The following is a 57,671-nucleotide window of genomic DNA, read 5'->3' as shown; positions in this document are numbered from 1 at the left end:
GACGATCTCCCCGGACTCGCCATCAGCCCGTACGACGGCCATGGCCCGGCCTTCATAGGCTTTGCGTCGATGGCCGACATACATCTCTTCGCTGACGGGATTGCTGTTGCCGACAGCGATCAGCGTACCGGCTCCGCACGCGGTGAAATAAATATCGTCGGCTGCGTCATGCACGACATTCCCCGATGCATCGACCACTTCGACCGTGATATAAGACAGATCGCCGAATTCGGCTTTCAAGCGGCTTCGATCCGGAGTCAGGCGGATGGCGGCAGGCGCCCCTGCGGTTCGGAGCGCGGCGCGGGAAGCCTCGCTTCCTCCCCGATAGCCTACGGCCAGCAGCTCTCCGGCTTCGTAATGCAGCTCGAATGCCGCCTTGTACTTGTTCGGCTTGCCGGCTCCCTGCCGGCCTAGCGATGTTCCATTGAGGAACAATTCGATCTCTTCATCCGTGCTGTACACTTCCACAACGGTCGGCTTCCCCTCGTAGCCGGGCCAAGTCCAGGACGGGACCACATCCGGCCAAGACCAGCCCCACAGGACAGGATTTTTCCCGTAGTGTTCCGGCTTGTACACCGCGATATAGGGAGCCTTCGCGATTTCCCAGACACAGTCGCGATAATATGACTGCGGCCTCTTGAAGCCGCAGATGTCGATATCGCCGCAGTAGGCCACATGCCATGGATAGCGGATGACTTCCTTTTCGCCGCCGTATCGGACCGCTCCGACTCCGGCTTCACCGAGATAGTCCAAGCTGGTCCAATAAAAATCGCCGATGACATTCGGATGCTCGTCCGCCGTCATCCAGTACTCCAGCGAATCCATCAGGTAGTTCTCCGTACTGCAGATGACTCGATCCGGGTATTTGACCGAATCGCTCTTGTAGCGCTTCTGCTCATAGTTGTAGCCTACGACATCGAGCGGCTCCGCATAGCTCTCGGTCGTCTCGCCCCAGTAGTCGAACCCTTCGGGGATCGCCGAGGGATCGATGCCGATCGGGGAGAAGCGCAGGGAAGCGACCCAGCAAATGCCGTTCGTTACGGCTCGGGTATCGTCAAGCGAGCGGACATAGTCGGCCAGCTTTCGGGCGTAGGCGTAGCCGTCCGAGCGGCCGTCCCTCTCGCCGATCTCGTTGCCTGTCGACCACAGGATGATGCTGGGATGATTGCGGTCGCGAAGCACCATCGCGGCCAGATCCCGCTCCCACCAGTCGGCAAAATGCAGATGGTAGTCGTTGGTCACCTTGCTTTCCCGCCAGACATCGAACGCTTCGTCCATCACCAGCATGCCTAGACGGTCGCAAGCATCCAGAAAGCTTGGCGACGGCGGATTGTGGGCGCATCGTACGGCATTGTAGCCGATCGCCTTCAGCAATTCGATCTTTCGTTCTTCGGCACGGCCGTAAGCGGCCGCCCCCAGCAATCCGGTATCATGATGGACGTTGCCGCCCTTGAGCTTCGTCGGCACGCCGTTGAGCCGGAACCCCTGCCGGGCATCGAAGGAAATGGAACGGATCCCGATGCTTGTCTCCGCGAGATCCACGACCTTGCCTTCCAGCAAGACCTCGCTTTTCAATGTGTAGAGATAGGGATCCTCCACCGACCACAACCGGGCCGGCTCAACGACAAGCGTCTGACTGGCCTCGATCGCAGACTTGCCTGGAATCTGCACCTCGACCTCGTGAGAGGCTACGGCAGATCCGGCAGCATCGAGCAGCGTCGAGCGTACGATGGCCGCAGCGGCTGCTTCGCCGCTATTTTCGACTTCGGTTCTGACCGCTGTCGTCGAAGACTCGGCAGAGACCTCCTGAGCGGCTGCGAATACGCCCCATGGCTTGATATGAACCTGCTCGCCGACCATCAGCCATACAGGGCGGTAGATTCCGGAGCCGCTGTACCAGCGCGTATTGGGGATCGCGCTGTTGTTGACATGGACGTCGATCGTATTGTCCTTCCCGTACATCAGATACGGAGACAAGTCGCAGTGGAACGTGGTGTAGCCGTACGGCTGCTGCGCGACGATATGACTGTTGATGCGGACCGTGGCGTTCATGTATACGCCCTCGAACTCCAGCATCACCTTTTTGCCTCTCCACTCCTCTGGAACGAACAAAATCTTCTGATATTCGCCTACGCCGCCAGGGAAATATCCGTTTCCGATGCCGGCAGGCGTATCGGGATCCCGTTTCTGCAAGATGCTGAAATCATGCGGCAGATCAACGATGCCGGAAGGCAGCTGCGAAGATTTGAAGGTCCATTGCCGGTTCAAGTCCTGTTTGATCATAAGGTTCGATTACCTCGCTTAAGCGGATGGGATGGATGAATAGATTTCAATAGCGGCAAGCTGCGGCTGCCATCTGGATTCCGTGATCTTCAATCGAATATGCCGCGAGGCGACGGGATGGAACCGGCAGATGCGCTTATGCCCGACGACCGTGCCCTCGAACAACGGCTTCCAGTGCTCCCCATCCTTGTATTCGAGCTCGAAACGCTCGATGCGCTGGGTATATCGATACTCCTGCAGCACCACGTGGCTGAAGGTCTGCTCGCGTTGGAGGTCGAGCTCGACAACCGCTTGCTCCGTGCCTTCCTCTGGCGCCCAGAACGTATCCCGGTTCCCGTCCAGCAGCCTGCCCGCATCGAAGCCTGCCGACGACTCCGTTGCAGCTGCCGAAGCGCCGATGGCCAGATTCGTCCGGAATGTCTCGCGCAGCTTGTCTCCGAGCTCTTGCAGACGTGCGACATCATTCTCATGAATGAGTCCCCGTCGATCCGGCGGGAGATTCAGCAGGAAGGTCGCATTGCCGCCGACCGATCCATAATAGACCTGCAGCAGCTCATCGAGAGATTTCACCTGATCGTCCTCGAAGTCGTGATAGAACCAGCCGGGGCGAATCGATGTGTTCACCTCAGCCGGGTACCACACGAGCTCGCGTTCATGCTGAATGACGGCACGGCTGCCTAGATCGTTCTCGTCCGACTGGTAGCGCCTTGCGAACTCCCGGTCATCGGCCTGCTGCGACTTCTCCTGGATTTTCTCATTATCTCGGAGAGAGGCCGGTACGACGCTCCATTCCGAGGTCCGGCAATGCCCTGCCTCATTGCCGCACCAGCGGATATCCGGCCCGCAGACCGATATCGCGGCATTCGGCTGCAGCTCGCGAATCCGTGCATAGTAGGCATCCCAATCGTACTGCTGACGCTTGCCGTTGGGCCCTTCCCCGCAGGCGCCGTCGAACCATACGCAGAATATGTCCCCGTAATTCGAAAGCAGCTCGGTCAGCTGGTTGAGCATATGCTCGTTATAGCGGGGCGAGTCACCGTAGGTCGGTTCATGCCGGTCCCACGGAGACAGATAGACGCCGAATTTAATGCCGGCTCTGCGGCAAGCCTCCGAAACCTCCTTGACCATGTCGCCCGTTCCGTTTTTCCAAGGGCTGTTTTTGACGGAGTGCTCGGTATAGCGGCTAGGCCACAGGCAGAAGCCATCATGATGCTTGCAGGTCAGGATCAGTCCTTTCATGCCGGCAGACGTGCAGGCCGCCACCCATTGGTCCGCGTCGAACTCGACCGGATTGAAGATGGACGGGTCCTCGTCCCCCATCCCCCATTCCTTGCCTGTATACGTATTGACCGTAAAGTGGATGAATGCGTAGAACTCCAATTCCTGCACGGCCAGCTGGCGTTCGGACGGCCGAATCTGGGCGGCGTATCGGATCAGCTCCTTCGTCATTGTGCTGTCCTCCATTTCCATTAGTCATTCTTGGCGTTGTCGATCGTGAGCACGACCCGCTTCTGTCCACGAAACACGGCAATTGTGAACGTCTCGCCTTCTCGGACCGCTTCATAGCTTTCGAGCAGATCGTTCACGGTGTCCACCTTGCTTCCGTTCAGGTCAAGGACAACGTCTGCGATCTGAAAGCCTCGTTCATTTTGCCAGCTCCCCCATGGTATCGTCTCGATCAGGACGCCTGTCTCATCGGGTAGGCCGGAAGCGGAAACTTCGCCGAGGCCGACAATGTTTTTCACCTTGCAATGGCCCCAGAGCGAATGCTGGTGGAGACGCCCCGACTCGCCCGTCCTCTCCCCGATCTGCGGCAGTCTTGGCGTTTTGGCTCTTTTCCTCAGCCGGGGACTGCGGACACCGAACGCGTCCATCGGGAAGTTCTTGAAGCCGAGCGCCAGCGCCGGCGATCCGTCACGGACACGATAGTCGCCGATATCCGGATCGATGAACTGCGCATCTGCCGCCAGCGATCGGTGATCGCGCCCGCTCATTTCTTGGAGCTCGTCTGCCGGCGACGGCTGGGCGCCAGGAACATGAAGCAGATTGTCATTGCATTCTGTCCCCCACGGCTGCGGCACCCGGATCGGCACATACGCCGTAAACACAATGTTGCGCCGGATGATGTCTCTGCTGCCCTTGAACCATACATGCGGATGAAGCGAATTATTGACGATTATATTGTTCTCGCACCGGCGGTAGAAGCCTTCCCTCAGCTTGATCCCGCCTGCCAGACACAGATTGTTGTAGATGGCATACCAGCTTGATCCGTCATCCAGATCGATATCCCAGCCGTAATCGCAGCGCCACCGGTTATGGCGGATGACGATGGGCCGTACGATATCGAGTACGGGAAGCGGATCGTCCGGCTCGCCTGGATTCTCATTCAAGGAATCCATATCCATATCCTCGAGCAGCCAATACCTGTCCCTGCCCCATGAATTGAAGGAACCGTGGTCTCCCGTTTCCAGCACGGTATCGAACACGTCGCAGTTTTCGATCAGATGCCCGCCGAACGTGCCTTCCGAAATATTGATGCCGGCCCGCGGCACATCGTATATGCTGCAGCTGCGGATCGTAATGTCCATCGCCATCGATAGCTGAACGGGAGCCGATTGCTTCTCCACTCGCCCTACACGAGTGATCAGACAATCCTCGACAAGGCACGAGCCGGGATAATTTTCCGATTTCGGACCTGGCATCCGGTCGATCTCCGACAGCTTCTGCCGCTCTCCATATTCGAACAGCGGGCTTCTTACGCTGTCCGGCCGCCCTACGAATGCGATCCCGTTGGATCCGATCTCCTCCAGGTGACAGCCTGTGATGCGGACATGGCGATTGCGGCCATCCACGAATACGGCATTCCCGCCAAGGTTCCTGAAGCTGCAATCCGCAATCGAGCAATGCTCCGTATCGCGCAGCAGTACCGCTCCGCCTCGATATACGGTCCAATCGCTGCGCAGAAGAGGCTCGCGGTTTTCCATGAACGTACGGGAAGTCATCTCGAACGCAAAGCCTTTGAGCGCAAGATGCTGCGCGCTTGTCCCGGGCGTGCCTATGATCTCGACGAGATGAGGCAGATGAGCGCCTCTCGTTTCCGCGGTCAGCAGATCTGTGCCTGGATAGGGGAAGACGTACAAGAGGCCGGCTTTGTCGTCGTAGTACCACTCTCCGGGCGCATCAAGCTCTTCCACGATATTCTCGACGTAAAGGAATTCGCTGTGCATGCCCAGCTGCCGGTTGTTCTGCCACCCGCCCTCCAGCTCAAGCACATCATCCTGGGTCTTGCCGGCAATCCGGTACCAGTAGTCGCCCCATAGATGGCTGTGCATGGCATGGACATAGCCGCCTTCCGGATTGCGCCATCGGGCCGCCCGTTCCGGACGGATGCTGTCGGCCGCATAGCCGTTCATGATGCGGATCTCTTCGTCATAATTCGGGTAGCGGGCCATATGGTAGAGCCGGCCATCGATGTAGAGCTGATCCAGCACCAGTCCCTCTGGCGCGCGCGCTTGCATGATGCCGTCGCGATAAGGCTTCCAATCCAGTTGCAGAACCTTGGAGCCCGTAATGACCGCCGGATCGTCTCCGATGGATTCGTACAGGACCGGCGAGGACTCTGATCCCGAGTCCTCCGGTCCGAACCGAAGCGGCTCCGTCAAGTCATACATGCCTCCATGGACCTTCACGCGTACCGGTGTTCCAGCGGCGATGATTTCCCTGGCGGCGCGCATCGCGCGCCCGATCGAAGCATAGGGCTGCTCCGCCGTGCCCCTGGCATGGTCGTTGCCGTCGGTTGAAACGTACAGGCATTTCTCGTCGAGCATCCCTACCGATCCCCTTTGTCTCTGTTCTTCCCGATGTCCCTAATGGTCCAGCTCTATGGCCATGCAATTGGCATACGGGGTCGGAAGATGCTCCGGCAGCGATACGATCAGAGCGCCGTAAGCCTGTTGGAACGGCACGTCTCCGACGCCGAGCAGCCGCACCTTCTTCACTTTATGCTGCGGGGTCAGCGACCGGATCACGGCGAGACCGTCGCTCGGAGCGCGCATCTGGAACGCATAGACCGTATTGCCTTTTTGCGTGAAACGGAAATCCGAGCTGTTCCATTCCACCTTGTCTTCCTTGAAATGATCGATCACCACGCTGGAGGTCCCTTCGCCCGACACGCGGAACGGACGCGTGCCGTAGACGCCTTCCGAGCACACAGCGAACCATTGGGCCATTTCCTTCAGGATGTGCGTGCACTCGTCGTCGATCGTGCCATCGGGCTTCTGGGGAATATTCAGCAGCAGATTGCCGTTTTTGGAAATGATATCAATGAGAATTTCGATGACATGTCCCGGCTGCTTGTATACGGTTTTCACGTTGTAGAACCAGTCGCCGACGCAGGTATCCGTTTGCCAAGGCTCAGGCTTGATTCCCTGCTCCTGACTCCGTTCGATATCCATCACGCCTACGGAGTAGACTTCTTTCCTACGATCCTTCTGGTTGTACACCGCCTTGTTCCGACCGCCGTTAAGCGAAGCGCTCGTATTGTACAGATGCGCGACTGCATGCAGGCCTGCTTCAACGTCGGCGTTGTCCAGTCCGTTCTCCGACGACTTGCCCCACGAATTGATGAACGGCAAGGCCCCGTCCGAGTACAGCAGATCCGGCTGGTACAAGTCGATCACTTCTTTCATCACGTCGAACCAGCGCTGATGCCACCAGGCGTTGGAGGTGTACCACGGATCCAGATCGTACTGCTTTTTGTCTGGATCGTAATGCTCCCGATTCGGCAAGTACAGATCCTCGAATTGCGGATCATTGCCGTCATACGGAACGCCTTTGAACGGTCCTTCCTTGTCGTGCCCTTTATTCCACTGATGCCAGCTGAACGTCGCCCCGAGATGCTCCGTCACTCCGAACGGCAGGCCTCTCTTCGAAGCCGCTTCCTTCCACAGGCCGACGATATCCTTCTTGGGACCCATTTGGACCGAATTCCACTTATGGATCTTCGAATCGTAATTGAAAAAGTTGTCGTGATGCATCGCTTGCGCAACAAAATATTTCGCTCCCGCCTGCTCGAACAAGTCCATCAGCCCTTCGGGATCGAACTTCTCGGCTTTCCAGAGCTGCACGAGATCCTTGTAGCCGAATGTAGACGGGTGACCGTAATGCCGGATGTGGTACCGGTATTGATCCGATCCTTCATAATACATGTTGCGGGCATACCAATCGCCGAACATGGGAACCGATTGCGCTCCCCAATGCGACCAGATGCCGAGCTTGGCATCCCGGAACCATTCCGGGCATTCAAATGTCCGAAGCGATTCAAACGTCGGTTCAAACGGGCCCTTGGCAATTTCCTTGTTCACCATTCCGTCACAGCTCCTTTGCTTCTTTTCTAGTTGCCCTCTATTCGGTCATACGCTTTCTGATAGATGTCCAGATAGCTTGGGAGATTCAATCCATCGAAGCCCTTCACATATCCATCCCATTCGCTATCCGTCAGACGCTTGGATCCCGTAATGAATTGCGCCATATTCGAGTTGATATAATCGACCAGCTGCGGTTTGATCCTATTCACCTGCTTGGCGTCGGACACCTCCAGGAAGACGGCAGGCGGATAGATTTCTTTCGGCTGCTTGTTCTCGTAGTTGTTCGCGGTCTCCAGGAACAACCGGTACTCGAAGCCTTGCTCCGACAACGGATCGCTCGGGGCAACCCACGACTCCCTGATTTCGCGCGTGCGCCGGGTAATGCCCATCTGGTCCCAATGATCGTTCAACGTTGAGCCGATCTCGAAAAATGCCGGCGTAAGCTTGTACTTCGCCTGTTCGCCGTGGACATTTTTTTCTCCGGGCTGCGCCTTCTCCCAATAATTCCCCTCTAGGCCATACTCATTTGCGATTGCAAACTCCTCGGAGTACATATAATCGGCCATTTTGATCGCGGCGATCTGCTGCGCTTCCGTAGCCTTGTTCGTGATCGCAAAGGCGCCGTTGCCGTATCCCTTGTAGTATCCTGCATACGCGACACCGTTCGGGCCGGCAAGCGGGGCCAACGACACATAGTCTTTATGGCGCGTCTGTCCCTCGTAGACATTGAACGCCATCCCGATGTGACCCATCGATACCGCTCCGATTACATTGTCCCCTTCCTTGTTGGCGACTTGCATGACGGCATCGTTGTTTTGCGTGAACGCTTCCTTGTCGATCAGATTCTCGCTGTACAGCTTGTTCACATATTCCAGACCTTGCCTCCACTCGGGCTGGTTTGCGGCGAGGCTTACCTTGCCGTCTTTCATCGTGAAGAAGGTGTTGTCGTCGTCGTACACAAACGAGTTCATAAGGAAATGAGAAGGAATGCCGTGCCAAGTATTGTAGGCCCCCGTGAGCGGAATCTCGTCTGCTTTTCCGTTTCCGTTCGGATCCTGCGTCTTGAACGCCTTGAGAACTTGGTAGAACTCTTCTGTCGTTTTCGGAATTTCGAGGCCGAGCTCGTCCAGCCACGCTTTGTTGATCCACATTTTCTGGGAATACCAGCAATGGAAGCAATCATTGATGCTCGGCAGCGAGTAGATGTTGCCGTCCGGAGCTGTAATCGCCGCCTTCAGATCCGGGTCTTCTTCGAATGCCCGCTTGATCTCGTTGCCGTACTTATCGATCAGGTCGTTGAGCGGAAGCAGGACTCCTTGCTGGCCATAATCGATCTGTTCCGCCTGGGTGAAGTCGCCGGACAGAAACACGGACGGATAATCGCCGCTGGCCAGGAGCAGCTTCTTCTTGTCGGCCGCGCTGGCGCTAGGCGCCGCTTCGAACTTGAATTTGATATGGACCTTTTCTTCGATCAGCTTCGTTATCGTATTCGTATTGATATCTTCTATGCGGGGATTTACGGATATGAAGGTATCCAAGGTAACCGGTCCGTTGCCGGCGCTATCGCCAGAAACGTTATTGCCCGCGTTGTTGCTGCTGCATGCGCTCATCGCCAGGACAAGCAGCAGCGCGATGCTCGTGACGAGCCCAATTCTACTTCTCTTTTTCAGAATGACTCCTCCTTTGATTGGCGTACGAAAAGCCTTGAAGAATAAACGACGAAGACCTGAACCTGCTGCCTGACTTCGAAGCCCGACCTCGAAGCCTCACCTCCCTTCGAAATCTCCCTCGAGGATCAGCCCTTGACCGATCCGATCATGATTCCCTGCACGAAATATTTCTGCACGAATGGATAAATGCATAGGATCGGTACGGTGGCAACGACGATAAGCGAGAATTTCAACAGATCCCGCAGCCCCTGCCTTGCGGCAAACTGATTGGCGTCCACAAGCGAGCCGGCATCGACCGAATTGAGGATCAGGATGTTTCGAAGGATGATTTGAAGCGGAAACAGTTCAGGCGACTTCAGATAGATCAAAGCATCGAAATAGGCATTCCACGTCCCGACAGCGTGGAACAGCACCAATACGGCGATGATCGCTTTCGAGAGCGGAAGAACGACTCTCCACAAGAAGCCGATGTCCGAGCATCCGTCAAGCTCGGCAGCCTCGCCAAGCTCCTTGGGGATGGTGGACTGGAAAAACGTGCGGGCAATGATGACCTGGAAAACGGCAATCGCACCGGGCAGGATCATCGCCAATGGAGAATCGAGAATGCCCAATGATTTGACCGTCAGATACGTCGGAATCAGGCCGCCGTTGAACAGCATCGTAAAAACGAGAAGCATCATGATCAGATTGCGGCCGATGAACGTGGACCTCGACAGCGGATAGGCTAATGCAACCGTCAGCACGACATTGGCCAGCACTCCAAAAAAGGTATATAGAATCGAGTTCTTATATCCCGTCAGGATCATGGGGTTGCTGAAGATGACTTTGTAGCCTTCCAGGCTGAAGTCGACCGGCCACAACCATACCCTGCCGCTGACGACCGCTTCGGACGAGCTGAAGGAGGAGCTTACAATAAAGATGAGCGGGTAAATGACCGTCGCCAGGACAAGGATGAGAAAGGCATAGATGAAGGCCAGAAAGATCCGGTCGCCAAGCGACTCTCGGATGGCATGGGTACGACTCATTCGAATTCCTCCTCTACCATAGGCTGCTGTCAGAGATGCGCTTAGCAATTGAATTGACCGTAATCAGCAAAATCAGGTTGATCACGGAGTTGAACAGATCCACAGCGGCGGAAAAGCTGAAATTCGCGCCGAGCAGACCGGTTTTATAGACATAGGTCGAGATGACCTCGGACGTGCTTACATTAAGCGGGTTCTGCATCAGATAGATTTTCTCGAATCCGACATTCATGATCTGTCCCACGCTCAGGATCAGCAAAATAATGGCAGCGGGCGCGATGCCTGGGAGATCAACATTCCGAATCTTCTGAAATCTAGAGGCGCCGTCAACCTTGGCGGCTTCATAGAGCTCTGGATTGATTCCGGCCAAGGCGGCTAAATAGACGACGGCGCCGTACCCGATGCTCTGCCAGACGTTCGAAAAGACGAAAATGCTTTTAAAATAGCCTGGAACCCCCATGAAGTTGATCGATTCGAAGCCGAGTGCCTGGACGATCTGATCGACAAACCCGAGACGGGGAGAAAGGAAGATGATCAGCATCGACACCATGACGACGGTCGAAATAAAAAACGGCGCAAACGTCACCAATTGAACGGTTTTCTTGAACCTCATGCTCCTGACTTCATTTAGCGCAAGCGCCAGAAGAATTGGAGCAGGGAATCCGATGAGAAGCGAATAGAGGCTGATCCCCATCGTGTTCTTGATGAGGAGCCAGAAATTCGGCGACTTAAAGAAAGCTTCGAAATGAGACAAGCCGACAAAATCGCTTCCCGTAATCCCCTTCACAATGCTGAAATCGCGAAATGCGATCTGCGCCCCGTACATGGGGATGTACTTGAAAATAATGAAATAGACCAGCGGTGCAAGTACAAGAAGGTACAGCTGCCAATGCCTTTTGATTCCTTTCCAGAGACGTCTTGCAGCCAGCGCTTTACTTTCTTTTTGAACGTCGTGCAAAGCCTTTACTGTCCCGGTTGTTCCCATCTCTGTGACCACACCCCTCTCATCGTGAAGCGGAATTGTTCGTCTGGCTCCACGTTAGCGAATCATCCCGAGGACCGTCAACGAACAGAAATCACTTGCGGCACAGAATTCTAAAAGCGCTTCCCAGCTGCGTTCTGGAGCCGTATCGCTCAATATTCACATGCCGATTACTATTCGCCGATTGAAAAAAGCCTTGATCCAGAAGGGTTTCTGGGTCAAGGCCTTTGCTAACGCTCATTTTTGCCGATAGGAGTCATACGCGTTCTGATGAAGCTCGAGGTAACGATCCAGCTTTAATTTTTCCAGCCCTTCTACGTAGTCATCCCAATCGGCATCGGCATTCTTTACGCCTGTGATGAATTGAACCATATTGAACCGGATGTAATCGTTGATCGGAATTCTGAGCCTTGCGGCTTCTTGAGCTTCCGCCATCTCCATGAAGATGTAATCGGGATAGACCTCAGCCGGCTCCTTGCCCTCGTACTTGTTCTGTGTCTCCTGATAAAGCCGGTGTTCGTAGCCTACAATGGAGTAAGGATCCTGCGACACGGCCCATGATTCGCGCAAGTTTCGATCGCGATAGAGCAGGCCCATCTGAGCCCAAATCTCGTTCTGCGTATCCGATTGGGCAAACTCTGGCGCGAGCCAGTATTTCGCAGGACGTCCATGCTCATCGAATTCGCCTGGCTTTCCTTTTCGCCACCATAGATCCTCCATCCCCCATTCATTGCGTACCGTGGCCTCTTCCGTCAGAAGAAAGTCAGCCAGCCGCATCGCGGCTGCCGCTTCGGTTTCCGTTGCTTTGTCAGTAATCGCAAAGGTCGATCGGTCAAATGAACTGAAAAATCCGGCTGCTTGGTAGCCGGCAGGACCGATCAAGGGGGGCACCGCTTCGTATTCGCTCTGCCTGATATTGTTGCCGTTATTGTACGCCATCCGGATATGTCCGACCGTGATGGCGCCAAGGACATTATCCTGACGGGTCGCTTTTTCGATCACTCCGTCGATGGACTGCGTGAATACTTGCGGATCGATCAGACCCTCGCTGTACAATTTATGGATATAGGCAAGCCCGTCTCTCCATTGCGGCTGTACGGCGGCTAAGCCGACATGGCCGTTCTCGATATAGAAGTAGTTCCTATCCGTATTGTAGATGAAGGCGCTCATCAAAAATCCTGTAATCTCCGAATGCCAGCTGTTCACCGCCCCGCTTAACGGAATTTCGTCATGAAGTCCGTTTCCGTTCGGATCATCTCGTTTGAAGGCTTGGAGCACCTGATACAGCTCATCCGTTGTTTTCGGCATGGGCAGGTCCAGCCGCTCCAGCCACGATGTATTGATCCATAATTTCTGAGCGTACCAGCAATGAAAGCATTCATTGATGGCGGGAAGCGCGTATAGGTTTCCGTCCGGAGCGGTCAGCGACTGTCGCAGATCGGGCCGTTGCTGAAAAATCTCATGAAGACGATCGCCGTAGCGGTCGATAAGCGCATTCAGGGGACGAAGGATGCCGCGCTTGCCGTAACGGACTTGCTCATCCGTCGTAAGGCTGCCGCTGAGGAGGATCGGAGGGTAATCGCCGCTGGCGAACAGGATGTCTTCCGCTTCGTCCAAAGCGCTCGTACTCGTCGTCACGAAGTTGAACTTAATGCCGAGCTTCTGTTCCACATACGAGGTGAACCGGTTCTTCTCCAGCTCTTCCTTCGTCGATTCAGACGCGACAAATACCTCAAGCTCTATCCGGCTGTCGGCGATCGGAAATTCGCCGGGACCGTATATGGCCTGTTCCGCGCCTTCGTGGTCGGCCCGATCGGCTCGCGGACTCAAATAGAGAAACAAGGCCGCTATGACAAGCAGCCCAACGATGATCGCCAGGGCAACAGGGCGAGCTGTTTTCATCATCCACCTCCCGGAAGGTTAGGGCTGCCTTCTGGCACTGTCATTCTGCTCATGGTGCGAACGGCTGCGGTAGTCCTGCGGCGAGACGCCTTCCACTTTCCGGAACACGCGGCGGAATGTAGCTGCATTGGGGTACCCGACCTTCTCCCCAACCTCTTGGACCGAATCCTGATTTTGGAGAAGCAGCTCTTTGGCTATGCCGATCCTGATGGACATCAAAGAATCAAGAAAATTCTCGCCAAACGACTCTTTGAACAGCCGGCTCAAATATTTCGCGGAGATGGAAAATTTCTCGCTCAAATAATCGAGCGACAGATCCGGGTTCGCATACTCTCTTTCGATATACTCCTTCACGTCCTGCAGCATGTGATAATGGTGGCGGGATTCCCGAACCTCCTGCAATTTCTTGACGCTTGCATCCAACGTGACGTATAGCGCCTCGCTCATTTCATCCAACGTATCGAACGACTCCATTTTTTGGCGCGCTTCCTCCAGCGCCTGTCGAATCATCTGATATTCCTCTCTCGAACTGCTCGAGAGATGGAGCTCCAAGTGGGCCAGCATGTAGTTCATGAGCTTGACGATCTCGGCCTTGGTGGGCTTGTCTGCGCGAATATCGTCAAAGAATGTTCGGAAAAGCTTCCTCCATCCTTCGTCTGCCTGGCGGAAAGCGGTGGAAATCTCATGAATCGTACGGAGATGTTCATGTGCATCCTTCTGCTGCTGATTCTGGGCATCTGTGTAGCGGATGATGCGGTTCGTACCCAGCACAGCCTTGAAGTGAAGCAGCGAACAGGCCTCCTCATAGGATAATCGCACCTTTTCGAGGCTGGATGAAGAACGGCCGACGCCGATCGTTACCGTGAACTTGAGATTTTTGGCGACCCAGTCGATGATCGATTCATAGATGGGAGTCAAGTCCTGCTGCTCATCCACGAACAGAATGCCGGTCAAATGGGTCGGGGATGTCCATTCCAGCCACACCGCCATCCCCCGCTGCTGCACCATCTCGTTGACGACGCTGCTGATGACGAACTTGAACAACGAACGATCTCGGCCGCTGTAGGTGAAGAACGTCTGCTCCGGGTTGTCGACCTCGATGACAACAGCCTTCAGGGCATGGTAGGTCGGCAAGCTCAATCCCTCGAACGGCGACGCCTCGGCGGCGTCCCGCTGCTCATGATCCCCGTAGATCATGATGCTGAACGCGTTTTTGCGTTTCAGAACAGCCGCCTTGCTGAACTCCCTTTCCGCCAGCTTCGACTGGGCGGCAAAGTTGTTGATGGCAGATTCGATAAAGGCGAACTCATCTGCTGCCAGGCTGACGGCTGAACCGCCGCTCGAGAACAGCGTATGGTTCAATTTGACGACGAGCTCCTCGAGCGGTTTGTAGTTCGCGCGAGTAATGTAGATGATGAGCACCAGCCCGCATATAAAAACAAGCACGCCGACAGCGAACCAAACGCTTGAGAATGCGGACGTCGAGCTGGCCAGCAGCCCGCTGTTCATCCCGCTCTCAATGCTCCATCCGGTATAAGAGGACTTGAGGCTTGCCATCACCTTCCGGGCCTGCTGCAGGTTGTCGGCATAAATCGGGTTGCCTTGGCGATCGAATATATTCACGAACGTACTGGATTCATTGTAGAGCGAGGACACCGTAGCTCGAAAAGAAGAAATGTCGATATTGATGACAAATAGCCCCTGCGTCCCGGAATTGACCGGCACTTCATGCACGACGCTGATCACTTGCCTCGGGTTCTGGAACGAGAACTCCTGATAGCGGCGAATATTCGTCCAATTGGGCCTTGCAGACATGCCGCTCATCGAACGAGCAAACTCACGGTCCTCAAACTGATCGAGCTTGTTCTGCATGCTGCCTGAAAATATGGTTCCGTCGCTATAGCGATACAGGTAAAAAGAATCGATCAGCGACACTTCTTGCTTAAGCTCGTTCACGCGTTTAAGCACTTCATAACTCAGCACGACATTGCTGCTGTCGGATTCCTCGTAGTAGCTTGCCAGCAGCTTATTGTTCAGAAGCTCCCGAATGACCATGTGGTCGACCGTCTTCAACGAAACCTCAACCGATTGCAGCAATTGCGCCGCGAATACTTCATTGGATTCCTTTGCATTTTTACGGTTTTGCTCCACCATCGCCTGCAGGAAGAAAAAAGCGAGAAAGGAAAAAACGACTAAAAAAAGCGGAATATAGGACCAGATCATCTTTCGAAGCCATATTTTATTCATGAGCTTCTCCCCTACTCGGCTTCCGTCAGCAAGGCGCATCAGCGCCGGATGCAATCAGTCCTGGAGCTTGATCGGCCGGTTCGTCGATGCAGACAGGCTAGCTGCCGTCGCTGCTTGCTGAGACCGCCACGCATCGCTATAGGTGGAAAGGATGCCGGAAGCGTCTCCGGTCCGCAGGGCATGGATGAAAGCCTTGTTTTCCAGTTCGTAGGGATTCGAGCGGCTCGCATATTCCGTCGTCCTCCCGGCCGCGAATTCCTTCAATCCTGTCCCGCTCACCTCCAGAACGCCCGTGTCCGTGTACACATGGAGTCCCGCCGTATGTCCCATCGGCAGCATGCATGTATTGGAAATGGTCGCGACGGCGCCGCTTTTCATCTTCAGCGTCACGGTTCCAACATCCGGCACCTCCACCCCGTCTTCCTTCGTATGCATGAAGCGTCCTGCGAATGCGGCGTACACCTCATCGACATCTCCGAGCAAGTAACGCAGCAGGTCTACGATATGAGTCGTCTGCTCGACGAACTGACCGCCCGAGCCTTCCTGTTTGCGCCACCAGTATACGCCAGGCATATTTCCCATCATATAGCCGATGGCCATGCCGACGGTCCGATCTTCCAGCAGCTGCTGCGCTCTGGCCGTTCCGTCCATATAACGGAAATGGTATCCGACCGAGGTGAGAAGCTTCTTCTCCTCCACGGCCTTCCTGATACGCGTCGGCGTTTCGAGGTCGGCGGCCAGCGGCTTCTCCACGAAAAATGGAATATCGCGTTGCACGAGAGACTCTTCAATATGAGCGTGCGCAAAAGGCGGTACGCAGACATAGGCCGCATCCAGCCTGCGGTCATCCAGCATCTCCGTCACGGAGCCGTACCCTCTTGCGTTGGGATAGTCGCGGGCCATGCTTTCCGCTTTTTGTTGCGAGGAGCCGCATATCGCGCTAATCTCCACGCCGTCCATGGCAGACAGCAGATCGGCATGCATCTTGCCGAATCCTCCTGTTCCGAACAGCCCGATTTTGATCGTCATCTTCAGATTCCCCCTGGTCTTTAAGTATACACGATAAGAACCTGTTTGAGTGTAAGCGTATTCAAACAGGGTTGAAACGATCCTCCAATTTCACATAAATTATAAATCAGTTCTGGACAGCCGCAAATAGAAACATACAACAGCGATGAGCTCAACTTCTTCTGTTCCCCTCATTCGGTCGGCAAATACACCAGCCCGGACGAGCATGATGTTCAACGCGAATCGGGCGTAAAGGATTTCAGCCTCTTTAAAAAGGTGACCAGGACGACTCCTCTTGCTTATATCACGAAATGCCGGATTTTGAAAAGCAAACAAATGCTGCTGAGCCATCCTGCTCGCCCCATTCATCAAGTCGCGATTTCATCCGGCTATCCTACGGCCAGTTACTTCAATAAGGTCTTCATGGAGATGGAAGGCATCACGCCAAGCGATTTCCGAAAGAAATATGGATATGAAGGCGGGGCCAGCTGACGGCGCTCGCAGCCGCCCGCATGGCTCATGCCGCAAGCGCAGCAAAAAGCCGCCCTCTGCGCTTAAAGCAGGAGAGCGGCCTTTTGATCCGGCCATGCGAGCCGGCCTTTATTTCTTCGCCTTGTAAAACTCATGATACAGCTTCATGAGCGCCCGTTTCTCGATCCGCGACACATAGCTGCGGCTGATGCCGAGCTCCTTGGCGATCTCGCGCTGCGTGCGCTCCTCTCCGCCGTGCTCCAGCCCGAAGCGGGCGATCACCACTTCCTTTTCCCGCTCGTCGAGAATGTCGAGGTTTTTGTAGATCTTCGACTTCTCGATCTTCAGCTGCACCTTCTCCACGACGTCGTCATGCTCCGAGCCGAGGATGTCGATCAGCGTGATCTCGTTGCCTTCCTTGTCCGTGCCGATCGGATCATGCAGGGAGACATCCTTGCGCGTCTTTTTGAGCGACCTTAAGTGCATGAGGATCTCGATTCTAATGTCATTAGTGTTCATGATTTTTTTAGCATTTATCTCATCTATACGCTCTTGAATTAGAACTGATCTAGGTGCTTCTCAACTTTCCTTGCCCACTCAGGCAGCACAGCAGCTCGATAAATAACACGTTTTTGGTCGGCCTCCATAACGATCTTGCCATCTGACTCACTATTGTCGATCAGAACTAAATAATCGATAAGATCAAGATGAGCAAGTAAATTCTCTACGGAGGTATGGTGCCGCCTTATGATATCTTCGGATGGGATATGATGACCGCCGTTTTTCACCCGGGCGGCAACCCTTTCGATATTCAATCGATAATCACCTAATCCAACATAGAACATGACAACCTCAAAGCCTTTACTCTTCGCTTCACGCATTTGACGAATGACGTTACCGCCTGCCAAAGTCGTCTCGATTGAAAAATCCCGTTTGTTACGAATACAATCTCTTACTATCTTAATTGCTTCTTTTCCGGCACTTACTTTGTAACGCTCGGGTTGTTCCGCATCAATCGCGCGAGCCAGTGCATCTGCATCAATGTTTATACTAACACCAATACGATCCACAATAAGATTGCGAATTGTACTTTTGCCACTGCCGTTGTTTCCAGCGAACACAAACATTGTTGCAAGTGGGCTATTCATTGTGGAGCTCCGAATCCTCGATACGTTCTATTTCCCCATTGCTATACTCCCTAACCATATGACCATCGCTTGTCTTATACACAATGTATGTGCCATAAGCTTTTGCATCTAATTTCGCTCGATCGCCTGTAAGTTTAATGTATTTATTTATGTCCTGCATCCGGTTCACATGAATCACCGCCTGATTATAATTGTATTATTCGGGAAATAGCCCACTAAATATCTATGCCTAAAATTATAACATAAGGACCTTTACACAAACAGCTAAGCTCATGATCGAGCACTTTATGATGCTGAATCACGGCAGCAATCGCTTCAGTACCATTGAGCTATTTAATAAGTTCATTCCGTGATATCCCATTACTGTGTAACCCCACTTGTTAAGAAAAAACGACCATAGACATTTATCTGTCTAAGGTCGCATCATTAACCTTCCTGTCTATCAGCTTCTTGGTATTATGTCATTAAGAACGTAGTCGATGAAATCCATCAATTTTACGAAACTCGGCTAAAGATAAATTAAAGATACTCATCCTGAGATACAATCTTCGCTTCTGGTAGAAGACAAACTGCTATGCCTTCATCTTCATCTTCTTTATCATCGAGAAGCAAGGCATAATTGCCATTACGTTGGAACAATAAGGTACGTGGAATAAATTGCTGAGAGGCATCTCCTTCAGAAAAATCAGTTAGCAGCTTTTCGACCATTTTTAAACGTTCATTCTTATGGTCATCGAAATCAACAATCGCCGCTTCCTGTTCTCCGGTGATACCGTCTTTTTCAAAGTATGCTGCCGCTTTGATGATTACATTATAGTTTTTATTAAAAAGCGAAATCTCCGTTTCAGCTTTCCAACCGATGTTGAAAATAAGCTTACCAAACACCGGATTATTCATTAGGAATCACCTTTACCTTTCTTAGCTTCAGCAATTCCGCCGCTATGCGAAAAATTTGCATGAATTTCATTGGGGACTTTCTGCATCGTTCTCATGTCCTTACATTCGTGCCACGTGTAATTATTGTCTTTGCGCCATTGTGCAACTTCTTCAGGTGTACAACCTTTTTGTTGGGCCAGCGCTAGATCGGCCTTGTCGAAATTATCCGTACGTTCGGTAGAGAACGGTTCAATCTCAACGGTACCTTTGCTAACCTCGCTAAAATCGGGCTCGCCGTCCTTATAAACTATTCCGCCATCAATACCGTATTTGTCGAGCAGCTGCCCCATTGTTAAGCCATCGGGGTTGGAACGGGTTTTTCCTTTCACTTCAGGCGGGACATAATCTTGGTCGGGAATCCATTTGGAATCGCCGCGTTCGCCATCCCAATGACCATTATTACCCTCAATAGGACAGTTCCTAAAATTATCAAGCACAGCGCCTAATGGCTTATCATACTCGCTCATCGGTTTTTCGAATGTTTTATTCTCCGTCATCTTGCCGAGCGGACTGTCGGAGAACCGCTTTTGCGATATCTCCGTTATTTCTTTAAACGAAGCAATGCTCATATATTCACCCCGCCGTTTTTCCTAAAACTTTCTTTTATCTCATCGATCCATTGCATATATATCCGTTCACGAACCTCCGATTCCTCTTGCTGTACACTTATATCCTTCATCAAGCACTGGCTTACGGCAAGAGTCACTTCTTCGGAGGCATGGGATACGAATTGATTCACGAGCCCTGCAAGCTTCCTGGTCAGCTCGGAATTGTTAACGGAAGTAGCCACATAGCTTTCGACTTGCGCACGAACACCAAGCAAACCCGTAATGCGGCGGGAAAGCTTAATAAATTCCGAAGGACTCCACAAGGACAATTTACCCTCTAATTGATACTCAATGATTTGCTCCTCGACAAATTCCCTGTTGTGAGAGGATAATTGAAGCATAGTCACCCCACGTTCAATTTCGCTTAAATCAAAGTTCAGGTGTTCACGCACTCTCCCCTGGATGAGTAACGACAGGAGCTGTGTCCAAACCTTCCGGACATCTGTTGCCGAATTATGCGCTTTGGTGTCGTAGCGCTTTCCATCAATATCACATTTATTCACCTTAACTAATACAGGTTCTACCCAATCATTCTGATAAATAGCCGCTACACCACGCTCCAGCTTTGACAGCTCGCCAATCTGCTCTTCATCCAGATTCGCGGCATACCCTACAAGCTCACGGTCGCTTCGTTCCGGCAATCTCAGAATAATTTTGGTGTTCGTGTTGCGAATGACCGACATATCCAATAGCCCAGGCGATTGATCGGCGATAATAAAGCCTTCTCCATACGTTCTCATCTCTGCAATAGAATTGGCAAGCATCTCTACCGATTTACCGAGAAGATTGGAGCTCTCAGCGGACTGCTCTGTTGATGTGCGCTTTAATAAGACATGTGCTTCCTCAAGCACAGTGATATGTTTAAGCGAGCTGTTCGTTTGACCATAGGTCATCCGGTATTCATTGAGCTTCATAACGAGCAGTCCCATGATAAGCGACTTGGTTTCCGTCGATCCGACACGGCTCAAATCTACAATTACGCTCCTATCGAACAACTCGGTATCCGTTAAATCATCGCTTGTGAAAATCAGACCATTTAACCCATTCGTCAGCGATCGGACACGGGTACACAAGGCACCGGAGTAGTCACTCTTACTATCAGACGAGTATTTGGACTCATTAATTACGGTTTCAATCTGCTCTAATAAATCTGCAAAGTTTGGATATATATCACCTTTCGGATTTTCAGAGGCGCTTAAATTCCAGCCCACCGCAGTATAGGATCGTTCCATCGCTTCCTTTAAGATGGCGGGCATTGCGGCATACATCGGCCAGCATACATTAAATAATTCTACAAGTCGATCCAAATGCTCCAAAACATGAATGTCGGCTGGAAACCGGAACGGATTGATCCGGAGCAAATCGCTTTTCTTGGGATTTGTCCCATATACAGATACGTCGGCAAATTGCCCAAAAACGTTTTTGTACTCGCCCTTAGCAGGCTCAATGACTAGGAACGGAATATCGTAGACGTTCCGTAATTGATTGAGTAGTTCGTACACGGTGTTACTTTTGCCGGAACCGGTAGAGCCTGTCACAAACGTATGCATCGTCATGGAATCACGGTCAAGACGCACTTCCGTATTCGTTTCGCTTCCCATCGTGAATACGTTGCCCAGAATAAAGCTGCTCTCGCGATTACTACGCTGATTGTACTTGACCACTTCCAGGCCGAAATCAGCGTGTTCAATGACGGGAAAGCCGCATACCGAGTTGCGGGGAAGTCCCATCTGAATCGCAAGCTCGTTACCGCTTACGAGCGATGAGGCTGTCACTGGCAACCTCGTCGAATGTGATTGATAAGCAAAGACGGGATGAATAAAGTTCGTAATGTACTCCCGAAGCATAGGAATCTGCTTTGTATGCTGGCGCCCCCAGAAGTTGATCGCCGATGTTTCAACACCGGACTTCTCGCCTTTCATCAATGCTCGATAGGTGCCTGCCGCCATCTCCGCCGTTTCTTGACTGTCTGACAAGAAATAAGCAGCGCATTCCCACATGCCGAGACTTTCGCATTCATCAATACGTTTTAACTGCAAATCAATCCGCTCAAGCGTGTTAATAAGCGTTTTATTTTGCGTTGTAAGCTGCATGTTATCCGACGTCCCGGATACTAAACCCATGGTTTTGGTGCTATTTTCGCTCGTGCTTTCATTCGTCGTATCCGACTCCCCAAACGACTCCGATGAACTATCGGAGTAGCTTTCGTTCGTGGATGTACCTTTCGTTGTTGACTTGGGATTGATCGCGCTAAGGCCAACATGGCCTGCCATAATCGCTCCTGCTGCAACGAGGCTGGCGCCCCCGGTTAGCGGAGCGGTAACAATGCCTGCTGCGCCAAGCAATGCTGCACCCACCCCTTTCATAACCATAGTGGCGGTATCAGTCTTCGTTTCGGATTCATTTATCGTCGAGCTCGTTGAACGACTGGTGCCGGTTTGGGTCGAGCGGTTTGTCGAATGCGACGTGCCTGTTGTCGTTCCTTGCGAAAAAGCATTTGATACATTTATAGCCGTATTTGTGCCGTAGCTTAGCTGCATATTGGCAAACGGTGAAAGCTGTGTGTACATATTTTCGTAGGCGCGGCGGGTTTCTGCTAACTGAGCGGACGGCGTGCTTTTGGCTAACACAACGGCAGTATAACGCTGACCCTGCATGGCAAGTACAAGCTTGTCGAGTCCTTGAATAAACCGCTCGTTGTCAGTGAATTCCGCATCTTTATTGTTGGCAACACACGAGACCGACGCGATATTTCCCGACGGAATGTTCTCAAGAAAGCTTTCCGCAGCAGAGTCGAGAAGATCGACCGTCTTTACACCGGGGAACTGACCGCGCAACGCATTTCTTAACGTATCTTTGAGCGATTTTGTTGTTCGTTTATCGTCAAGTGCGCGCACGCCCATATAAAAGTCGGTTTTCTCGCCGTTGCTGTCGGCAATAATAAACACACCGCAGTTCAGGTTTTGCACCGCATTGAAAACTGAAGCAAATTTATAGGTTGAATATTCATGATTCTGGTAAACCATTTCCGTTATTTTAAACATGCGAATATCGCTAATTTGCTTCAGACTATCAGGTAGCGGAATAATGTCAAAGTCAGTCAGCTTAGTTAAATAGTTTTTGAGCACGATGTCATCAACAAGCAAGCTTGCTTCGGTAAGCTGACCTTCAAGCACGTTATAGCTCGGAACATTGCTTTTAGGCGATGGCGGAAGCGTTGGCTCCGACGGTTCGCTCACCGACATAGTCTTCCCGCCGGTCAAATCTACAAAATCACTCATACGACTACCTCCTGTGCGTTGCAATGAATACTGCTGCCCCAACGACGACCGCTCCGACAGCAGCACCTGCGATAAAGCTGCCTCCGCCAATGGCTGTGGCCGTACCGACAACGACTCCGCCTGCGAGGGCTCCTGTTGTGACTCTGGTAGTACGCAATCGCTTATTTTGCTTACCAATCCACTGCTGTTGCCGGGAACTGGGAGGCGATGATCTCCATGAATTGCTGGAGGGTTGGCGAAAGGGATAGTTACCATTATTAGCAACATCCATTCTGCTACTGCTATTACCGGGAACACTACTGATCCCGTTGCCGTTTGAATGTCTTGCTGGTGTATTTGAAGCAACCGGGCGTAGATGTCTAACGATCTCCTTGAGACGACTGATCCGGTCGTGCGAGAAGTTGCCGACAACCTGAACCATTAGTTTATTCATGTAGTCGTCGTTCCAGGAAGTTTTATCCTCTTTAAGCTCCCGACCGTCATGTTCATCATAAAGCCCGTTTATATTTCGAGCATACTGTTCCATTTGGTTGAATTCAGCAAATGTCGGGTCAACAAGCAGACTATCTTTCATCATAATACGGATACTTCGGACATTTCCTGCTTCAACTGCGTTTATAAAAGCATTCGTAATAGCCACGATGGTGCCCCCCTTAGATTTCCACTATTAGTTCCACTTTGGCCTTGATCTGCTCCAGCCAGCTCAGCTTGCGTTCCGATTCCTTAATACGTTCCTCGGCTTTTTCTTTATCGGTAGCATAACTCTCCAGTTCGGCAAGCTTTTCCTTGAGTATACCATCAAGCCGCACAAACTCTTTGTTAAAGCGTGCTGCGATTCGTTCCGACTGCTGAATTGCATATTCTTTAGCAGCATCGCCGTTATCGTATAAGCTTTCCTGTACAGGGGTTAAATACCATTGCGCCAGTTCATCGCCTTTAATGTAGCGAATGGTTTTACGAATATCCCTGTACTTGGTGACATATTCATCCTTAGGCCAAAAAGCAATGCCTTTAAACCAGCCTCTTGTACGTTCTTTTACTTCATAACTTTCCTGACCCACAACCCGCTCTTCTTCATGTTCAAGATGCTTTACGGAATAATCGAGTGCCTGGACACTTCCATTCATTATCTTAAAAGGATCAATGGTTATACCATTGAGATCCTTGGTATCCACCTCTTCAAGCAAAGAGCGAAGCTTTTTCTGATATTCGGCTAACAAGGCGTTTCCAGTCTCTTCTAAGTCATTTCGGATGAGATCATCAAGATCTTCTTCGAAATCCGGTTCTAATTTCTTTGCGAACTTATTCAACCGATCAACTTCGTCCTTGACCTCATCATGTAAAATCTCCTGACCTCGCGAATCGTCGATACGCTTGGTGATCTTGCTTTGGAACTTCTCTATTACTTCTTCAACGACTACTTCGGAAGACTTTTTCACCTTGGTAATAGCATCATCAACGTTTTCCCTAAATTTCTTCGCATCACGTGCATCGTCCATCTTCTTGCGGATCGAATCGATCAAGCTCACGATCCGTTTGCTTTCCTCGCGATTATGAGCAAGCTCACGCTTTGTTTCCTCAAAGGCGCCCACCTCGTCTAACTTGTGCAAAAACGTATCCACTATATTTTTAACTTTTGCCGTTTTGGCGTATTTCTGCACATACTGACGAATAGCTGCTTCGATAGAAACGACGCCGGTATGAATTAATGCTTCATCCGGATTTTCATTAGCTCTGCCATTCCATGCTGCTCTTGTAGCCGCAAGCTGTTCGTTGATCTCGCCGCGAATGCTTGGGGGGAGCGCGGCATACGATTCAAAATGCAAGGATTCGTTGCGGTTCAACTTCTTGATCTTCATCTCCGTCTCATCGATCGTGTCCACATCCACGTCCGCTCCGCTTGCAATGAGCCTGATGTTCAGCGCAGGCAAGGCGGAAGCAGGGAACAAATTCGGATTCGCTATACCATGGTTTTTCAGGTAAGCACGTACACGCTCTAACGTTTGGCTCGTATCGCCATCCTCTTTCTTGCGGTCATCCAGTTTATTGACAACGAAGATAAATCTGTCCTTCGACTGCTTACCCCCGACACTCATGCTCTCAGCGACCCGACTCAACAGTGCATTGTCATCGTCCGTACCGAATTCGCCTGTCATAATGTAAAGGACTAGCGCTTTGGATGACTTGCCAAGAAGCTCGCTCTGGACCTTCTTATGTCTGGGGTCGCGTGAATTGTTTGGCCCCGGCGTATCGATTAGTACAAGAGAAACATCCTCCGACGAAACGAATGGAATATTTCCTGAGACATGGATAGCGGAAACATTCTCGCTGGCATTCAATCGTTCCATGATCGGATATGTTAATTTGGCGTGCGTCTCAGCCAGCTCGTCCTCTTTATTATAAACTTCCGCTTTGAATGGCACTGCGTCTTGGGTGATATCCTTAATCCGTGTAATAATAGCAGTACAGGCTTCTTGCTTGGAGGGCATCAGCTTTACGCCGAGCACCGAGTTGATCAGCGTGGATTTGCCGGCGCTCATCGTTGCGACCACACAAACCTCAAAATCGCTGCTCTTGGCATGCTCGAATGCGCTCACGATCTCCACATCCTTCAACTCATCGAACGGACCTTGCTGGACTTGTTTGAACACATCATCGATGAGAGCTTCCTTATCCGATGTTTCTTTGGCAGCCTTACGCTTAATCGTTGCTCTTAAATCATTCTTCTCATATGCTTTAGTGAATACATCGACCAAGTCCTCGTAGTCGAGCAGCGTGCCGTGGAACGTAACTTCAAACTCCGTGTCATTGTACTCGTCGATAAGGATGCGCGGGAGTTCCTCTACCCAATCCTGCAATCGGGAGCCGTCGGCAGCTTTCTCGCCAAGCTTGCTGTTTTGTGCCAAACGTTTCCCTTCAACAGTGATTTCCGTTTCAAGCTTATATGGATTGTATTTCACGAATACTTTTTTCATCGGTCTTTCCTCCGTATAGTATGTTTTCCAGACCGTAAAGCCCGCTACTCACTGCTAGTGCCGATTGCTTGTCTTCTGCAGCCTGCACTTGAGCGCTGGATTTAGGAAGGTAGACAGACAGGTCATACTCAGCCCTGCTGAATTTTTTTACATAGTAGTCATACGCATCCTGCTCATCCTCAGTCATGGCCTCGCCATACATCTTCATTTTCAACAATAGTGCGAAGTATGCAGACAACGGGCATATTACAGGCTCTTCAAATCCAAGATGAAGCAAATCATTTCGGACACCCTCAATGCTTGAGGCGATGGAATCGTCTGCACTTTTGAAATTATCAAGCTTATTTAACACGAAAATGACCTTGTCCTTTGGTACATATTCGGAAACGTATTTTAAGTAACGTATCTCCTCGTCTGTCCCGAGCTGGTTAGCATTTAGTACATAGATGAGCTTGTCGTAATGCTCTTCACGCAGCGCACTACGAGTACGTTCGCCATGCTCCCGATTGATCGCGGAATTTACACCGGGAGTATCGATCAGACAAATTCGACTTGGCGAATCCGAATGTACGAAAGAACGGAAAAAAGAGGCGATCTCACTGCTGCCTGCTCGCCCCGCATTCATCAGATCGTCGTATGCTGCATACAGATTGAGCCGCGGACCGAGCAAATGAATCGATCCATCTTCAACCGGCTTGTTGAATAAGTAACATAGGTTCGCTGTGCAAGCTTCTTGTGACGTTCGGGCAACCTGCTTGCCGATCAGGGCATTGATAAGCGTAGACTTGCCAGCGCTCATGTTGGCTGTAATCAAAATTCGTATTTCTTGTTGAGCAACAAATCTTCGGTTTAACCGAAACTGGTGAATCAACCCCTCTGCAAACAATAGCTTTTGCGGGATAGTCTCATCAGTAAATAAGGCAGACACCAGGTTACCTATTGCTGCAGACTGCCGTTTGTTCAAGTATCCCATTAAGATTTTTAGAGCTTTCTCAATTGCGTTTTTATCCGCTGCGATAAGCGCAATGTCACACATAAGCCAGAAGCGATATTTCCACATCCATGGTCTTAACCAGTCATTGACCATTGAACGAATCATGCGTTCACGATTCCCATCAGTTAAGACAAGTGCACTCTCATCTCCGATAAGCATTGCATGGTATTGTGATAACCGAGCTTTCGAGTATTCGGCAAAACCTGCACATCGGTTCACAAGATATTCGAGTATGACATAGTATTGAATCCTAGTTTTTTTCTTCGCCCTCTTTAGCGGATGCGATATCAAGCTATGTGAGGTTATAAAATTGTTTCGCAGATTAATTTCCATTCGTTGCTATAGCACCTCAACCTTCTCTCCCTGACTTCGCATCCACATATCGACACCATTTCCGTATACTTCGACAGAAATCACATAAATCCCTTGATTTTCCGATAATATCTCTGCCGTCGGAAGCCTGTCCAGCACAGCATCAATAGAATCACCGCTAAACTTAAACTTCACCCTTCGCAATTCTCCTGAGTACATGAACTGTACCCGTTTGCGAAACTCTCCGTCGTTGAACTTGTCCTTATATGGCACTTTAAATTTGGCTCCAGAACTTTGAAACCTTTCGATCCTATCCACACGAAACACCGTAGGGAAATCATGGCGATCATCGGCCATAAAAGCAACCAGATAGAAATAGTATTCTGAAAACATAATGGCGACCGGCTTCAATTCATGCTCCCGCTCCACACCATCTTTGCGGACATAAGTAATCCGGATTACTTCGTTTTGAGTTATATACTGCGAAAGTTCCCATATTGTCCCGAGAAGCTTCTTGCCATGCCTCAATGGAACATAATAAAACTGTTCACTACGGATCATGTTCTCGACCTGCTTGCGGTCATTTAACGTTACCTGCGCTAATAATTTTGCGACAAGCGCATCCAACTCTTCCTTGCAAAACGCCCGGCTCTCTAGAAGGATTTTACATACAGCTAAAACCTCTTCGTTAGTAATCCACTCGCGCTCCATACGGACAAGGTAGTATCCTGAACGAAATCTATCATAAATAATGGATACCTCCCCTTCCGCAAAACGGGTGTCTGCCAAATATACTCTTAATTCGTCAATGTCACGTTGAATCGTTTTTTCTGTTACTCCGTATCGCTTGGCAAGCTCTGCCTTCTTGATGAGTTCGCCTCTATTGAGCAGTTCGTGCATATTCAATAGACGAAATCCTTTATTACCGTTAAAATCAAGGTTCAAGCAAATATCCCCTTCTTAAACAGTTTTTTCAACTATATCACAACCGGATGGACATATATTGGGATAGTAAGATTTCACTTAACTAATTTCGGATTCATCCTAGTTACAATTATCCATGACATATGATCTAATATTACACTTTTCGATATGTCGAATACTGTAGAATTTTGTAGAGAGTATTTTAAGGTTCAAAATATGTACTAGTTGAGAAGTCGCCCGGCGCTGTTTGTTCGATGAGCAACGGTGGTTCCTTGCCCTGTTACAACGTGTTACTGTTACGTAAAAATTAGTGTCGTTCTTAACGGTTCAGATTAACCTTTTGGACTGAAAAAACTCAATTATTCTAGTAGTGTGAAATAAATAAAAAGAATGCGCGGCCAATAATTCACCGCGCATTAGTACATATCCTGCATAGTTATGTTTCGTGTGCTGATGATCGTACTGTTGAAAACGGTCATCAAACAAGGACACAGCTTCCTTCTTGCCCCAGGACTTCCCTGCAAAGGCATAGAGATATTCATGCTCGGGGAGTTGATACTAGCAATGCTTTGTTTTAGTTACTATCCCCGAGTTCATTGCAAGTAACCAGCAGGTTTCATCTTTTTAGAATGGGATAAACGCCAAGCCGCTGCTCCAAATTTCAATCCATACATCCTACCAGGCCACACTTGGTTCGTTCCTGAATCAATCCGGTATTAAAACGTAAAAATCTCAACCGAATCCTCATACACCCGTATTTCCCTTACAACCTGCCGGATTAAATCCCGCTTCTCTTCAAACGATAGTTCGTCTTGCCCTTTTGACAGATAATACTGAACGGCTTCCATTAGGACGTTAATGTTATACTCATTGTTCTGTGTAGAATTCAACATATCCGATAACTCGGCTAGTTGGTTATTCAGAGCTTCCTCTTTCTGAGTTAACTCCTTCAATTCCTGCCGGATTTCCTCTTCCCCAATACCGTCTTCACTGGCTGCAAATAACTTGATTAATTTTTTTCGGGCGTTTTTAGTTTTTTCGATTTCCTTTTCAAGCCTAGCTATTTCTCCAGCTTCAAAAGGCTCTTTTGTTTTCTCCTGCTGCAACGCCGCGGCAATTTCGTCAGGATTATTTAACCAACCAGCGACTTGCTCCCATACTTGATCTTCGATCATCTGGGCTTTAATTCTTCTACCACAGCCTTTTTGTTTTGCACCGGCTGTATTTTTAATATCTGTATATTCAGGGACCTTTTTGCCCCAATTATTTGATAATCGTCCGGTCATTGTATTGCCGCAGTCTCCGCATCTAAGCAAGCCACTTAATAAATATGGATGCTTACTCTTCTGTGCCCATCTTCGACGTGATTCTGAAAGCAGTCTCTGGGCGTGTTCAAACTGGGCCTCTTCGATAATGGGAGGGCAAGGTATCAGGATCCAATCACTCTTTGGCCTCTCCCTCATTGGAACCTTTTCCTCATCTTTTCTATGCTTGTTGCCAAGCATTCCTTCGGTATTCCAACGATTCTGATAAAACTCGCCAATATAGGCTCGATTCATTATGATTTGTCTAACGACTTGACGATGCCATACTGGAGCTCCTCGTTTGGTAGGTACACCTTTGCTAGTTAAATATAGTGCGATACCATTTAAACCTTGAACCAATGTATTGGGCTGTGTAAATAAATCAAAAATTAATCTTACGATTGCAGCTTCGTCTTCATTGACAAGGAATTGCTCCGACTCTTTGTCATAACTATATCCGTAGACTTGAAAATCTCTCAACACTTTACCTTGTCGCGCTTTTTCTCGTCTGCCGCGGCTCATTCGTTCGTTAATCTTGGATTTTTCAAATTCGGCTATCGCCCCACGCATAGAATAGAACAGGTTTCCTTCCGGGGTTTTGGAATACTCTCCATTCACGAATACCAGTTCTATTCCTCTTCTATCGAACTCATCCGTTATGATTAATTGGTTCATTAATTTCCGCGATAAACGGTCGGGATCCAGACATATGATTTTGTTTATGATCCCTTCTCTAACATCTTCCCGTAATTTGGTTAAGGCTGGTCTATCTAGAAACTCTCCAGATATCCCATCGTCCACATATTCTTTAACTTTATTCGTCTCCGCTTTCATCCGACACTGACGAATCTGATCGTTCAGGCTGAATCCATGTTTTGCTTGTTCTTCTGTGCTCACCCTGGCGTAAATAGCGATCATGTTTCTCCCTCCTGAACTTCTCTAGGAGATAATCATAACAGGCCATGCGTATTTTGTCATTAGAGTCGCCCGCAATCAGTTTCACATGCACCCGGCATCGCCTCCTAATGGAGGATATGCTGATACGGCTTGGACACTTGATAATAAAAAACGACCATAGACATTTATTTGTCCATGGTCGCTATATCACTTCATAATCAGTATTCCAGTAAATCTAATGAACCGTATTGACATATAATTACTGAAAAAACTTATAAATTCAGGGTATTGAGCTGAGGTTCATCCTACACGAGCTTGAACAATTGCCTATCGATACGTCTTAGCTCCTAACTTTCTTAGTCCACATATCGTTCGAAATATTATAGTTGATGTTTCACTTTCATTGGAAGTTTACACTTAGATGTAGTAACTGAGTTAGGCTTCCAAATCAACCTCTTCCACACCAATCATTTCTTTAAAAAGATTATCGTAGGCCGATATTTTCAGCTTTTGGGCCTTATCTATCTGGAACGTGACGCTGATGCGGGAAAGATCGCGGCAACGACTCGACGGCCTAATTTTCATTCTATAATAGACCGATCCATTCGCCTTGGTCAACGGTTCATATTTGCCTCCCTTGCGGGCCATCGGAATGATTTCGATCTGATCCTGATGCGGTCTCATCGTAGCGATCCGCTTCTTCACCTCGATCGGATAAGTGTCACTCTCCTGAATAACAGTGACAGTTTCTTTATCGTGGTGATTGTAAATCCCGTACGCGGCATTTACGGAATCGTCAACCAGAATCTCCCCATCGTTATAACTGTATCTTGCATTGCCGCGACAAATCGCTGTCTGCAGGTATTGCTTCTCCATGCCGAGCTTGGCATTCGGAAGTAACTTTTCCAGGATATCATGTACATGCGGAATTAGGCTGCTTCCCCCCGACAATAGAACCGTCTCGATCCGTTCAAAGCCAGACTCACCATTTTTCTTCATCTCCTGGTTCATTTGCAGCAGCCCTTGTTCGATGTAATCCCACAGAGGTTGGCAGCGGCTTACAAACTCTCTGCGCGTTAGCTTGATACTACGAATGCCTACCCGATCGTGCTTTGGTAGCAGTGGCGGCATTGAAGTGCTGTACTCCTCTACCTCGGAGAGTGCAATCTTAATCCGCTCCGCAGTCTTTTTCAGCAGTGGGTATATTTCGTTCTGCTTTAAATTTTCTATCCGTTTCTCATCGTCAAAAATGGCTAAATCCAAAGCTTGGCATACTGGATTCCCCTGCTTCTTACCCTCTTCGATGATGAATTTAATAATGATCATGTCTATGTCATCGCCGCCAACGACAATTCCCTTTTTGACTAAGATCTTGCCACGACTATAATTATCGGTACTTCCGTTATTCCACTGTTTCAAAATGGAAGCCGCCGTTTCCACGCCATTCGCATTTTCGCTTTTATTCATAACAGCAAGGTCCAACGTGCCACCGCCAAAGTCAAATACTAGCATCGTTTCTTCTCTGATGAACCTGTCTTTATAATCCCAGAGAACGGCGATCGGCTCGTCTATGAACCATATGACATCTGATGAAATGCCTAGTCGCTTGCAGGCTCTTTCCATCAAGCTTTTTAAATCCTCGTTATAATGAGTAGGAACACTCATAACGAGTCTTGAAATATCGCTGGCATTAAGTTGCGCACGCCTTAATAGGTCAGTCAAAAACAAACCAACCAGTTCATCGGAGGAGTACGTCTTTTCGTTTATGGTCCTGGAATAATGGATGTCCTTCATGAGGTGCCGTTTCAACGAAATGATTCCTCGCAATGAATCGTTGTAAGCGCTCGTTTCTTCTGCTTCAACTGAACCATCTGGATTAAAGTATAGCACTGTGCGAAGCAGTTGACGCCCAGGAGAGTATCCCCCTTCAAGCTCGATAACCCTCACTTCTCCCGTTTCATTATCGATAACGGCGATCGAGCTGTTTGTCGTTCCGAAATCAATACCCACGTAATACATCCAGTTTATCCCCTTCTGTCTTAGATTTTTGCAAGTTCCGCCAAAAATTCGTCAAGCTCTTCATCACTTCTTTCTTTATAAACGTAAAGCTTTGCTCTGCACAGCACAGAACCGTCCCGCATGCTTCGAATCCCAAGCTCCGACAGACGAAATTCAACGTTGTGACCATCAAGGTCCGGAATTGTATTCTCTAGTTCAAACATTCGAGGATTCCGATGAACCTGCTCTCGTAGATGCTTCCCATCCCAACGATCGGGGAACCATTCCCAGCCCTCTCCTTTCTTACAGAAAAAAGCTTCAAGTTCCTGCGAGATTTCGGGCAACATTCTAGTGGCGTCCTCCAGACGGAGCAAATATTGTCCGCTAAGCCGCTGAAGAGCGGCTACCTGTTCATTCGTAAAACCGAGCTCGTACTTCCTTTTTCGTTGGAAATATCTTTTGATAGAAGCAAACATCTTTGTGTCCCCCCTGTCGGAATTTTATAGATTGAATAAGCCGTTAAATATATCGTCCAGCTTTTCTTCGTTTTCAATCTCCCCGCGTACGACAGAGCGAACCAAGACACGACTGTTCTTCATCAGCAAGCCTGGTTCCACGAGCTCGTAACGAAAAGTAATACCGGACATTTCACTTAAAGCAGTCTCCAGCTCAAAACGTTCTGGGTGCTGACGAACCATACTTTGCAGCTGCTCCGAAGACAGGGCTCTCCCATCGTGATCGGTTCCGATTATGCTGCAACCGAATGCTCTCAACACTTCCTGAACAGGCCATATCTGATCTCCCCTACAAGCGTAAAGATCCATCAACAACTCCTCCAGCCCGGCGTCAGACAAGTAATGAGCTCCAATAGCCTCTAAGCCCTGTAAAGGAAGCTTGTCCCAAGATTGTTTCAGGTGGTGGAGCATATCGTTCTGAACCTGCGGCTCGAACACCCAGTCCTTGATGTAAGCTGCGTCTCCCCCGTGGCATCCGTACAAAGCGAGCCACCGTATATCTTCTCGAAAGGCGGGTACGTACTCGAATGCATATTGCCAGTACCGGCAATATATTACGTTCAAGCTGCTTCGGTCCCTCTTGTACCAGTGAACCTCCAAAAAACTTGTCAATATTCGCTGCAGCAGTTCCTCATTGTTATTTACGAATTCTATAGGGCCCAGCATCCCTCTCAGGTTGCGAGGTTCGATGACAAACAGCCATTCCAGTTCTCCCTGCTCTATCAAGCCGCTTCGAATAAAGGAAGGGGATTTCCCTACCGTCTCCCCTATTCGCCCCGCTAATCTATTGAGGATAAGCTCCACTTGCCGGTCGCCGGAAATCGCCTTTTGAACAAGCCGATAGGCCGTTTTACGATGCGAGGTAAAAGCGTCCTCCCATGGAAATTCATCCTTCACAAGCAAACTAGTGAATGCTGCGGCAAACATCTCGCCCAAGATCGCATCGGATGCCAAATATTCCAGCAATCCTGTATCTGTATGAAAATACCTGACGAAGCCCTCTACATCGTCGATCTCCTGCAGTGTAAGCCGCTTCTCCAGTATCTCCACGAAACGATCGTAATGCGCCATCAATCCTAACATGCTCAACACTTTCATGCTTACTCCGAGCGCTCTTTCACTTCGGGGCGATTTAGTATCGAGTGCATCGTCTTGCGGATTCCTCCACCGAATATAAAGCTCAATCGCCTCCAATACCTTCTCAATAGAATTGTCATATACAGTCAGGAACGGTATAGCAAACGTTAGCTTCGCAAGCTTAGAATAGTCAATGCCAACTAGACTTGATTGTACATGGTAATGATATTTTAAGCTTTTCACCACCAAATCCGCCTGGGACTTCAACCACTTTGCTAAGTCGTCCTCACCATCCGGCAGCGACCAATCTGGTTGTCTCAACACTTCGAGCTCGATTAACTTGCTTGGCCGCTCTGGTTCAACTCTTTCACTGGGACCATATCGGCGGTTGCTCCTCCACTCTTCAAATCCCAACAGGAATTTATCCAGATTTTTCCGTGCTTGTTGAACCTTTTTATTCTCCGATTGGGAAATTTTATTTGCAATGTATGTCTCTATCCCAGTCTTGATCTCAGCATATGGGAATTCAGCCTCAGCTTGCTGTGCCCCCCATAACCATGCCTGCCATGTCTTCAGTCGATCAATAAACAGGTTCCAATCGTCCGGATATCGGCTGTGGACCCGAGTGAGTGAGCGATGAAAATTGGCTAACGTATGCTCAGACTTAGAATTGGACACCGACTCATAAAACACAATATGCGGAATGAGGTGATGAAACAGCGCCTCCTCCCATGGTGCCTTCTTCCACTTTTTTATTTCTATCGACATTTCGCCACCATCGAAAATCTGCCGTTTCTCAAGCTCAGTCGGAGCTGATACGAGCCACTCCAGACAATCAAATGAAGCTTCTTTGATAAGAAGTTTGATCGTGTCTCCAGAACTGCGCCCACCTGCCCCATCAGCTTGCACTATCTTTTTCAGAGCCTCTATTGTTAATCGCTCCGTCACTGACTCCCGCCTTCTTTCTTATCAAACCTTCTGCGCACTCGCTCGACTAGCTGTAGCACCACATCCCGAATACCAACATAGAGGCTGGTCTCGGCGACAAACCCGCGCTTACGGTCCCCTCTGAAGGAGAGCCAGTTATAGCTGCCGACGATGGCGAATTTATCGTCACAAATTAGTATTTTCTCGTGGGTATCTCCCAGCCGGACCGCATGGAATCGATTGGAGGCCAGTTTTTCTTTGAGCTGCTTAACAGCTTTCTCCGTTCGCTTGCCCTTATATTCCTCATCATGCGGGTAGCCATATCCGATCCAGAGATGGCCGCCCCTTCTCAGAAACGATTTCATCACTGGGAATAATTCATCGATTACCTCGTTGGAAACCCATGGACTGACGATGTACACGGTATGCTCCGCATTCTCCAGTGCTTCCTGCATCTTAGCAAAATGCTCAGTCGTAGTAAGAGGGTATACAGCCCCGTTAACTTCAGGTCGATCTTCCAGCTTCGGTACATCGAAAGCTGTCCACAGCTCCTTCAGCGCCTTTTCCTCCTCATATGGTCCGGTTGTCCCAGACTGATGCGGCAGTGGCAATTCATCGCGAATAGAAGCTGGAAGCTCCGTCATCTCCCAGATCTCTACACCGCTTTCAGCCATCTGGGCCAAGGGCCCGGAATATTCTGGGGCATAATGATGCCGGTCAAACACTTGGAAAATAAATTTCCCTTCCTCCGTTCGATACACCAACAGTCGCAACCTTTGATATTCGGTATACACATTGCCTGGAATGCCGACGATATCATCGAGCTCGGTCTTCTCGTTTTGCTGGTAACGATTTTTATAGTCTTTATACAGTTCCTTAAGTTCTGAGAAATGCTGCGATACCTCATACAAAGTCGGAGCAGGCACATATGGTCTTAGAGTATTTCCTGAATCCGCTCGCAGCGCATAAGATCCGATGGAGTGTAGATGATGCCATTTGCCTGAAATCGCATCCAGTTTTACTGTAAAAATCTCTTCCCTGGTCGTAACGATTCGGTCCAGCTCCAGCGCTTCCAGACCTTTCGGGTTTATTTTGTAAATGCGGCCGGTCAAGGTTGGAACTTCGATGATATAAGAAAGTGCGGATAATTCGCCCAGGCATTTGCGCAGTTCCCCCAGCGGCACACCGAAAAAGTCTGCCAGATCAGTCTCCTCATGAAACTCCTCTTTAATCAACCGCAGCACAAATTGCGCTAGCAGGCTCATACCTCTCTTGCCCCGCACGCGTATAGCCAGCTCCATCCGGTAAACGGGAAAATCTTTCTCATAGAAGGCAACCAAACGCGCCCCGGGGATCGCAAACTCTTGCTGCTGCGCGAGATCCAGCAATTTCATGGCTGCAACTCCTTCCAGGAACGAATCGCTGCATCGCGATCGGTTGCTATGTAGTCGTAAATCCCTCGGACGATGTGCTGAGGGGTTAATCCTCTTGCCATCTCCGTACTTCCGATCATAACGAGCAGCTCCCTCGCGCGGGAGAGGGCAACGTTCATTCTTCGCTCATCCCTTAGAAAGCCAAGATTGCGTTCACTGTTATTCCTCACCATACTGTATAGTACGAGGTCAGCTTCTCGTCCTTGGAATGCATCCACAGTGTCAACCTCTACCTCTAGATGCTCCAGCTTTAATACATCAATCGCTTCGCGCAGTTTATTTCGCTGCGGCATATATCCCGTAATAACGGCCACTGATTTTCGCGTTCCCGTATCTCCCAGACACTTATCTAAATTCAGCAATGCGTTTTGAACAGCATTGACCTCAGCTAGATTGAAATAGGATGTGCCCAGCTGCTTTTCCGCAGCCTGCTGATGATCATCCGTACGAATCCAGGTTATCGGCTTCCAGTCGTGAATTCCCGACGCCCTTTCTTCTTCGGTACAACCCGGCATCAATGGCGTATCCGAGTAGAATAGCGCGGATACCATTCGTGCAATCGCGGGATGCATCCGGTATTGCGTCTGAAGGGTAGCTCGACTGTCCGTATGGATTCGCTTGAACAAATCTTCGAACAAGCTGACTTTCAGCGAGTTAATTTTCAACTTATCCTCTCCGGCTTCATCCAAGAACCGGTCAATAACCGGCGGAAGCTGCTTGTGGTCGCCTACAAAGACGACCTTCTTGCCGTTGATACTTGGGAGAAGCGATTCCGGCGGCGTTGCTCTCCCTGCTTCATCGATAATGACCCAATCGAACGACAAATCCCATTGGTACAAAGGATAGCTTCCCATACAAGTAGCACCGATCAAGGTCGGAGATTGAGCCAGAAACAACGGCTTCATCTCATCCTCTTTGCCGAACATCGTCTTCCAATCGTTATAAATGTCCAATACACGGTTATAGCGGGCCGGATCCTGGATTCGATCCATAATGGACCATATTTTACCGTCCACATTATCCTCCAGATGCTCGACCCAACGCTGAAGAGCCGGATCGATCGTCCACTGTTGTACACTCTCTCCGATCTTTTCATTCCCAATCCGCACAGCAATAGGCGCTTGGCGGAATTCATGCGCATGCTGTTCGACAATCTTCATAAATTTAGAGAAGGCATGATCGATGGCCACATTGGACTGCGATGCCAGCAAAATGCGGGCCTTCGGCTCACGGCGATAAATTTGCAACATGAGTTCCGTAATCCATGTCGTTTTGCCCGTGCCGGGCGGTCCTTGCAGTAAAAAGATCGATTCGGCACCCAGAGCGGCCTGAAGCGCGAGTTTCTGATCTTGGTTTACATTTTGATACGTGCTTATAGTAGAAGCCGGATATGTATTCGCATGTGCGGGCTCTACTAAATGCTCTAGAAGCAATCGGTTGATTTTGCGCCCCATCCTGAATTGCTGCAGCACTTGACGCTGCCGATTCAGCTGAATTTTTTCCCGCTGCGTGTTTTCGCATAAGTCGCCAAGCTCGGGAAGCTCTTCAGAGCCGTAATCTCTTACGGTTTCCAAATAAACCTTATTGCCTTCCTGTCGGATGTAACGGCCTGCCGGGTGCTGAGCTTTGTCGGTGACGAACATCATTTCCGTTCCTGCCGCGAAAGATAGTTGCCGTTCGACCAGAAGCTGAACCTCCAGCACTGAACCATCTTCAATCAGCCTCCATTCACGGTATGCGTACCGCTTATCATCCGCATTCAGCCGCTCTAGCTGCAGGCGTAAAACATCCTCCCATTGGTCAAACACTTCTCTTGTCTGCCGGTTCTGAGCCCGTTTCGAATTCGACATAATCGACTCGCTCTTAATATACTCCAGCAGAGAAATTCCTGATGTTTTTGAATCGGATCGTCTATCAAAGGTCCATCCACCGCGAAACCTCTTAGCGCGTTCCTTAGCCCTCTCTCTCTCGAAAGGTGATTTTTCACCGCAGTCTTGAATGATCAAATCCGGCCCGCCTTGTTTGCCCGCATTCACTTGAAAGATCCACTCATAAGTCGATCCAATAACATAAAGAAGCATCCTTCGGTTCTGTGAATCGAATCGACTGTACAAGTAAGATTCAGGCGCTGCATCGGTCCCAAACCGCTGCTCCCACTCCTCGCGAGACAGATCAGAGCGCTGCAACAGACCGGCCGATTCATCCGCGTGCCAGCCTACTGTCCAGACGACCTCGTCCATCTTCTGGGATAAATAGCGGTTGGCCATCTCGAGAATGACGGAAAGTGGTGTTTCCTTTACGGAATCCCACAAAGCCGATAAGATGGTGAACAACCCGGAATCGCACTCCGATTCATAAGCATGCAGTGCCTGGTCCGAATCAGGTATCGACTTTCCCGGAAACACCAGTGTAAAGAGAAAACAGCCTGACGCATAACGATCGTCTGACGCACTTCGATACGATTTTTTCATAGAAGTCCTCGTGGTGTAGTCAGCGCAGCAGCTCCAATCTTCTTCCAACGAGAAAAATTGCTTCATTCGCCATTGCTGTATACCAGGGAAAATATAATTGGCCGTTCCGCCTTTTTCCGCCAACTCGATCCATACATCCTCAGGACAGAGCCGCCCATGATAAGATAAAATGCCGTGGATTTGTGCTATATGCTCAACGAGATCCATCCAGATGCGAATCCTCTTGGATAAATCTAATCTCAAGATGTCAGGATAGGCCTGATCCCATCGTCGAAATTGTGATGGCTTCTCCACTGCTACAAAATAAGAGGAGACTCCCTCATCAATCCTATGCTGCCCGTAAGAGAGAAGTGAAAGAGCACCTACTTGTTCAAGGCGCTTCAGCATATCCATCTGGATATAGAAATCATTCCAAGCTACATCTTCATTCAATGAAGCATCCAGTCGGTATTGATACACTAAAGCTGATTTGCCAGAAGGATTGTGCAATACCTCGCTAAAAGTAAAGCGTGGGTTGAGCTCAAGTAAAGCAGTTACATTGCATTGGTCAAGCCAACCATTGTTTACCATGTAAATCCTCCAGTTTACTTTCATTTTTTGTATTTAAGACAAAACGGTTACCCTTGGGTAACCGTCATCCCATCTAATACAGTCGATTCTAATGATATAATAAACCATTAGTCTATTCGACAAAAAAAATAATAATTCCTTCTGGATCGGAATAATATGTCTTTACGTCCTCTGTTACAAAGTCTCGTATGGTTATGAACTTTCTGATATCAGTGGCTATAAGGTACTGGATCAGTCCAAACAAACACGCTTTATCGTAACCAGGATGTACAGGGTATCAAAATTGTGCCTTTCATTTTTCGCCCTCCTCTTCACTACTAATTCCCCAGCAATTCTCGAACTCCCATGCAGAATTGCTCTTCTGATGGGGTCAGCCCGTTATCCGAATCCTCTTCGCCTAATTCACCATTAACCCCATAAAAATAAAGATTGCTTTTCAGTTGAGATGAGAACCACGGATTCCCTTGTTGATATCGCCGAATTTCAGCATCTTTTTCATCCGGATAAACCAGAAAACCCGGAGCCGAATACCCCTGATCGGAGAAAGCATCCATGTACGCATGAATCTGGTACAAATCATTCCGTTCCAAACCCGTTGGTTTTGATAAACTTACAAAAGTGTGCTTATATTTTGCATCGACTACCGCTAGCACTTGTTTCGAAGATGGCCTCCGTATAATAAAATCCGGCTTTAGAGCAGCTAGCTTCTTGCCGTTTCCGTTTACAAATAAGTGGCCAACGGCTTCTCTAACTCGTCCAGTATGAATCACTTCTACCCCTGCTAGAGCATTTCTTAGAAGATGATAAACATAAAGCTCCCAAATTTCGGCCATATCCAGAAGGGTTCCTGTTACTTCTTGGGCACCGTTCGAAGAGACCCCGAATGATTTTTGTTGCAAAATCCTCAAAGTCAAATCAACAACTGGGCGATAGGATTCCAGGATGGGGGTATATTTAATTTTGGGAATTTTATAAATGGTCTTATAGTTTCTACATCCTTCGGATTGGAGTAAAAGGCCAATGATTTCCCTTCCTCTGTCGGACAACCAGTTATGTGCATTTCGATGCCCCAGTTCCTTTTTAATTCTTCGATAACCGTTGCTGAGTATGTACGCAATGTCAGGATGAACAACCTTGGACCTGGATAGACTTGCAAGTCGATTCGTTCCCTTGCCTATCTCTAGAGCCGTTTCCATAACTTTCATACGACCGCGTAGAGATGGAGCCTTCAGTGTTTCTTCCATTCGAGTATACGGTAACCCATGCTTGGCTCCACGGATAAGCTGCTCACCCCAAATTCGGGCTATTAGCTCCCACAGCCACATATTCGCATTACGATAGGAGCCCTTACTCTGAATCATTCGCACTCCCCATATAGTGCTAATCCAGCGGTGAAAAGAGCTTTCATAACGTGGTGTTATACGCAGGGTTCTCCCCATATATTGGATCTCTCCAACATACCTTCCGGCATACCAGCGTCCGTGGCGAAATTCAATTACCGGCTCATCATCCGATTTGTCAGTGAGACGAATTGTGAACAGTTCTTTATCGAGATAAAGGCACAAATTCTGCAACCATATCTTCTCATCATCATTTATTAATCCGATCTCAGATAAGTCATTTGCAATGATTTCTGTTCTTCCTTGTGCGGACTTCATACCTTCCCCCACAGGAAAGTGCTTTTCGCTTGTTCCATAAATTGCTTTCCATTGTATAAATCGGCCCCGGATAAATACTGCTCCAATAACGGAGCCAACGAATAATTCCACAAAGCAGTTACAGGCCCACGAGCTTGCTTATTCCGGTTCCATAGTACTTGCTGAACGCCCGGTTGTGAATAAATATACTTCTGGGCAAATGAAACCACGTCACTGAAATAGGTATGACCAATGACATAAAGCGGTCCCATATGTTCATGCCCAGCTATTAAATGATTCAACTGGACGCAACGGTCCGCTAGAAGTTCAAATTCATCCTCCACACGGTTCCATTTACGAGGTTTTCCATACTTCTGTGGCCAACGTTCCCATTTTCCCTTCAGTAGAGTGACTAGATCATTACGATCGAATCCTCGGAAAAACCAGAGAAATCTACGGCGAAGCGCAAAATCGACTTGTTCCAGCGATTGGTCAATCAAATTCATAGTTCCAATAATATATAGATTCTCAGGTACAGTTAGCGCATATGGTTGGCCATCTTGACCGGCAAGCAGCACAGCACTTTCACGATCCTCCATTAAGGAAAAGCACTCTCCCAACACCTTGCTGAGATCCGCACGGTTCATTTCATCGAGAATGAGGACATAAGGCAAGCCTTTACCGATTCCGGCTTCCGCTGCTTCAATTTCCTCTAAGACCTGTAGTAACACGCCTTTTTTATAAACGGTCCGATTCTGTTCAAGCTGCATCCCCCGTATAAAATCTTCGTATCCATAGCCCGGATGGAATTGTACACGGCGAATCCTCCGCTCTACTAGCTTGTTCACATCCTCTTGCTTTTTAAAGAATTCCCCCGCTCCCCACAGGCGTAAAGTCTCTTGGCGAATAAACTGTCCGGCTAATTGCTTTGCTTCATGAGTTTTCCCGGTTCCCGGAGGTCCATACAAAACAATCTGCTTCTTGATTTGCAGCCCTTGAATGGGTAGAACCTCCGAATCATGGTCACTATAATCCCAACATTCAACGAGTGGACTTCGATAGAAATCAAGATCCTTTTCTCCAAGAATGTCTTCGAGCTTTGTTCTAATAGCCAGGATGCGATCATCAATATCTTCAGGCACGGAGTCTTCATCCAGAATTTCCAGGAAGGCCTCAACAATCTGTTGCTTATGACCCTGACTCGCCATTCTTTCATATTGATCAGGGTATAGGAGGTGCAAAATAATATGTCGGGATAGCGGGTTCGTGTCCTCCTTTATAGTATCGAGCATATTTCGTACCTTGATATGGTCGGATAAAAACATAATCCGGTCATTTTCAGGTTTCTGCAGAACCGCATCTGCGAACATAGCTATATAACGTATTTCATAATAACGTCTTGTATTGTAGGCGATACCCGGTCCGCCTATGCCAGGCTCCAATGCTGTCAGCGCCTCATTCTGATCGTCCAATGTAAGTCCGGCAAATGATGCAATCGTATTCAGAAGTTCTTTTTTTCTTCGAAATGTAATCGTGGAGGGAAACAGCAAGTAGAGATAGACGAGTTCGCATGCAAGCTGAACAACCTCTTGCTTCTGACCCTTCAGTTGCCCTTGCAGTTTGTTCTCAAAGATCTCTGATGATTCATCTACATTCTCTATAAAGCAAGCTTTAAATGCATTCAAATTCGCTGTGGTCCAAATTTGCTCAGACGGCCAAAGCAATGATGTGCCATCAATGAGACTCTTCCCTTTCCATTGATCTGCATACCGATAAACGGCGGTGGTATCCCATTCTTTAAATTGTGCCATGAATTTCATCCTCACTATTGTTGATTTTTAAATAAATGCCATACATCGCGATAATATATCTCTTCCAAATCATTTATAATCTGTGGCCGGTGGGTTGGAATCTGAGGGCACGGATGATAGTAGTAATATCCTGACTTTTGTTTGGGGTGCTCCTTTCCAAAGCAAGGGACGCCCGAGGTCTGAATTAATGAGACCCATTTGTCTTTAATTTGGACAAAAGGATGCCAATGTCTTTTGTGCTTTTTCACTCCCCAACCTAGGAGAACCCATGGATGTTGTTTCAGCTCGACCAATTCAATCAATGACTCATCGAATTGAAATTCCTCTCTTGCAACAAGTTCCACGTATTGCTCTATTGCATCTTGATCGTCTGTATTTTGCAGCCAGAACAAATTATATATCTGAAACTGCCCCTCTAGGGATTGTCCAAAAATTCGTTCCAATAACGTGGCCAATTGAATCATGGTTGGATCAGGAATAACTTGGCCATGTGCCTTTCCATCTGCTAATAAACGAGAGTATACTTCAGGAGCGACTTTTTCCAACGTGGCTGACCCCGGGTTAAGTAGTACACAACATCCTAAAGATTTCGTTGAGTCTCCCCACTGAAGATGGGCGGATGTACGATATATATGTTCACCTCTTTTGAGAAACTGGCCATAAGCCCGGAATTTATCCATATTCCTCACTCCTTGGGGTTAATGTGCCGCGACTAAGATGGCTTTAAGCTCCCTTTATCCGAAAGATTTTCGTAAATGGTTGATTACCAACAAAGCCCCAACCTTATGCAGCGGCTCATTCTGTTTTTCACAATGAAATAACTGAATGCACGATGGACAGCCGTCTGAACAACCACAGCTGCTAATGATCTGTTGGGCTTTATCCAAGAGAACCCCGAACTTTTCCGCAACAACCTCGACGATACCCGAACCGCCTCCTGCTTGGCTGTCGTAGAAGAACATCCCGGGCATTCCAAACAAGGCCGAGCCAGAATAAAAAGAGGTGTGCTGAAAATCAGCCATACTACACCTTACAACAGCCGGTATCGCAGATGCTATGGCATGTTCAACGGCATGAAGGCTTCCCTCAACCAGGGTCTCCAAGTCAATGGATTCGCGATTCTGCACATCCTTGAGCAGACCTCTAAGTTCATTCCTTCCTTGGTGGTCCCACATCAGCCAAAATGCCTCTGTTTGGAAACTGACAGGGTATGTGTTTGTTAATTGTACGGTTTCGAGAGGCATTGCGCCGTGATTATAGATTTTTTTGTAGCCAAATGTGCTTCGTTTTACGATGATGCTTCCAAGATTGGATTTGATCGCCGCGTCACTTATCAGAGGATTGGTAACATCATGGATTTCAATGCTATCACGAACAATTCCGCGAGTATGATAATCCGTTCTTACTGGCTCTACAACCACTTTGCGTTGCTTGTTATTGACCCACTTGACCTTATAGAAGGTACGATTGTCAGGTCCCAGAAATACGGCGTCTACATGATAATCTCGAATCAAGGAACGTCCGTCCACACTTTGAAATAGGATGTCCTCATTCCACCCGTTCTTGGTTACAACCGTATAGGTATCGCCCATAGTGAACAAAGTTTGATACCGGGGTGTTTCTCCTTGATAGTGTAGTTTCCCTTCAATCTGCTGCCACTGGTCGCTTGCTTCCGCAACCACCTTGCGAAGCGCCGAAGAGCGAACATAATTCATAGCATTCGTCAACGTCCCTCCCAGTTCGTGAGCCGCGTATGCGAGATGCTCCTTTAATAGCTTGGGATTCGTTGTATTGATCGCCGCAGATTCAGGCGAAAGCGTAAAGAATTCTTCAGGGTTGCGGGCAAAGTATTGCTGCAATGGCTCTTCCTGAAGCATCATAATCACCACACCGTCTCTGCTGCGTCCCACTCGTCCAGCCTGCTGCCAAAAGGAAGCCTGGGAGCCAGGGTATCCGAGTAAGATACATACATCCAGACACTTCACATCAATTCCGACCTCTAGGGCGCTAGTAGTGACCACTCCAAGGATCTCGCCTTGCTCAAGTTTTTGTATGGTTCGTTCTTTAACTTCTTGCGTGAGGTATGCATGGTACGGCAGAAAAAACTCATGTGGTTCGTCTGCCGAAAGCCCGCCATGATCATGAAGGTGGCTGCGCAGTATCATGTTTATTTCACGACTTAAAAGCTGGGCTTGCTGGCGGTTGCTTGTGAAAATGATACTTCTCGGCCATCTTCCATCCTTGTAGATCGTGCGCAGAATCTCATAGAGATCGGAAACAACGGCCCTTTTCTTTTGCTCAACGTCTGATAAGCCCGGATTCCACATCAAAATCGCTTTCTTCTTTACTGGCGCTTGTACTCCCGATATTTCATGAAATCCTTTCATTCCACGCATTCCTGTTAATTCTTCAGCTAGATACTTTGGATTAGCAATTGTAGCCGAGCAGGCAATAAACTGGACGTTTTTATTTCCCAACCTGTCACATAACATTCTTAATCTGCGAAGGACCAAAGAAACCTTTGAACCTAACAAGCCTGAGTATTGATGCAGCTCATCAATGACGACAAACCGAAGATTTTGCAGAAAGCGCAACAGTTGGGGGCCTTTTCCCTTAGGCGAACCTGCACCTTGAAGAATTAAATGCAGATAGTGTACGTTGGTCAGCCAATAGCGCCCCTCAGAGAACACGAAGCTAGATGCCTGATCTTTTCTCATATGCTCTGGAACGTTACGTTGCCCGTGGAGAACCCCAACGGATAATTGCTGTCCATTAACAGAGAATCGAGAAAATCCATTAAGCGAGATTTGATTCCCCTGCTCTTCTACATCATCAGCCCATTTTTTCAAGTGAGCGTACTGGTCCTCGACTAATGCCTTGAACGGGGCCAAATAAAGCGCACAGGCATTCGGATCAGCAACCAATTTTTCGATGATGGGAACATTGTACGCCAATGATTTTCCAGATGCGGTTTTCGTGCAGAGAACGACATTTCTGCCTTCACGGATGTTCTGTATAGCTTCCCCTTGATGCTCATACAGTTTATTAATCCCCAGAGAATGAAGCTTCCGCTGCAGCCAACTGGGCATAAGGATTTGGTCAGCATAAGCGCCTTGGTTGGCGTCAATTTGATGCACGTGGACGTCACTTCGAATACGAGTTCCGAGTTCGAGCAAATTCTGGACGAGTTTTTCACTATCGAATACATGTTGAACAGGAAGTCTTCGGTCTGTGAGCAATTCCATTTCTTCCGGTGTCAGCATGTCGTCCAAGATTGAATGTCTATCATGTGAACAATAAACGCCGGATGGTTTGTTTATATAGGACTCCGTATCGGGTTCAAGGGAGCGCCATTCTGAAACTCGAATCCCGTTTGCCCGTTGATGGATCTTACGGTAATAGCCCTTTGGATCCGCCTTATAGCTGATTTGAATGAAGTCCCCGTAAGGTCTTTGGCCTCCGCAAGCGGAACAGATTACAGGCATTCTTAATCGTTCCCTTCTATCAAAATCTTCAGCAGCATTTTGGCTCCAGGTTTGAACAATTCAATATTCCCTTTACCTGGGAGCTGCACGCAGCTAGGACATCCTTCGGCACAAGGGCAGCTCTCAATAAGTTCAAGAGCCTTTCGAAGCACTTGCGGAAGTTTCTCATAGATCGCTTCGATGGTCCCGAGACCGGACCCGTTCTCGCCATAGAAGCCGATAACAGGTCTATTGGCAAAAGCCGTCATCCCGCTCGCCGAAAACCCTGTAAAATCATTAGCGTCGCAGATAATGAGGTCAGGAATAACCGAAGTCATAGCGTGACCTGCAGCGTGAAGGGAAGCTTCAGCCAATAAGTCGATGGATCTGCCCTCATCCGCTAACTCCTGAATGCCATTTTTCAATTGGCTCCATTGAGAATCCGTTAGTGTAACCCACATTCCTTCCGGAGTGAATCGGGTGACGGACGGATGATCCAATTGAACCTGCTCAGACTCATGCTTCTGTCCGAAGTAAACTTTTTTATAACCGAAGACACTCCGCTTAATCTCCAGTTCACCATAAGCCATATCGATTCCTTCGATGTGTTGCTTCTGATAAGTCTGCATAATATCGATGATATCGCGATAAGTAGATTGAGTGTAATAGGTTAGTTCCTGAATAGGCAATACAATAATTTCACCTTTTCTGCGATTGATAGAGTCTACTCGATAGCCTTTCTCTCCAGGAGTCCAATAGATCGCGCCTTCATAAAAATCACGAAGAGCACTCCACTCATCCAAACTGTCTACTATCGTTTGATTTTGTCCCCGAATGGTTACGCTGTAATTTTTACCAGACATTGATCGAAGACTAAACTTGTCATCAACGGTCGCCTCATCGTTAGCTGTTGCAGCTACTTGCAGTACAGTCTCAATATAATCTTCGAGTAATCCAGGAAACATGTCCTGCAAGTCTTCCTTCGTGACTTCTCTCCCGAGCTCTTCTCTTAGTAACGGGATGTGCATGGCTAACAACTTGTAATTTGTTGGATTAATCCTAACTACCTCGGGAGCTTTATGGATAAATTCAAGCGGGTTACGCATGTAATACTGCTGAAGCGGTTCATCCTGCCAGATCAGTATGGCAACACCCTCGCCTTTGCGGCCAACACGTCCGATCTGTTGGGAGAAAGCCGCTTTCGATCCGGGATAACCAACAAGAACGGCAAGACTCAAATCACCGATATCAATCCCGACTTCAAGGGCATTGGTAGTAATAATGACATGAATGTCGTGGGACTTGAGTCTCTCAATAATCCGTTTCCGAGTATCATTCGGCAGTATTCCGGTATAAAATGCCGCGAGTTTTTCTCCTTCCACTTTCTCTTTTGGTAGTCGGAGAGGCTGGCGCAAGACGTCTTTGATATAACGGGTAAATACCATAGTCTGACTGCGAGAAGGTTGAAAAATGATGCTCTTAATCACTTTCTGATCAACAGTCATGATCTGTTTCGCCATCGTAATGGCATCGGTAGAAGGCGCGCGGCGGACTTGTTCATCGGCTGACATACCGGGATTCCAGAGGACGATCCCCTTTTTCTGATGGGCGGAACCATCTGTATTGATGAGGGTGAATCCGCTAAGACCTGTAAGATCCTCTGCTAATCTAATAGGATTTTCAATCGTTGCTGAGCTCGTAATAATCTGGATGTTGTGAGTATTACCAAGTTCTCGACAAACCTTAAGCAGGCGTCTGAGTACCAATGCGACATGACTTCCGAATGTACCTCGGTACATATGCATCTCATCAAGCACGATAAATTTGAGGTTCCGCAGATAATTTCGAATGTGGTGCGCGGTCGCATACTTCACCTTCTGAACTTGCCCGAGAATGGAGTAATGAATCATATCCGGATTCGTCATCCATACCTGTGCTTTTTCCATGATTCGCTGCCGCGGCCCATTCTCGGTATCCCCATCCAGCCGGCCAATATGAATCAGACGATCTCCCAAATGCAACTGGGTCTCAAACCACTCATCCAGGGAAGAAGGATTCTCCGCCTGTTGTAAGCCAAAACGCCTAATTTGATCTAACTGATCATTTGCTAACGCTTTTGTTGGAAATATGTATAACGCACGTTCTTCGGGATGGTTATATAAACGACTAAGAATCGGCAGGTTATAGGACAACGTCTTTCCGGATGACGTTGAAGTGACCAAGACAACATTAGAACCAGAATGGACTGCATCGGCCGTTTCTGCTTGGTGTGAATATAACTGCTTAATTCCCATTCGATATAAGGCGTCCTTAATGGGCTCCGGTGTAGATTCAGGAATATTTGCAAAAGTTGCCTCTTTGGCAGGAAGTGTATGTACATAAATCTCAGCGGCCTCTTCCTCGCCCAACTTCTTCAGCTTATCCAGTACATCTTCTGATGAAAATTCATGACTTACGACGCCAGGAATTCGGTTATCCTCACATAGTACAAATTCTTCTTTCTCTAGAGGAACGATAGCAAAACAAGACGGACAGTAAATTCCTTCTGCGAATCCTCGGAGGTTTTCAATTACGGGAGTCCAGTCTGAGCATTTAATCCCGGTTGGCGAATATTCAAGTAATCGTTGCTCCCCAACTTGGCTGATTTTATTGGAAATTTGAATTGCCTTTAGCATATTGGTGCATTCCGAGCATTTCAGAAATGCCATTACCTAATCCCTCCATCGCTAATGTCTGTTGATCCTATTTAAACATAATGATTAGACAATAGGTTGTCATCGAATATACGTTCCTGTGGAATAAAATCCCTTTATTGATAATTCGACAATATAGGCAATAAGTCCTGTGGAAATACAAAAAAACCCAAACAAAGCAACCCGCTTTGTTTGGGTAAGTTTCATTGTATATATTTTTAAAAAAACTAAAGTGATTATGATACCTGCGCTTGAGGAATCTCATTCGCTTCCTCAATACCCATCATCATTTTGTAATGTGCATGATGGTTTGTAACCTTGAATATCTTCTCGAATATATTAAGGTACCTTGCATTTGTATCTAGCGGATGTTCAATATATATATCATCGCTTGCAAAATGGGACCCATCATTTGCCCAGGATAAAAGCGATTTACATAATACCTTTTCTTCTTCTTCGAATTTTTTCAGAATATCAGCTTCACTAATATTACCAAATACTTTAAAATAGTTTTCTATAATTCTACGAATCAAGTTTTGAACCGTTGTTGTGGAACTGCTCTGTGCTGCGGATCTAAGTTCTTGCCACATTAATTCATATGAAGTTTTTATTGGATTTGTATCATAGGGCTGAGCATCTGTAACATTATTAACTTTTCTAATAATCCAGAAGGTTTCATCGTGTAATTTTCCGCCTTTTGATCGCTTTTTATCAAAGGTTACTTCCTTATGAAAGTAAACATTATGGGTTAAAACAAATAATTGAACGACATTGTTTCTATTGTTCCTAATATCATCAATAAGTTTCAAAATGAGATTGCTAACGATAAATAGTACATTACTATCCAAGCTAGAAATTGGATCATCAATCACAACTACTTTATTCTCTGTAATAAGATCTCTGTTATTGCTTCCATTCAACAGATGCATAAAATATAGGAATGTTACGAATGTTTTTTCTCCTTCACTTAAAGTCTGATTTACATCTTCTCCAGTAGATCGTATCAAACGATAATTCCCCTGATTTTGAGTATGTGCAAATTTGAAATTTGTAAAATTATACGCCTTTAACAGACGATTCATTTCATTTATGGATGGAGTTACACTTGTGATTTGTGCCTCTAAACCTTCGATTTCGGAAATTAATCTATTTTTCTCAGATGTTTTTGACGTGATACCATCTTTTATCCCGGTTATTGCATTCTTGATACTAAATTCTTTTCGTACATATTTTTCGTGATTATGCAGATTTTCATTTGCTATGAATCTCCATACCTCATCCTTTAGTAGTTGTTCTTCCTGGGCTCGGTTATCAACCAACCTGTTATGTGCTTGGATCTCCTGATTTATTCTCTCGATTTCCAGATTTATATTTTTTATAAACTCATGAACAGGAACTAAAACAATTCCCTTACTCGGCTCTTTTCGTTTTTGTTCAATTAATTCGAGATTGATTTCATTTTTCGATCTGATTAGTTCAAATTGTTGACTAATCTTCTCCTTATCGATATACGGTAATTCATTTAACAATAGGTCCTGGATTGAAGTTTCGAGATTGCTATAAGTTTCCATGTATTGATCAACATTATTTGCTAGTTCCTTCATTTCATTTTCATAAGTTTCATTAAAATATTCTTCTAATTGATGTATAAAACCATCCGGCAATGACTGTTGACAAAAAGGGCACATTCCATCTGAATTATGTACATGGTCATATCCTTTTTTTACCCAATCGCTTAAAGCCAGTCTAGAAATGAGAGCTGCGATATCGACCTCCTGCTTACCAACAATTTGTTTTTGGAATATCTCGCTTGAACAAGCAGCGTTCAGTTCATCATTTTTTATCGATTGAAGCGTTTGGATTTTCACTAAACTTCCATTAAATAATTTATTTGAACGAACACGTAAATCCTCAAAATCACATTGCTGAACTTCAAGTGAATGCGACTGTTTACATTTATTCATAAAGTTTATTTTATTATTTCTCACTCCTGAAAAAGCTTGTAAAAACTCATTATCATATTTCCTTTTTAATTCCCAGCAATCATCTATAAATTCATTTTCATTCGCGTTATATTCCTCTTCTTTATTGGACAAGTTAGTGCGCATTCTACGAATCTCTTCGTCAAACTTATCAACAAGCCTCTTCTTTTCAGTAATTTCATTTTTTATTTCAGTTGACTCCTTACCTAAGGTGAATATACCCTTGATGTTCGAATCCTGATGGAAATTTTCCTCCACAAATTTCTGGTTGTATACCAATGTTTTTAATGGCTGTGATGCCCAATCAATATTACAATCCGTGAAGTTTTCAATATTTTTCATAGCATTCGACAATGTAGTTTTCCCACTTCCATTAGAACCGTAGAAAAAATTAATTTTCTTTAATCCACTAAAGATAACACCTGAATTATTATAAGTCGCTATCTTCTTAATGGAAATTTCTTTAATCATTACTTTTTCACCCCGTAAACGTTAATTAAAAAAGGCGTAACTAAAATAGATGTCCATTTTAGTTACGCCCAGATGCAAGTAATTAAATTTGAAGTGTCTATAATCCGTAAAAACTAAGCCCCAACAACCTCAGCGTTCTTATTAATCGTATCAATAACACCGATAATTGCTCGTGCATCGTCCAGATTATTACTGAACAGTTCCGTTATACTGCCAACCGAGCGGAACGGCTCCTCTTGGAGTACGGATTTTTCAATGATACCGTTTTTAACTACATAATCGATAATCAGCTTTACAAACCGAAGTTGATTGACATTCAATCGGTTTTCTTGCAAGAATACCACAAATGCTTCATTCGCAGCCTCCTGATCAAGCCCCACGACCGTTCGCACAAGCTTAGTTACTGGTAAATCTTTATATTCCCGCTCATAATCCTCTTTGGTTCCGAGTTCTCCCCACAGTATATGTTCGAGCGTCTCCAAATCCTGTTTCGTGATCGGCTTGTTGTTGCGCAGTTTATAGATTGCTAGTTGATCCTTATTGGTTTGCAAATATTGGCTAACCTTCTTGCGGTAATTTTGCAGGTCATTGGTGTTATAAAAGCCGCGGCTCTCCTCTACAGCAAGCCATTCATCTTTGAAATTCGTATAGTAAATTTGCTGCGTTTCCCGTTCCAGGAACTTAATAAGATCCCGTAAAGCTTCACGTACTTTCTCCATTTCGAAGATGTCCGCTTCTTCCCAGAACTCTGCCGTTTGGATTTTCTCTATTACATCTCGCTGAGCGACGATTTGAGGAATCGTACCCAACTTGGAGAGTTTTTCTGCCGTTTCCATGACTTTACGAATTGGTTTCACCGATTGTGTTCCCTGAAGCTTAGCCAATTCGATGATCAGCATCATATAGTCAAACCGTTTTGCTAATTCGTCATTCTCTATAGAAACGACAAGAGGAGCTATGTACTCTTTCAAATCTCCCATATCGGTATCGGTTAGGGAAAGCCATGCAGCGTCTTGTTTATATTTATGGACATATTGGATATGCTGCCTGATGCGAAAATGTTCTTCATTCAACGCGTTCACGCTATTCTTCAGCCGATTCACCAAGTCCGTGCGATGGGCGATATACTCCGGTTCTTGATAACGCAGTTGCTGAAGTTCACGTACAATCTGGGTACGAACATTGAACAATTTCTCCGATAAAGTCTCGGTAATATTGGTATCCTTCCCTTTTGGATTTGCCCGAAAAAACTCAAAGTTGCGACAAAAATCAAAGATCAAGAATTCCCTTTTGTCCTCACCAATACCATGAAGATCTTTACATAACCGTGTCCCACGACCAACCATCTGCCAAAACTTTGACTTCGAGCGTACTTTCTTGAAAAATACCAAATTGACAACCTCAGGGATGTCTACGCCCGTATCCAGCATATCTACAGAAACAGCAATTTGAGGAAGCTTGCTCCATATGGAAAAATCATCAATCAAGGATTGATAATAATTCGTTTTGATATCAATGACCCGTGCAAAATGCCCCTTCAATGTCGGATACAGGCTATCGAATCGCTCCACGATCGCAACAGCGTGCCGGTGGTTTTTGGCAAAAATGATGGTCTTGCCCAGCTTGTCTCCGCCTTCAACCTTCAGACCCCGCTCCATAACTAACTGCAGCACCCGGTCTATGGTATCCTGGTTGAACAACCACTCATTGATCGCTGCACTGTCAATATCCCGCGGTTCCTCTTCTTCATCCTCCAAAAGCAATTCTTCGTATTGCTCTTTTTCCTCATCGGACAGATCATCGTAGCGGATGCCATCGTCCATAATCTTGGTCGTTGTTTCCACGGTACGGTAATCCACCAAATGTCCTTCCTTGACTGCTTGCTCTAGTTCGTAGGCAAAAGTCGGAACACCATTTTCCAGACGGAACACGTCGTATGTATTTTTGTCAACTTCATCTTTAGGAGTTGCTGTCAACCCTAAGAGTATGGCATCAAAGTAATCGAATATGGCCTTATATTTCTTATAGACGCTTCGATGCGATTCATCGATGATAATCAAGTCAAAATGACCAACCGTAAACAGCTTTTTGCCGTCCTTTCGCTTGGCCTCATCGATTGCGTTCATCATCGTCGGGTACGTAGAGAAAACAATTCTCGCCGTTTCCGGATTATCCTTGCTGTCCAGCAAGTTGCATAGTGTCATATCGGGCAAATACTGGCTGAAGCTGTTTTTGGCTTGACGAACAAGCGTTGTACGATCAGCAAGAAACAACACATTCTTCACCCAGTTATATCGGCTAAGCACATCAACAATAGCACTCGCGGTACGTGTTTTACCGCTGCCTGTCGCCATGACAAGTAAAGCGGTCCTCTGTCCTTTGTTTAATGCATCACAAACCGAGAGGACTGCTTCATGCTGATAAGGACGATTTACAATGGAGTTGTTGATTTGTACATCCTGCAGCGGCCTTCGGATCGAGCGCCGGTTCACGAGAAGCTGCAGCTCATCCTGACTGGCGAACCCGGATACTTGCCGACTGGCATAGTAAAGATCATCCCAGAAGTTCGTTATAAAACCGTTCGTATAATAAATGACCGGACGCTGTCCGTACCTTTGCTCCAAACAATCCGCATAAAGCTTTGCTTGCTGCTTACCTATATTGGGATCAGAACTTGTTCGTTTCGCTTCCACAACGGCAAGGGGCTTCCCGTTCTCACCGAATAACACATAGTCGGCATAACCGATCCCTTGTCCGTTTGGCATACCTTGGACTTCAAACTCTTCCAATACATTTTGCCGGAATGTCCATCCTGCAAGCTTTAGCTCGAGATCAATATAACGTTTGCGGGTCTCATATTCACTGATTTGATCCGGCGCAAAGTCATACTCAAGGGTATTCTGTGCTTTGCGTTCTGTCAGCAGCTTCCGAAGCTCTTCGTTTTCTTTAATCAGATCTTCCAGCTTACGGTCCTTTGAACCTAAACGGTCGTATAAGTCCTGGAGTTCCTGAGGTCTCACTTTCTCTTGGCGCTTGTTCTCTTCCAACAGGAGTTGTTCATCAAAGCTTCTCGCGGTATACTCGACCGAATAGCAATAATCAATCCAGCAGATAAAGTTATGCAGGTTACGAAGTGACAGAATTGCTTCGCCGCGGCTGATCGTCGCATTCGAATGTACAGCGGCATTGCCTAGCTTCGTGATATATTTCAGCTGAGGTAACATGGATTGATCGATTACGCGGAGAAAAGTTACATCGTGAATCAAGCTTGACAGATTGTCTTGATAGGGAACCTTCAAGTCGCTATCATAGGTAAACAGCCATTTTACAGCAAGCTCCAAAGCCCGTCTGCACAGGATAGCACTGGTCGCCGGACTGACAACCAATGCTTTCTCCGCCTCTACACATGCACCTGCAAAGCTGGCATATGTTTTATTTGCACTGAGAAATCCAAAATTTGATAATTGTACATCGCTCATCTAGACCTCTACACCGTCCTTCACTTTCAATTCGCCCTTAAAAGCTTTTTGAAGTAGTGCTTGGAAGTTGGATTCTAGGTGTTGGAGTTGCGTAAGGTGTTTTTTCTTTTCTTCAAGGATTGCTTTAACCTTTCTTTCATAACTATCTTGCAGTTCCCTTGGCGGAATTAAAATAGTGATGTTCTGCAATTCCTGCGCGTTAATATTGGCCATCCCAATGATATTTTTACACATTTCTTGTAACACTTTCTTACCATGCTTTGAATTTAAGTAACCTGAAATAAAGTAAGGATTGCCTGCGTCATTTGTCTTTACTCGAACTATATAACCGGCTATAGCCATTTTTTCATCACTATCAAAAACGGCCGTTTTTCCAACTAATTCTTTACTATTTGTACGGTTAAACAGTAGATCGCCTCTTTGTACCAGATACTTTTCCTGTTCTTTATCGTCCAAATCAATATATTTAAGATTACTATAGTCCATATAACCTTGATAAGTAATGTTATTCATACGCAAGTACGGAAATTGACCCGTACCTTCATTAGCTTTTTTACTAGTTCCGTACTTAGCTTCAATAATTAAGTCTCTTATTATACCTATTGGATAACCCATTTGATTTATTGTTGGATCACCAAACATATCCAAAAACACAGCTTGAACCAATTCGTCAAACTTGGCTATTGCTTGTTTGCGTTTGTCGATTAAAGCTTGGGCTTTATCTAGTAAATATGCAATTTCTTTTTGTCGATCATACGAAGGTAACGGGACTTCAATATCTTCTAAAACTTTCTTATGAATATGCGGAATTGTTGCCCCAGTGCAATTATCTCTTAGATAAGAACTCTTTGATCGAAGAAACATTGCTATATATGGAATATAATTATCGGAATCCCGTGGTCTTAATACAGCTAATGTACTGCCTATAATTCCCGTGAGATTATAGCCAACTGTTCCCGCATTGGCGCCGTCCCATGCAATCAATACATCATTACTTGTTACGTATACGCCATTATCAATTTTGTTTACCATTTTAATGTTGTTGTCATTTCGTAGGTCTTCAATCTGTATATAACGAACCATCTCGTTCGCAGCATTTGCTTGAGTATCTTCATATTTTTTTCCTTTAGCAATTGTAAATAAATCTCCAATCCTTCTAACTCTCACCCTAGCAGCGCCTCCAGTTCCTCGAGACCTTCAACGATTTCTTCCTCTAGTTGCTTGATCGAAGCCAGAATAGCTTTCGGGTCCTCGTACTGAACTTCCTCATACTCTGTTGCCTTGTAGCGATTAATACTGAGATCATAGGCATTGGAGCGAATCTCATCGACCGGAACCAGGAACGATTTCTCCGTGCGTTTACGCTCTTTCTCTGCATCCCAATTACCAAAACGCCCAACAATATCGGGGATATCATTCGCCTCAATCGGATTCCGCTTATCATCTAGCGAGTAACCATCCGCCTTCATGTCATAGAACCAAACGTGATCTGTCCCGCCTGCACCTGTTTTGGTAAAGATCATAATAGCTGTCGAAACCCCAGCATACGGCTTGAAAACCCCGCTTGGCATTGAAATAATTGCTTCAAGTTTGTGATTCTCAACAATTTCCTTACGAATATCTTTATGAGCCGTACTGTTCCCGAATAAAACACCGTCCGGTACAATGGAAGCGCAGCGTCCCCCAACTTTGAGCATACGTAGGAACAGAGCAAGGAACAGCAACTCCGTCTTTTTTGTGCGGGTCACACGCAATAAGTCCGCTGCTACCGCATCCGCATCAAGCGACCCTTTAAACGGCGGATTGGCTAAAATTAGCGTATATTTGTCTTTGTCGGTATTATTTTCATTCAGGGAATCGCGATATTCGATATTCGGGTTATCCACTCCATGAAGCAGCATATTCATGGCCCCGATGCGCAACATCGTACGGTCCATATCGAAACCGTAGAACATATGATTGTTGAAATGCTCCTTCAAACCCTGAATCAGAAATAGATCGGCATGATGGTCACGCAAGTATTCTCCTGCAGCAACCAGAAAACCCGCCGATCCTGCTGCCGGGTCACAAATGATATCTTCCGGAGTCGGCTTCATCAAAGCAACCATCATTTCGATAATGTGTCTCGGAGTCCGGAACTGTCCGTTCGTTCCAGCTGTAGCTACCTTGGATAGCAGATACTCATACAAATCCCCGTTAGTATCTCTATCCTTCATGTCAATCGTATCGATGCCTTCGACAATGCGTACAAGCATATTCGGAGTCGGGATCATAAAGATGGCATCACCCATGTATTTGGCATAGGCTGAATCCTTATCTCCGTGAAGCGTCTTGATGAAAGGAAACACTTCGTTCGAGACAACATCATACATCCGCTGAGGATCGAACAATTTAAATTGACTCCAGCGTAAGTGTTGCTTGTCACTTGGAAATAATTCGGTAAAAGGTAACGACAGCAGCACGGATTCATTTTCCTTACGCGTTTCCGCTTCGTCCAGTCCTTTAATGAACAACAAATATGTAAACTGTTCGATCACACTTAATGGGTTAGTGATTCCGCCGGTCCAAAATGTCTCCCAAATCCGGTCTACTTTTTGCCTTAATTCACCTGTAATCATAACGTTCTCCTCTGTATGTAGATTCTTGTCTAATTATACAACAGACTGCCCTAATGTGACATATTTCTGCAGACTAACAAAATATAATCCTGCTTCCTTCACCCGATATCCGAACGTCTCAGACCAAGCCAAAGCATACGCCTGAACTTGAGGCGCATAGAAATGGACAAACTGCTGCAATTTGCCTTCGTCAAG

Annotated in this window: 35 protein-coding genes and 1 pseudogene (2 of these 36 cut by a window edge); 1 reads left to right on the top strand and 35 read right to left on the bottom strand. The window is 47.5% G+C overall.

Annotated elements, in window-relative coordinates; genetic code table 11:
* The 10 genes from H582_RS0104805 to H582_RS0104760 form a co-directional block, all read right to left on the bottom strand.
* On the bottom strand, positions 1-2,283 hold the 5' portion of the coding sequence (locus tag H582_RS0104805; RefSeq protein ID WP_028597617.1) for a glycoside hydrolase family 2 TIM barrel-domain containing protein. 57 nt of this gene lie to the left of the window's left edge; only the first 2,283 of its 2,340 coding nucleotides appear in the window; its start codon is at positions 2,281-2,283; its stop codon lies beyond the left edge, outside the window.
* Positions 2,284-2,301: 18 nt separating this feature from the next.
* Positions 2,302-3,732 (bottom strand): alpha-L-fucosidase, encoded by a 1,431-nt coding sequence (locus tag H582_RS0104800; protein WP_043110913.1) that lies wholly within the window; start codon positions 3,730-3,732, stop codon positions 2,302-2,304.
* Positions 3,733-3,752: 20 nt separating this feature from the next.
* Entirely contained in the window at positions 3,753-6,110 is a 2,358-nt protein-coding gene (locus H582_RS26015) for a hypothetical protein (protein ID WP_052332968.1), read from the bottom strand.
* 39 nt (positions 6,111-6,149) lie between these two features.
* Positions 6,150-7,649 (bottom strand): alpha-L-fucosidase, encoded by a 1,500-nt coding sequence (locus H582_RS0104790; protein WP_028597615.1) that lies wholly within the window; start codon positions 7,647-7,649, stop codon positions 6,150-6,152.
* A gap of 26 nt (positions 7,650-7,675) precedes the next feature.
* A complete protein-coding gene (locus tag H582_RS0104785) occupies positions 7,676-9,259 on the bottom strand; it encodes an ABC transporter substrate-binding protein (protein WP_052332967.1) in 1,584 nt (527 codons plus the stop codon).
* A 185-nt stretch (positions 9,260-9,444) separates the two neighbouring features.
* A complete protein-coding gene (locus tag H582_RS0104780) occupies positions 9,445-10,344 on the bottom strand; it encodes a carbohydrate ABC transporter permease (protein WP_028597613.1) in 900 nt (299 codons plus the stop codon).
* 13 nt (positions 10,345-10,357) lie between these two features.
* A complete protein-coding gene (locus tag H582_RS0104775; RefSeq protein WP_043110911.1) occupies positions 10,358-11,326 on the bottom strand; it encodes an ABC transporter permease in 969 nt (322 codons plus the stop codon).
* A gap of 234 nt (positions 11,327-11,560) precedes the next feature.
* Entirely contained in the window at positions 11,561-13,228 is a 1,668-nt protein-coding gene (locus H582_RS0104770; RefSeq protein WP_052332966.1) for an extracellular solute-binding protein, read from the bottom strand.
* Between the two features lie 15 nt (positions 13,229-13,243).
* Positions 13,244-15,472: a helix-turn-helix domain-containing protein gene (locus H582_RS0104765; protein WP_028597610.1), complete on the bottom strand. Its 2,229-nt coding sequence runs from the start codon at positions 15,470-15,472 to the stop codon at positions 13,244-13,246.
* 54 nt (positions 15,473-15,526) lie between these two features.
* Positions 15,527-16,501, bottom strand: coding sequence for a Gfo/Idh/MocA family protein (locus tag H582_RS0104760; RefSeq protein ID WP_028597609.1), 975 nt, complete (start codon positions 16,499-16,501; stop codon positions 15,527-15,529).
* Positions 16,502-16,756: 255 nt separating this feature from the next.
* Here H582_RS0104760 and H582_RS32710 point away from each other — a divergent pair, with 255 nt between their 5' ends.
* Entirely contained in the window at positions 16,757-16,972 is a 216-nt protein-coding gene (locus tag H582_RS32710; protein WP_255309588.1) for a helix-turn-helix domain-containing protein, read from the top strand.
* A 108-nt stretch (positions 16,973-17,080) separates the two neighbouring features.
* Here H582_RS32710 and H582_RS26010 read toward each other — a convergent pair.
* The 25 genes and pseudogenes from H582_RS26010 to H582_RS0104635 form a co-directional block, all read right to left on the bottom strand.
* Positions 17,081-17,455 (bottom strand): annotated as a pseudogene (locus H582_RS26010) (sigma-70 family RNA polymerase sigma factor); the annotation flags it as partial.
* A gap of 53 nt (positions 17,456-17,508) precedes the next feature.
* Entirely contained in the window at positions 17,509-18,099 is a 591-nt protein-coding gene (locus H582_RS0104750) for an ATPase (protein WP_028597608.1), read from the bottom strand.
* Positions 18,100-18,618: 519 nt separating this feature from the next.
* On the bottom strand, positions 18,619-18,996 hold the full coding sequence (locus tag H582_RS0104745; RefSeq protein WP_028597607.1) for a hypothetical protein: 378 nt from the start codon (positions 18,994-18,996) through the stop codon (positions 18,619-18,621).
* Positions 18,996-19,604: an HNH endonuclease gene (locus H582_RS30710; protein ID WP_028597606.1), complete on the bottom strand. Its 609-nt coding sequence runs from the start codon at positions 19,602-19,604 to the stop codon at positions 18,996-18,998. Before H582_RS30710 ends, H582_RS0104745 begins: the two co-directional genes overlap by 1 nt.
* Positions 19,601-22,924: an ATP-binding protein gene (locus H582_RS26005; protein WP_043110910.1), complete on the bottom strand. Its 3,324-nt coding sequence runs from the start codon at positions 22,922-22,924 to the stop codon at positions 19,601-19,603. The genes H582_RS30710 and H582_RS26005 overlap by 4 nt, the downstream gene beginning before the upstream one ends.
* Positions 22,925-22,928: 4 nt before the next feature.
* Positions 22,929-23,564: a hypothetical protein gene (locus H582_RS30705; protein WP_047914210.1), complete on the bottom strand. Its 636-nt coding sequence runs from the start codon at positions 23,562-23,564 to the stop codon at positions 22,929-22,931.
* A 13-nt stretch (positions 23,565-23,577) separates the two neighbouring features.
* Positions 23,578-25,899 carry a dynamin family protein gene (locus H582_RS0104730; RefSeq protein ID WP_028597605.1) on the bottom strand — a complete coding sequence of 774 codons (2,322 nt, stop codon included), beginning with the start codon at positions 25,897-25,899 and terminating at the stop codon, positions 23,578-23,580.
* Positions 25,865-27,226 (bottom strand): dynamin family protein, encoded by a 1,362-nt coding sequence (locus H582_RS26000; protein WP_084136608.1) that lies wholly within the window; start codon positions 27,224-27,226, stop codon positions 25,865-25,867. Before H582_RS26000 ends, H582_RS0104730 begins: the two co-directional genes overlap by 35 nt.
* Positions 27,227-27,232: 6 nt before the next feature.
* Entirely contained in the window at positions 27,233-28,150 is a 918-nt protein-coding gene (locus tag H582_RS0104720; RefSeq protein ID WP_043110909.1) for a helix-turn-helix transcriptional regulator, read from the bottom strand.
* Between the two features lie 695 nt (positions 28,151-28,845).
* On the bottom strand, positions 28,846-30,351 hold the full coding sequence (locus H582_RS25995) for a recombinase family protein (protein WP_043110908.1): 1,506 nt from the start codon (positions 30,349-30,351) through the stop codon (positions 28,846-28,848).
* Between the two features lie 414 nt (positions 30,352-30,765).
* Positions 30,766-32,349, bottom strand: a complete 1,584-nt coding sequence (locus H582_RS0104705) for an Hsp70 family protein (RefSeq protein ID WP_028597601.1) — start codon at positions 32,347-32,349, stop codon at positions 30,766-30,768.
* A 20-nt stretch (positions 32,350-32,369) separates the two neighbouring features.
* Entirely contained in the window at positions 32,370-32,804 is a 435-nt protein-coding gene (locus tag H582_RS0104700; protein ID WP_028597600.1) for a hypothetical protein, read from the bottom strand.
* A gap of 24 nt (positions 32,805-32,828) precedes the next feature.
* Entirely contained in the window at positions 32,829-34,868 is a 2,040-nt protein-coding gene (locus tag H582_RS0104695; RefSeq protein WP_028597599.1) for a hypothetical protein, read from the bottom strand.
* Positions 34,865-36,241 (bottom strand): phospholipase D-like domain-containing protein, encoded by a 1,377-nt coding sequence (locus H582_RS0104690; protein WP_028597598.1) that lies wholly within the window; start codon positions 36,239-36,241, stop codon positions 34,865-34,867. The genes H582_RS0104695 and H582_RS0104690 overlap by 4 nt, the downstream gene beginning before the upstream one ends.
* Positions 36,238-39,321 carry a DEAD/DEAH box helicase gene (locus H582_RS0104685; protein WP_164820093.1) on the bottom strand — a complete coding sequence of 1,028 codons (3,084 nt, stop codon included), beginning with the start codon at positions 39,319-39,321 and terminating at the stop codon, positions 36,238-36,240. Before H582_RS0104685 ends, H582_RS0104690 begins: the two co-directional genes overlap by 4 nt.
* Positions 39,322-39,638: 317 nt before the next feature.
* Positions 39,639-40,979, bottom strand: coding sequence for a 5-methylcytosine restriction system specificity protein McrC (locus tag H582_RS30700; protein ID WP_084136603.1), 1,341 nt, complete (start codon positions 40,977-40,979; stop codon positions 39,639-39,641).
* Positions 40,976-42,769, bottom strand: coding sequence for an McrB family protein (locus H582_RS0104680; RefSeq protein ID WP_028597596.1), 1,794 nt, complete (start codon positions 42,767-42,769; stop codon positions 40,976-40,978). The genes H582_RS30700 and H582_RS0104680 overlap by 4 nt, the downstream gene beginning before the upstream one ends.
* A gap of 14 nt (positions 42,770-42,783) precedes the next feature.
* A complete protein-coding gene (locus H582_RS31590; RefSeq protein WP_038694511.1) occupies positions 42,784-43,449 on the bottom strand; it encodes a hypothetical protein in 666 nt (221 codons plus the stop codon).
* Between the two features lie 54 nt (positions 43,450-43,503).
* Positions 43,504-46,032, bottom strand: coding sequence for a DEAD/DEAH box helicase (locus H582_RS30695; protein WP_228030105.1), 2,529 nt, complete (start codon positions 46,030-46,032; stop codon positions 43,504-43,506).
* A gap of 224 nt (positions 46,033-46,256) precedes the next feature.
* On the bottom strand, positions 46,257-48,941 hold the full coding sequence (locus tag H582_RS0104660; RefSeq protein WP_084136594.1) for a DEAD/DEAH box helicase: 2,685 nt from the start codon (positions 48,939-48,941) through the stop codon (positions 46,257-46,259).
* A gap of 221 nt (positions 48,942-49,162) precedes the next feature.
* Entirely contained in the window at positions 49,163-51,379 is a 2,217-nt protein-coding gene (locus tag H582_RS30690) for an AAA family ATPase (RefSeq protein WP_084136591.1), read from the bottom strand.
* A gap of 113 nt (positions 51,380-51,492) precedes the next feature.
* Complete coding sequence (locus tag H582_RS0104650) at positions 51,493-54,858, bottom strand: DEAD/DEAH box helicase family protein (protein WP_028597592.1); 3,366 nt, start codon at positions 54,856-54,858, stop codon at positions 51,493-51,495.
* Positions 54,859-56,025 (bottom strand): restriction endonuclease subunit S, encoded by a 1,167-nt coding sequence (locus tag H582_RS30685; RefSeq protein WP_084136588.1) that lies wholly within the window; start codon positions 56,023-56,025, stop codon positions 54,859-54,861.
* Positions 56,022-57,476 (bottom strand): type I restriction-modification system subunit M, encoded by a 1,455-nt coding sequence (locus H582_RS0104640; RefSeq protein WP_028597590.1) that lies wholly within the window; start codon positions 57,474-57,476, stop codon positions 56,022-56,024. The genes H582_RS30685 and H582_RS0104640 overlap by 4 nt, the downstream gene beginning before the upstream one ends.
* Positions 57,477-57,509: 33 nt before the next feature.
* Positions 57,510-57,671 carry the end of a UvrD-helicase domain-containing protein gene (locus tag H582_RS0104635; RefSeq protein ID WP_164820095.1) on the bottom strand. 3,156 nt of this gene lie beyond the right edge of the window, so 162 of the gene's 3,318 nt are visible here — the last part of the coding sequence; its start codon lies beyond the right edge, outside the window — the gene reads right to left on this strand; the stop codon is at positions 57,510-57,512.

The organism is Paenibacillus pasadenensis DSM 19293 (assembly GCF_000422485.1).
In the GTDB taxonomy this organism is placed as follows: domain Bacteria; phylum Bacillota; class Bacilli; order Paenibacillales; family Paenibacillaceae; genus Paenibacillus_O; species Paenibacillus_O pasadenensis.
The sequence above is the reverse complement of the archived record's forward strand: the minus strand, read 5'-3'. Positions and strand labels throughout refer to the sequence as shown.

Excerpts from the sequence above, each read along its gene's own strand:
- H582_RS0104800 (WP_043110913.1), bottom strand. The coding sequence starts at position 3,732 with ATGACGAAGGAGCTGATCCGATACGCCGCCCAGATTCGGCCGTCCGAA.
- H582_RS26015 (WP_052332968.1), bottom strand. The coding sequence starts at position 6,110 with ATGCTCGACGAGAAATGCCTGTACGTTTCAACCGACGGCAACGACCAT.
- H582_RS0104790 (WP_028597615.1), bottom strand. The coding sequence starts at position 7,649 with ATGGTGAACAAGGAAATTGCCAAGGGCCCGTTTGAACCGACGTTTGAA.
- H582_RS0104785 (WP_052332967.1), bottom strand. The coding sequence starts at position 9,259 with ATGAGCGCATGCAGCAGCAACAACGCGGGCAATAACGTTTCTGGCGAT.
- H582_RS0104780 (WP_028597613.1), bottom strand. The coding sequence starts at position 10,344 with ATGAGTCGTACCCATGCCATCCGAGAGTCGCTTGGCGACCGGATCTTT.
- H582_RS0104775 (WP_043110911.1), bottom strand. The coding sequence starts at position 11,326 with ATGGGAACAACCGGGACAGTAAAGGCTTTGCACGACGTTCAAAAAGAA.
- H582_RS0104770 (WP_052332966.1), bottom strand. The coding sequence starts at position 13,228 with ATGATGAAAACAGCTCGCCCTGTTGCCCTGGCGATCATCGTTGGGCTG.
- H582_RS0104765 (WP_028597610.1), bottom strand. The coding sequence starts at position 15,472 with ATGAATAAAATATGGCTTCGAAAGATGATCTGGTCCTATATTCCGCTT.
- H582_RS0104760 (WP_028597609.1), bottom strand. The coding sequence starts at position 16,501 with ATGACGATCAAAATCGGGCTGTTCGGAACAGGAGGATTCGGCAAGATG.
- H582_RS0104750 (WP_028597608.1), bottom strand. The coding sequence starts at position 18,099 with ATGAATAGCCCACTTGCAACAATGTTTGTGTTCGCTGGAAACAACGGC.
- H582_RS0104745 (WP_028597607.1), bottom strand. The coding sequence starts at position 18,996 with ATGAATAATCCGGTGTTTGGTAAGCTTATTTTCAACATCGGTTGGAAA.
- H582_RS30710 (WP_028597606.1), bottom strand. The coding sequence starts at position 19,604 with ATGAGCATTGCTTCGTTTAAAGAAATAACGGAGATATCGCAAAAGCGG.
- H582_RS26005 (WP_043110910.1), bottom strand. The coding sequence starts at position 22,924 with ATGAGTGATTTTGTAGATTTGACCGGCGGGAAGACTATGTCGGTGAGC.
- H582_RS0104730 (WP_028597605.1), bottom strand. The coding sequence starts at position 25,899 with ATGAAAAAAGTATTCGTGAAATACAATCCATATAAGCTTGAAACGGAA.
- H582_RS26000 (WP_084136608.1), bottom strand. The coding sequence starts at position 27,226 with ATGGAAATTAATCTGCGAAACAATTTTATAACCTCACATAGCTTGATA.
- H582_RS25995 (WP_043110908.1), bottom strand. The coding sequence starts at position 30,351 with ATGATCGCTATTTACGCCAGGGTGAGCACAGAAGAACAAGCAAAACAT.
- H582_RS0104705 (WP_028597601.1), bottom strand. The coding sequence starts at position 32,349 with ATGTATTACGTGGGTATTGATTTCGGAACGACAAACAGCTCGATCGCC.
- H582_RS0104700 (WP_028597600.1), bottom strand. The coding sequence starts at position 32,804 with ATGTTTGCTTCTATCAAAAGATATTTCCAACGAAAAAGGAAGTACGAG.
- H582_RS0104690 (WP_028597598.1), bottom strand. The coding sequence starts at position 36,241 with ATGAAATTGCTGGATCTCGCGCAGCAGCAAGAGTTTGCGATCCCCGGG.
- H582_RS0104685 (WP_164820093.1), bottom strand. The coding sequence starts at position 39,321 with ATGGTAAACAATGGTTGGCTTGACCAATGCAATGTAACTGCTTTACTT.
- H582_RS30700 (WP_084136603.1), bottom strand. The coding sequence starts at position 40,979 with ATGAAGTCCGCACAAGGAAGAACAGAAATCATTGCAAATGACTTATCT.
- H582_RS0104680 (WP_028597596.1), bottom strand. The coding sequence starts at position 42,769 with ATGGCACAATTTAAAGAATGGGATACCACCGCCGTTTATCGGTATGCA.
- H582_RS31590 (WP_038694511.1), bottom strand. The coding sequence starts at position 43,449 with ATGGATAAATTCCGGGCTTATGGCCAGTTTCTCAAAAGAGGTGAACAT.
- H582_RS30695 (WP_228030105.1), bottom strand. The coding sequence starts at position 46,032 with ATGCTGACACCGGAAGAAATGGAATTGCTCACAGACCGAAGACTTCCT.
- H582_RS0104660 (WP_084136594.1), bottom strand. The coding sequence starts at position 48,941 with ATGGCATTTCTGAAATGCTCGGAATGCACCAATATGCTAAAGGCAATT.
- H582_RS30690 (WP_084136591.1), bottom strand. The coding sequence starts at position 51,379 with ATGATTAAAGAAATTTCCATTAAGAAGATAGCGACTTATAATAATTCA.
- H582_RS0104650 (WP_028597592.1), bottom strand. The coding sequence starts at position 54,858 with ATGAGCGATGTACAATTATCAAATTTTGGATTTCTCAGTGCAAATAAA.
- H582_RS0104640 (WP_028597590.1), bottom strand. The coding sequence starts at position 57,476 with ATGATTACAGGTGAATTAAGGCAAAAAGTAGACCGGATTTGGGAGACA.